This window comes from Humibacillus sp. DSM 29435 (assembly GCF_001758225.1).
Classification (GTDB): Bacteria; Actinomycetota; Actinomycetes; order Actinomycetales; family Dermatophilaceae; genus DSM-29435.
Genome location: NZ_MAST01000001.1, coordinates 1 through 57671 on the forward strand (window position 1 = coordinate 1; position 57671 = coordinate 57671).

Consider the following 57671-nt stretch of genomic DNA (forward strand, 5'->3'; position numbering starts at 1 on the left):
GAAGGGGCTGGGGAAGGGGGAAGGGGCTGGGGAAGGAGGGGGTCAGCGGTCGCGGATCATCTGGGGGGTGCCCTCGATGCCCGCCTCGGGCTCACCGGTGGCGAGCTTGCTGTGGTGGCGGGAGTAGGTGAAGTAGATGATGAAGCCGATGGCCATCCACACCACGAACCGGATCCAGGTCTCGATCGACAGGTTGAGCACGAGGTAGAAGCAGGCCAGGGCCGAGAGCCAGGGAACGATGGGGTTGCCGGGCACCTTGAACGAGCGCTTGAGGTCGGGGCGGCGCTTGCGCAGGATCGGGATGGCGATCGAGACGAGCATGAAGGCCGTCAGGGTGCCGATGTTGACCATCTCTTCGAGCTTGCCGATGGGGGTCAGCGAGGCGATGAGGGCGACGACAGAACCGATGATCAGGGTGAGCCGAACCGGCGTGCCCGTCTTGGGGTTGGTGCGGCCGAGCTTCTCGGGAATGAGGTTGTCGCGGCTCATCGCGAACGTCACGCGGGTGGCGCCGATCATCAGCGTCATGACCACCGTCGTCAGGCCCGCTACCGCGCCGGCGGAGACGAGGGTGGCGAAACCGTCCTGGCCCACGGTGGTGAAGGCCGTGGCGAGCGCGGCCTTGGGGTCGACGTCCTTGTAGTTCACCATGCCGGTGATGACCAGGGTCGTTGCGACGTAGAGGATCGTGCAGATGATCAGCGACCCGATGATGCCGCGGGGCAGGTCGCGCTGAGGGTTCTTCGCCTCTTCGGCGGTGGTCGCCACCACGTCGAAGCCGATGTAGGCGAAGAAGACGACGGCGGCGCCGGCCATGATGCCGAGCACCCCGAAGCTGGCGGGCGTCGAGCCGGTGAGCACCTGGATGAGTGGCGTGGCCAGCCCCTCGGAGGTGGCGCCGGGCTGCGACGGGGGAATGAAGGGCGACCAGTTCGCGGTGTTGACGTAGGAGATGCCCGCGATGATGACGAACAGCACGATGAACAGCTTCACGCCGACGAGCACGAGGTTGACCCGCATCGACTCCTTGATGCCCTTGGCGACCAGCAGGGTCAGTGCGACGACGAGCAGGAAGGCCGGCAGGTCGAAGTGTGAGCCCGGCCCCACCGAGTCGGGCCAGACGATGCCCAGCTGTTTCAGGAGGGTGACGAGATACTGCGACCACCCCTGGGCCACGACGCTGGCCCCCAGCATGAGCTCGAGCAGCAGGTCCCAGCCGATGATCCACGCGATGATCTCGCCGAGCGTGGCGTAGCTGAAGGTGTAGGCCGAACCGGAGATCGGAACGGTGGAGGCGAACTCGGCGTAGCACATCGCCGCCAGCCCACAGACGATGGCGCCGACGATGAACGACAGCGCGATCGACGGGCCGGCGTAGTCTCTCGCCGCGCGGCCGGTGAGGGTGAAGATGCCGGCCCCGATGATGACGCCGATGCCGAAGACCGTGAGGTCGAGGGCGCTCAGGCTTTTCTTGAGCTGATGCTCGGCCTCTTGGGACGAGGCCATCGAGGCCTCGATCGACTTGGTGCGGAAGATGCTCATTGCTGCCTCCCAGAGTCAACGCTGACGGTGTCGTGCCCCAACGTAGACCCGTCATGGCCCGGTTCGCGAGAGATGACCACTCGGCGGTTCTGCGTCGGCAGCGATCGGATGCCGTGTGCAGTCAGGTCAGCCAGGTCAGTCGGCGGGCCAGAGCGGCAGCGGGCCGGTGTCGGCGGCTCGGCGACGCTTGCGGATGTCATCGCTCTGGTAGATGGGCTCACCCTCCTCAGCCGGCGTGATCGGCATGGCCCGGGAGTAGGAGTCGAGGCGGTTCTGAACCGGGCCGTGCACCCGATGGACGTCGGGATATCCGGGGAAGCCGGTGTTCGGCTGCAGTGACTCGGGGGACTCGGGGCCGCGAGAGATCGGGCTGGGGTTGGCGCGGACTGCGCCCTGGTCGTCTCTGCGGCCGGCGCCGCCGGACCGGGCCGGCCCCCCTGGACCACTGTCGCCCGGTTCTGCCGGGTTGTCCGGGTCGAACTCGCTGTCGTCGCTCTGCCCCTCACCGGGCGGCAGGATGTGGAAGATCTCGGCGCAGATGGCGCGGTAGGTCACATCGGGGTCCGGCACCCAGTTGATGACGCGCAGGGCCTGGTCCTGACCGGCCGACTCCATGATGAAGCGGCCGTAGCCGATGAGCTGCCCGGGGATGGTGCGTTCGTAGGTCATGTCGGTGACCTTGGCGAGCGGCATCATCGCCACCTTGTGGGTGATGAGGCCGTAACGCATCAACAGCCGCTTGTCGGTGGCGAGGAACCAGTTGTGGCGCCACTGCGCCAGCCGCCAGAGCAGGCGTATCACTACGGCGAAGAAGGCCCACCAGAGCACGGTGGCCACGAGCTCGGTCGACGAGGTGACGTTCGAGTCGACGAAGAGCACCAGGGCGAAGGCGGCCAGGGTCGAGGCGACCGGTTCGACGATGTGGGCCCAGTGTTCGCGCACGACGACGATCAAGGTCTCGCCCGGGAGCAGCACGGTGGCGAGACCTGCCGGCACCTCGTCTCTGCGTCGCTTCCGGGCCATCGTGAGCCGATCAGCCGAGCGTCAGCGGTTCAACAACGAGTTGAAGAAGCGCCGGATCGCGGTGAAGCCGTCGAGGATCACGCCCCAGATGTTGGTGACGATGTCGGCGGCCTTCTCGGGCGACTGGAACACCGCGTAGACGAAGAAGACCAGCACGACGATCAGGATGACCTTCCGGGCTTTGGCCATCGGTCTCGGCTCCTTCGGATGGATGTGATGAGACGGTGCGCAGTCGCAGGTCGTCGTCGGGTGCGGGACAGCTGGGGGCCAGGCTCTGGTGCTCGCGAAGCACCGCACAGGTGTGTGCCCAGTGTGCCGCACGTGACTGCTGTGACCGTGACTGACGGGCGCGTGTCGGTTGCCGATCTGGCCCGGCAGTAGTCTGCTCGCGTGCGCAGCCCTGAGACCCGGTACGCCGCAGAGCTGCGTTCTGCGTTGGGTCAGGTCGTTCGCACGGTGCCCGCGCGGGAGCTGACGGACGCGACCGCCGCCCTCGTGGCCCGCTACCGGTCGGTCGCACCGGCCGCCGCGCCCATCCTGGCATCGACGACGCAGGTGGCGGCCTACGCGGCCTACCGGATGCCGGCCACCCACGCTGCGCTCGTGTCGGTGCTGGGCGATCTCGCCTCTGCCGGGCTCTCGCCTCGCTCGATGGTCGACCTCGGCGGGGGAACCGGCGCAGCGGCGTGGGCCGCCGCCGAGTGCTTCGACCGCCTCGAGTCGATCGTCGTGTTCGACCAGGTCGGGGAGGCCCTTCGGTTGGGTCGGGATCTCGTGGCCTGCGTGACCGACCCTGTGCTCGCAGGTGCCCGCTTCGAACGAGCCGAGTTCAGGGCCCTGCCGCAGGTGCGGGGCGAACTGGTCACGATCTCGTACGTGCTCAGTGAGCTGGGCCCCGCAGAGCAGGAGTCGCTCTTGGTCGATGCCATGCGGTGCGGCGACTCGGTCGTGGTGGTGGAGCCGGGCACGCCCGATGGCTACCAGCGCATCCTCACTGTGCGTCAGCAGCTTCTCGAGGCGGGCTGGCGACTGGCGGGTCCGTGCCCGCACGAGGCGGACTGCCCGTTGCGGCAGGGCGACTGGTGCCACTTCGCGACCCGGTTGGAACGTTCGGCCGACCACCGTCGCATCAAGGGCGGGGAGCTGTCGTACGAGGACGAGAAGTTCTCGTGGGTGGCGGCTACGTCGCCGAGCTCGCCTGCTCTACCAGCGCGTTCGGCACGGATTCTGCGGCATCCGTTGAAACGCAAGGGAATGGTCGAGTTCCAGGTGTGCCGACCCGACGGCACAGCAGGGCGGGAGGTCGTCTCGAAGCGGGCGGGCCTGCGGTATCGGGCCGCTCGAGACGCTGACTGGGGCGACGAGCTGCCCTGACCCAGCGGCATCCGGGAGGAGAGGGCGCGGTCGGTAGGTCAGAGGACGCCGTAGAGGCGGTCGCCGGCGTCACCGAGCCCCGGCACGATGTAGCCCTTCTCGTTGAGCCGCTCGTCGACCGTGCCGACCACGACCTTGACCGGGATGTCGGTCGACGCGAGCTCGCTCTCGAGGTGCGCGAGCCCCTCGGGCGCCGCGAGCAGGCACACGATCGTGATGTCGCTTGCGCCCTTCGCCGTGAGGTAGTCGACCGCCATCACCAGGGTGCCGCCGGTGGCGAGCATCGGGTCGAGGATGAACACCTGGCGCCCCGTGAGGTCGTCGGGCAGCCGGTTGGCGTAGGTCGAGACCTCGAGCGTCTCCTCGTTGCGGATCATGCCGAGAAAACCGACCTCGGCGCTCGGCAGCAGCTTGACCATGCCGTCGAGCATGCCGAGCCCGGCCCGCAGGATCGGCACGATGATCGGCTTGGGGTTGGCCAGCTTGATGCCGGTCGTCGGGGCCACCGGGGTCTCGATGTCGAACGGCTCGGTGCGCACCTCGCGAGTCGCCTCGTAGGCGAGCAGGGTGACGAGCTCTTCGGCCAGCCGGCGAAACGTCGGGCTGTCGGTCCGCTTGTCGCGCAGGTACGTCAGTTTGTGGGCGATGAGCGGGTGGTCGGCGACGTGAACGTCCATGAGGGAAACTTAGCGTGTGAAAGCAGAGCGCAAGGCCCGCGCCGAGACGGCATCCGAGCAGGCGGATGCCGCTGGGCTCGATGAGGCCTTCGTACTCGCTCGGGCGGCGGTCGACTCGCAGGACGTTCCGGTCGGTGCGGTCGTGCTCGACAGGGCTGGCGTCGTGGTGGGGCGCGGGCAGAACGTGCGTGAAAAGCTCGGTGACCCCACCGGCCACGCCGAGGTCGTGGCCCTGCGCGAGGCGGCAGCAACCCTCGGCACCTGGCGGCTCACCGGGTGCGCGCTGATCGCCACGCTCGAGCCGTGCGTCATGTGCGCGGGGGCCGCCATGGCGGCCCGGGTCGACCGCATCCTCTTCGCCGCCTGGGACCCCAAGGCCGGGGCCTGCGGCTCGGTGTGGGACCTGACCCGCGACCCGCTCGCCACGCACCCGGTGCCGGTGGTCGGCGGAGTGCGCGCCGACGAGTCGGCGGCCTTGCTCGTGGATTTCTTCGAGGGCCGCAGGCTCGGGTAGGGTTTCGTCTCGGTGGCGTGTCCGAGCGGCCTAAGGAGCACGCCTCGAAAGCGTGTGTGGGGGTAACTCCACCGTGGGTTCAAATCCCACCGCCACCGCCACTGACCTGCGGAAACGTCGGCCCAAGCCTCTTTGGTGCGGTCCGGCGTTTCCCAGGCTTAGTCTCATCCCGGCCTGCGAAGACCGCTGAAAGCCTGTTCGGGGGGTTCAGCCCCGTTCAGTGGCGTCCGTTTTCCCGGGGACCTCTGTACGGAACACGCGCCGAAAGGGGGCTTGGCGCTGTGCGCGGTGTCCGCGAGTGTTCGTCCGGGGCCGCCGTACTGCCGGCACCTGGGGGCAGCCGACGCAATGGGATGGGCCCTGTGTGTAATGGTCATGCCCGGTCAGGTCGGGGCGGACGGACCCGAGCATGTCCGGGGCATCATGCGATCCGCGGCAAATCCATACGTTCCGCCCCTCGCCACCAGCAATGACGGTCGCGCAGCAGCATGGCTTGGACGAGACAGGCCATGATCAGCACCATGGTCAGGTGAAGACCGATCAGACGGTTACCACGACCATGCTTGTCTGCTGCCAGTGCCGCCAACACCCGAAAACCGTTGTCGGCAGGTCGGATGAGGGCGGAACACCCTGTTGTCGCACTCTCGCTCGACGGTTGGCTCATCCGGACACCTTGGCGGAGCCGTCTGGGTCGGGCCGCAGTACCCTTCCCAGCTGGGCGCGCGAGGTGGTGCCGAGCTTTGGAAAGATGCGATGGAGGTGCGATCCGATCGTGCGGTGCGACAAGAACAGCCGTTGGCGGATGTGCACGTTGGAGAGCCCTTGAGCCGCCAGCTCGGCGATCCGGGCCTCCTGCGGCGGCAAGCGGTCCCTGGAGTCCTGGCTCGGGCGCCAGCTACGCTCGCCAGTGGCGAGCAGCTAACGGTTCGCGCGACCGGCCCAGCTGGTCGCGCCGAGCGCGTCGAAGGTCGCTCTGGCTGCGCGCAGTGGGCTGCGTGACTGCACAACGCGGCGGTGCCGACGCAACCACGAGCCGTAGGCGAGTTCGAACCGGCCTCGTTGCCATCCAAAGGCAGAGCCCGGGACGGCCAGGGCACTCAAGAACAGCTCTTCGGCATCCTCGTCGTGGGCCAGGACCGCCCGTGCGTAGGCCAACGAGATCTGTACGCCGACCGCCGGTGTCGCCGCGGCCTTCGGCTCCAGATCGGCGAGCCCGCGGCTTGCCACGTCGAGGTGGTTGCTGTGGCTCGCGGCTTCGGCGAAGTAGTCAAGCCCGAACCACCGCTGGATGACGTGGTAGCAGTTCTCCTGCCATCGACACCTCAGCGTCAGCCACGATGCCAGCGGCAGCTAACACCTCGGATACCGCCGCCGCGTCGCGACAGCAGCAACGCTGAAGGCGACCAACGTTGAGCGTGTCAGCTGACGAGCACGCGCGGCAAACGCGAGCTCAAGCTTCGTCAAAGGCAAAACGGAGGGCACGGCACCGAGCTCGGCGCTACCGCCCGCGGCGATCGGAGCTCGAGCAGCGCCAGCGGGTTCCCTTGAGCCGTGTGGGGCCTCGCCCGCGCATCAGCGGGCTGAGCCCGGGGTGCTCCCGAGCCAGGAGGGCCTGGGCGGTGTCGTCTCTGAGCGCCCCGACGTCCACCTTGGTGATCGAAAGATCAAGGCTGGCGGCCGACTCCGGTCGCATGGACATCAGGATGGCGATCGGCTCGGACGCCAAGCGCCGCGCGATGAAAGTCATCACATCCAGCGTCGGTCGGTCCATCCAGTGCGCTTCGGCGATGCACACGAGCACCGGAGCGGCGCGGGCAATGGTTCCCAACAGCTCGAGAGCCGCCAAGGAGGTAAGGAAGCGCTCCGGCTGTTCGGTCTCGGACATGCCGAAGGCCGAGAGCAGCGCCTCCCGCTGCCCTTTGGGAAGCTCTCAAGCCCGGTCGAGCACGGGCGCAGCAGCTGGTGCAGACCCGCGAACGGCAGGTGCTGCTCAGCGGGGATCACCCGCGCCAGCATGACCTCGTGATGACGCTGGCGTGCAGCATCGACGAGGGCCGACTGCAGGGCGCTTGCCGACGCCCGGGTCGCCGCCCAGTGCGACCGCGCAACCCCGCCTGGGCGAAGGGGCGAGGGGAACGGCCAGGCCGTTGAGCCCCCGATCTCGCCCGATGAGGGTCAGGTCCACCGCCACGCCTCCTAGTTTCGCATTTGACGCTTCCGCGATCGTCGATGTGCCCGGCCGTCTCATCGACAAGGAGGACGGCGGAATTGCTCGTCAATGCGCAGGGGGCGCGGCGGTGAGCGCACAGACGGCGGTGGCTGTGTCTCCATGGAGGGGCACGTCGCACAGCGAGCTAACGGCGATGGCATCGGCAGCCTTGAGATAGACATGCACGAAGTGCAGCTCCACCCCAAATTGGCCTAACCGTTGTCGCAAGCGAACCAGGGCCGCAACCGTGGGTTGATCGAGGCGGAAGCTGGCACCGAGGTCGAGCAACACGCTGTGGGGTGTCTCAGCTGCGCCGGTGACGGCGACCTGCACTTGCGTCACGACTCGGTCGACGTTGGCGAAGAAGAGGCCGCCGTCGGGCCGGAGCACAAGGACACCGTCCTGGCGCAGGAGTGCGGGGAACCGCTCAACGGCGAGGTAGGTGGAGGTTTGGTCTACCCGGCCCAGTTCCGAAACATGCAGGCGACTGGCGTTGGCGACGAACAGCACGAAAGACAGCCCAACCGCGATCAGGAGTCCCTGCAGGAGGCCGAGAAGAACCACCCCCGCCACCGCGCAGACAGCGACGACGAAGCCCGGTCGGTCCTTCTTCCAAGCCGCAACGAGCGGCGCCGGTGAGACGAACCCGCGAACAGCGGCGATCACCACGGCAGCCAGTGCAGCCTCGGGAAGCTTCTCGAACAGCACGGTGCCCCAGCCGGCGAGGGCGAAAAGGGCGATCGCGGCCACTACTGGACTCCACCGGCGGGTGGCGCCGACCGCTTTGGCTGCCGGCGACGCCTCGGGGCTACCGGCGCCGGCCAACCCACCGACGAGACCGGCCAGCACATTGGAGACTCCGAGAGCGAGCATCTCCCGGTTCGCGTCCAGCGGCGGATCATCCGGTCCGCTGATCCGGGTAGCGACCCCAAAGGACAACACGAAACAGATAAGAGCCAACCCAAGGCACCCGCCAACCAGGTCTGACCACTGTCCGCGGCTGAGCTCTGGGACGGAGAGGGTCGGGAATGCATCGGGGATAGGGCCGACAACGGCGAGCCCGTGCTGGTCGAGACGGACCGCGACGCTCAGGGTCCACGCAGCAACAAGGACGACCAGGGTAGAGGGAAGCGCTGGCCGCCAGCGCTCCAGGCCCAGGAGCAGCCCGAACGCGAGGCCGGTGAAGACCACCGACGCGAGATGCCAGTGCGAGAGGTTGCCGAACAGCCGTAACGCCCGCGTGGCGGCGTTGCCCTCGCCAAGATCCGTCTCGGTCGCAACGGCGAGCTCGCGGACGATGACCACGACGGCGAGACCAAACAAGAAGCCGGTCACGGCCTCGGGCCGCAGGAAGTGCACGATGAAGCCGCACCGGGCCACGCCAGTGATAAGCAGGATGACTCCAGCGCCCAACGCCACGGCGGCGGTTGCCACCAGCCGGTCCGCAGGGCTCACCCGGAGGCCGGAAACGGTGACGGCGGTGAGGATCGCGGTCGCTGCCAGCGGTGTCACGTACAGCAGGCGCGACCGGCCGACGAGGACGTAGGCCAGGATGCCGACCGGGGCGACGACCAGGCCGCGCTCGGGGGGTATTCCGGCCAGCTGCGCGAAGGCCACGCACTCCGGTGCCACGATGCAGACGGCGGTCAGCGCACCGAGGATGTTCGCGCGGAGCGCGAGGGGACGGCCCCCTGGCGAGGATCTCATGCCGTCAGGAAGATGAACCGGGTACGAAGCGATCAGGGACGCCAGTAGTGGTTGGCCGCCGCGATCGTCTGAAACTCGATCGCAACGACCTGGCTGGCGGCAATCAGGCTGTCGGGGTTGACGGAGTAGATGGGCCGTCCGGCCTTGAGCGCATCCAGGTCCGGCTGGATGTTGTGGATGCTGTGCCTGGCGAGAGTGAAGGCGAGCTCACGGCCTTCGCCGGGTGTTGCCGTGATCAGGGTGTCTCCGGGGACGAGCACGAGTTCGGAGTCTGGGACGCGGTTCATGACGCTCCTTCAGTTGGTGGTGCATGCAGTAGGCCACGCAGAGATTAGGGCGGCCGATGACGGTCCGGCTTCGGTCAAACGACTCAATGCGGGACGCATGGTGTCCTGCTCCGCGACTTGCCATCAAACGCAGCTCTTCGACGCCCTGCAGTTTTGGCCGACCAGACCGAGGAATCGGTCAGGATCCCTCGATCAGGGGTGAGGGATACGTGCCTTCGTCGATTGCGACGATTGCGTCGAATGACCGAAGACTCAGGTACCCATCGTGAGGAATGGTTCGGTAGAGGGCGCCCTGACTGGCACATCCGATCGGTGACCCGGTGCCCGAAGCCCCTTTGCTCACGTAACCCGAATGGAACAGCCATGTCGCACGACATCCCCGAAGCAACCCCGGACCCCGCGAACCTCCCCCACGCCAGCCCAGTCTCATCGAACCCCAGCCCGGTGGCGGAGGACGTCGACGTCATCGTGGTTGGCGCCGGAGCCGCTGGCTGCGTGATGGCCGCCCGACTGTCGGAAGATCCACGCTGCCGGGTCCTTCTGCTCGAGTCTGGAACCGCCACCGGGGAGGAAGCCACTGCGTTGATGCCGGGCGGGGCGTTCACCCACATAGCCGAGGCCTGCTGGCCCGACAACACGACCCCACAGGAAGCGCTTGGTGGCCGGCAGGTGGCGCTGGCGCAGGGACGCGGCATCGGCGGTGGCAGCAGCATCAACTTCATGTACTGGTTCCAAGGAATGCCGGTCGACTACGACGGCTGGGAGCGAGACGGAGCGACCGGATGGGGATGGTCCGACGTGACCCCCTACCTGCGCCGCACTGAAACCGACAGCCTCGGGGCAGGGGAGACGCACGGCTCCGACGGACCGATGGCGGTCAGTCCACCGCGCGACGTCCATCCGCTGTCCATGGCCTTCGTCGCGGCCGGGGTGGAGCAGGGGCTGCCGCTTACCGATGACTTCAACGGCTACGCGCGCGAGGGTATCGGCTTGGCCCAGAGCAACATCCGGGACGGTACCCGACACAGCGTCGTCGCGGGATACCTCACGGCCGCCGCCCGGAGGGCGAATCTGACCGTCGTGACCGGCGCCCACGTCACCTCGGTCATCATCGAGTCGGGCCGCGCGGTGGGAGTGCGCTACCGCGACAGCGCAAGCACCGGGTCGGAAAGACACGTCCGGGCCCAAGTCCAGGTGGTGCTCTGCGCCGGTGCGCTTCGCACCCCGCAGCTGCTGATGCTCTCCGGGGTGGGTCCGGCTGACGATCTGCGCGCTCACGGAATCGACGTCGTCGCGGATCTGCCCGGCGTGGGCGAGAACCTTCACGACCACCCCTTGCTCCCCGCCGTCTGGCCGGTCACCGACGGCAGCCGCATGCTCAACGCCCTGCAACCCGACGACGTTCGCAACTACCAGCTGCTGCGACGCGGGCCGCTCGCCTCCCTCGGGCAGGCCGCGGCCCTGCTGCGAACCCACGAGCACCTCGAGGCGCCCGACTTCCAGCTCTCACCGCTGCTGATCGGCATCACCTCCGCCTTGACCCCACTCGAGACTGCCGCGGTCACCTGCGTGATCTCGCTGGTCACCCCGAGCAGCCGAGGCAGTGTCCGCCTCGGCTCGGCCGACCCCACCGCCCCACCTGTCATCGACCCGCGGTATCTCAGCGACCCTGCCGACCGGACCCGCCTGAGGCTTGCCCTCAAGCGTGTCCTTCACCTGTTCGAGGCCTCAGCGCTCAGTGCCGTCACCGGCCCACCGCTGAGTCCGGCCAGTGTTGCCAGCGATGCCGACCTGGACGCCTGGATCGAGCAGAACGTAGTCACTCAATGGCATCCCGTCGGAACCTGTCGAATGGGCACCGACCCGATGTCGGTCGTCGATCCGGTCACGATGCAGGTCCACGGCATCCAAAGTCTCCACGTTGTCGACGCTTCGGTCATGCCCAGGATCACCCGAGGCAACACGCAGGCCCCCACGATCATGATCGCCGAACGAGCAGCAGACCTGCTCCGACAGGTATCGAGGCCGCTCGTGCACAGCGACGCTATCCACGGACAGCCCGAGACAGCCGACAGGAACGAACGTGGAAACCACGAACTGCCCTGAATGCGGGACGCTCGCTGAGGTTGAATGGCGAGCCGTGCTGGAAAGCACCGACGGCCCGATCGAGCACGTCAAGATCCGCTGCGTCCAACGCCACTGGTTCATGCTGCCGACTGCCTCGCTCACCCCATCGAGACAGCCATGCGAGGCGAGCACTCGATACCGCTCGATGTCGGGCTCATAGTCGCGTTCGCCGGAGGGCGACCCATTCACCTCGGTGCCACCTCACCAAGGAGAGTCCACGTGTCTGAAGTCATCACCGTCGTCCCGGTCCATGGAGCATTCGCCGAGTCGCAAGTTGGTCCGGTGTGATCGCGACTGCACGACAACGGAGTCGCCGTCATCGCGCGCCCAACCCACTGCGCAGTGTCACCTCCGACGCCGAGAACATGCGCCGGGCCACAGCCTGGGGTTTCGACCCGATCGGTGCAGAGTTGCGGTTCCTTCCCTTCACCATGCGCGCCCTCATCGCCGCGGTCGCCCCGCACCCCTGCTCACCCGCCTGCCCGGCCGTTCCTTGTGGCCGCCAGCGCAAGCTTCGCCGCCGCCAGCCTACTGATGCTGGTGCACCTGGCATCGAGGCGACCTTGAGCAATGCTCATCCCTGGGGTAAGCATTGCTGGGATCCGCCTCGGCCTCGTGTCCACCGTTGTGGGGGGCAAGCCGCATCTCAACCCCCGCCGATCGAGCATCCCGCGAGTCGGTTGGATTGATCACTTACATTTCCTCGACGAGCGCTTACCGCTCATCGGCCACTGGGGGCGTTTGCTTCCCTCTCGCTCCATCGACGCAGCGGGCGCCCTACCACTCCAGGCCGTGGTCTCATTTCAGTCTCGTTCGCGCTTGTTCGGCCTGTGTCGGGACAGTCCATCCCGAGGAACCCCTAAGCACGCGATCACCCTCGGGAACCCTGGCGAACGGTGGGTCCCAGACCTCGAAAGCGTGTGTGGGGGTGACTCCACCGTGGGTTCAAATCCCACCGCCACCGCCAAACAGCTGCGGAAACGCCGGTCAGCCCTTTGGGAGCTGCCCGGCGTTTCCCGTACTGGAGCCGGGCGGGGCAGGATCAGGCCGGCGTGAGGGTGCTGGTGGCCGTGAGGTGACCGGCGGCGCCGAAGACCTGGGCTCCGTGCTCGACCCCGGGTTCGACGGAGACGGCCGTGACCACCTGGGGCCGCGTGAGTGGCACCAGGAGCCGGTAGGCGAACTCGCGGCCGACGAGCGACACCCCGTTCCGTCGCGTCACCTCGCCCATGAGCAGAGCCTGTAACGGTCCGTGGATGACGAGCCCGTCGTAGCCCTCGTGCCGGGCCCAGTCGAGGTCGTAGTGGATGCGGTGGGCGTTGAAGGTCACGGCCGAGAACCGGAAGAGCAGGCGCTCGTCGACGGCGAGGTCGAGCCGCTGTGACCTGACCGGGATGGACGCGTCGGCGGGCGCCGTCGCAGGCAGCGGTTGTGTGCCGCCTGCGCGGTACACGATGTCCTGCTCGTCGACGACCGCGAGTGCACCACCCTGGCGGACCTCGTTGCGCACCGTGACGAAGGTGAGCGGCCCGCTGCGCCCGTGCTTCTCGGCGGTGCTCTCCACCCGCGACACCAGCACCGCCTCCTCGCCGATGCGCAGCCGGCGCAGCGTGGTCACCCGGCCGCCGGCGAACATCCGTCGCCGGCCCGGGCCGGGCGGGGCGGGGATCCCCGACACGGGGTGGCCGTCAACGCCGAGGAGACTCTCTCGGGGTCGGGCCAGCAGGTGCACCCAGTGCCACAGCTCGGGCAGCAGGCCGTCGGTCGGAGCGTCGATGTCGAGCAGGGCGGCCAGGGACGCGGACGGTTCGGGGCCGATGACCTCGGTACGCGTCAGCGAGTCTGGCGTGGCTGTCATCGCGTGGCCTTGCTGGCGCCGCTCGGGTCATTGGCGTCGCTCGGGCCGCTCGGGCCGCTGGTTTCGGGTGTCGCCCGGGCCAGCACGCGCCGGGCCCGCTCGAGCACCGGCGCATCGACCATGTGGCCGTCGACCTTGACCGCGCCTCTTGAGGGCGTGGCCGCGAGCACTCTTGTCGCCCAAGCGATCTCGTCGGCATCGGGCCGGAAGGCGGCCCGCACCGCGGCCACCTGGGCCGGATGGATGCACAGCTTCCCCGAGAACCCGAGACCGCGGGCGTGAGCGGCATCCGAGCTGACCGGGCCGTCGGGTGACACGTCGGTGGTCACCGTGTCGATGGGGGCGGCGATGCCGGCCACCCGGGAGGCGACGACGAGGGTGGACCGGGCGAAGAGCAGGCTCTCGCGCGACTCGACGGCATCGACGTCGAGCGAGTAGTCGAGCGACCCGAACGCGAGCCGCACCACCGCGTCGGCGGCCGCCAGCTCTCTCGCCCGGTCGACCCCGAGCGCCGACTCGACCAGCGCGATGACGGGCGCCCCGACCTGCTCGGCAACGAGGCCGAGGGCATCGACGTCTTCGGCCAGCGGCACCACCACGGCAACGACGCCTGGCGCACCACGGAGGGCGGCGAGGTCGAGCACGTGCTCGTCGCTGCCGGGCACGTTGACCCGAACCGCGGCCACCCCGCCGGCCTCGAGCCAGGCGCGGATGTTCTCGCGGGCCGGCGCCTTGGCGTCATCCGTCACGGCCGCCTCGAGGTCGAGGATCGCCAGATCGGAGCCGGCGACCGCCTTGTCGAAGCGCTCGGGCCGGTCGCCCGGCACGAACAGCAGGGCGGCGGCCGACAGCGCGCGCGCCCACCCCGCGGCGGGCGTCGCAGCGCCCGCCGCGCCTGCTGGAGAAGCGGCCTCGGCGGCAGCGAGGTGAGCCGCGTGGTGAGCCGCGTGGTGAGCGGCATACCGCTGGTCACTCATGAAGCCCACCTCACGGCGCGACGCTGCCGCGCTTGACCAGCTGCTGGGCGATCACGTTGCGCTGGATCTCGTTGGTGCCCTCGCCGACGATCATGAGGGGGGCGTCGCGGAAGTAGCGCTCGACGTCGAACTCCGTCGAGTAGCCGTAGCCCCCGTGGATGCGGATCGCGTTGAGGGCGATCTCCATGGCTGTCTCCGAGGCGAGCAGCTTGGCCATGCCCGCCTCCAGGTCCGCTCGGCGCCCGGAGTCGTAGGTGCGCGCGGCGTGCAGGGTCAGCTGGCGGGCGGCCTCGAGCTTGGTGGCCATGTCGGCGAGGTAGTGCCCGATGGCCTGGTGCTTCCAGATCGGCTTGCCGAAGCTCTCCCGGGTCTGGGCGTAGGCGAGCGCGTCTTCGAGCGCAGCCCGGCCGACGCCGAGAGCCCGACCGGCGACCTGCAGGCGGCCGGTCTCGAGCCCGCGCATCATCTGTGCGAAGCCCTGCCCCTCGGCATCCCCGAGGAGGGCGTCGACCGGCACGTGCATGTCGTCGAACGACAGCTCGCAGCTCTCGATCCCCTTGTAGCCGAGCTTGGGCAGGTCGCGTGACACCTCGAAGCCGGCGACCTTCTCGCACAACAGGATGCTGATTCCCGAGTGGGCCGGGCTCGCCGAGGGGTCGGTCTTGCAGAGCAACGCGACCAGGCCCGACCGCCGGGCGTTGCTGATCCAGGTCTTGGAGCCGTTGACGACGTACTCGTCACCGACCCGACGCGCTGTCGTTCGCATGGCCTGAAGGTCAGACCCGCCGCCCGGCTCGGTCAGCGCCATCGTCGCGCGCAGCTCGCCCGTCGCCAGCCGAGGCAGGTAGCGGTCGCGCTGCGCCTGGGTGCCGTAAGCCAGCAGCAGCGAGCAGACGACGGTGTGCCCGCCCATCGCGCCGGCGAGGCTCATCCAGCCGCGGGCGAGCTCCTCGGTGACGAGCACGTAGGCCGAGCTCGAGATCTGGCCGGCCCCCCACGGCTCAGGGACCGCCAGACCGTAGAGCCCGAGGCCCTTCATCTGCTCGATGAGCTTCTCGGGATAGGTGTTTTCGTGGTCCAGCTGCTGCACGACCGGCTTGACCTCGCGGTCGACGAAGTCGCGAACGACGTCGACGAGTGCGCGTTCCTCATCGGGCAGCTGCTCCACGCTGGTTCCTCTCGTTGGGGGGTGGTGAACGGCAGGTCAGCCTCGCGGCGCGAGCCCGATCGTGGCCTCGACCTGTGAGAGTCCTCCCTCGGCGACCATGCTGCGCAGCCGCTTCTTGTCGTACTTGCCCACTGAGGTCTTCGGAACCTCGGTGATGTAGATGTACTCGTCGGGCAGCCACCACTTGGCGAAGCTCTGGCCGAGAAAGGCGGCGAGCTCGTCGCGGGTCGGGAGGTCGTCGTCAGACTTGGGCACGACACAGGCGACGGGTCGCTCGTTCCACTTCTCGTTCGGCACCGCGAACACCGACGCCTCGCGCACCTTCGGGTGTGACATGAGGGCGTTCTCGAGGTCGATCGAGGAGATCCACTCACCTCCCGACTTGATGAGGTCCTTCTGACGGTCCTTGAGGATGATGAAGCCCTGCGGGTCGATGCAGCCGATGTCGCCCGTGTTGAGCCAGCCGTCGACGATGGCGTCCTTGGTGCGTTCGTCGTTGTAGTAGGCGCTCGCCGTGTAGGGGGAGCGCACGTGGATGTGGCCCATGCTCGTGCCGTCCCAGGGCAGCTCCTCGCCGAAGTCGTCGACGATGCGAACCTTCATGAGCGGGAAGGGGATTCCGCCCGTCTGGCGCCGGGCCCAGCGGTCTTCCTCCGGCTCGTCGGCCAGGGTCGTCTTGATGTAGTTGAAGCAGATCTGCGGCGACGACTCGGTGTGCCCGTAGCCCTGCAGCACGAACGTGTCGTAGGTGTTCTGGAACCACTCCATGACCGCCCGAGAGGGCGCAGACCCACCGAGCCACAGGGTGTCGAGCGAGCTGAGGTCCCACTCCTCGCTGCTCGCGGTGACGAAGTCGCGGATCATGCTGCCGACCGTGACGGCCGCGTTGATGCCGGTGACCCTCAGGTCGCGGATGGTCTGGACGTGGTCGATGGAGGTGGGGTGGATGCCGAGGAAGACGATGTTCGCGCCCTGCATGAGGCAGGCGTGCGGCAGGTTCCAGCCGTTGCAGTGGAACATCGGGGCGACTTCCATCCAGACCTGGTTCTCCGACAGGCCGATCTTGTCGTGGGTCGCCATCAGCATCGTCTGCAGCACGATGCCCCGGTGGCTGAACACCACACCCTTGGGCAGGCCGGTCGTCGCGGAGGTGTAGCACATGGCGGCCGCTGCGCGTTCGCTGAAGTCGGGAAACTCGAACCCCTCGTCGCCGGTCTCGAGCAGCTGCTCGTACGACAGCACGGGAGAGAGGGTGGTCTGCGGCAGCTCGCCGTCGCACATGATGACGAACTGCTTGACCGTCGGGATGCCGTCGGCGACCAAGGCCTCGACCACCGGGATCTGGTCGACGTCGAGAAAGAGGATGCTGTCTTCGGCGTGGTTGACGATGTAGCGCTGCTGGTCGGGGAACAGGCGCAGGTTGATCGTGTGACAGACCGCCTGCACGCCCGGGATGGCGTAGTAGAGCTCGAAGTGCCGGTAGTGGTTCCAGGCGAGGGTGCCGACGCGCTCGCCGGGCTGCACGCCGAGCTTGGTCAGGGCCGAGGCGAGCCGGCGCACCCGCTTGGCGAAGTCGCCGTAGGTGTACTCGTGGTACCTGCCCGTCTCGAGGCGGGTGATGATCTTCTTGTCGGGGAACAGTCGCTCGGTGCGCCAGAGCAGCGAGGTGAGCAGCAGCTGCTCGTCCATCATCAGACCGTCCATCGGTGCACTCCCGTCAGCGTGGACCACGGTGGCACCGTGATCGAAGACGACCCCAGTATTCTGTATAGAAACAGTGGAGTCAACGGGGTTCAGCCAGCCTCAACCGGGTATTTTGGGTGCATACTTCTACAGAACCCGCAGCTGGATGCCGCCCAGCTCACGGCTGATCGGTGGTCTGGCACCCTCGTCCGTCCGTCCACATCATGGTCGGGCGGCTCGGTTCGGCGCAGCCCCGAGAAAGGTGGAGCCGGTGACGAGCGAGCGCAAGGAGCGGCTGAGCCCGCAGGTGGCCAAGCAGGTGCGCGCGATGATCATGACCGGCGAGATCGCCGGCTACGAGCGGCTGCGTACCGAGCGACTGGCCGAGCGCCTCAACGTCAGCGCGACCCCGGTCAGGGAGGCGTTGATGACGCTCGCGGGGGAGGGCTTCGTGACCCTCTCGCCAGGACGCGGGTTCACTGCGGTGCCACTGACCCGTCGGGACCTGCAGGACGTCTATGACGTGCAGGCCTACATCTCAGGCGAGCTGGCGGCTCGGGCCGCGACCGAGCTCACCGACGACGACATCGCCGGGCTGTGGGAGCTGCAGCGCCAGATCGTGGCACTGGTCAACGAGGGTCGGCTCGAGGAGGCCCAGCGGGTCGACTTCGCCTGGCATCGCACCATCAACCGCGCGAGTCACGCGCCGAAGCTCATCTGGTACCTGCGGATGACGCAGGAGTACGTGCCCTTCGAGGCCTACGGCGCCATCCCCGGGTGGTCCCGCGCCGGCTGCGAGGGGCATCCGGCCGTGATGTTCGGGCTCGAGACCAGAGACCCGGTCGGCACCCGGGAGGCGATGGCGACCCACATCCGGCATGCGCGTTCGCTCGTGCTCGACCTGCTGGAGGCCAGAGGCCAGCTCTTCGACGAGACGCAGCCCCCGCGAGAGTCCGTAGAGTAGAGGTTCTCACTCGAGGGCCTTCTCTATAGATGGCGCCACACCGCGGTGGTCTCGCCGCAGGTTGGATCCGAGGAACTCAACCGTTGACCCCTGGTTTCTATAGAACCTAGGGTGAGCCACATGTCGACTACGCCTGCGCATCACCAACTCAGCTACGCGAGCGGCCCGGCCGACCTGCCGTTGATCGGAGAGACCATCGGCCAGCGTCTCGTGGCCGTGGCGCTCGAGTTCCCCGACCGGGAAGCGCTGGTGGACGTGCCCAGCGGCCGACGCTGGACCTACCGCGCCCTCGACACCGACGTCGACCGGCTCGCGTCCGGCTTGCTGGCGCTCGGGCTCGAGACCGGCGACCGGGTGGGCATCTGGGCGCCGAACGTGCCGGAGTGGGTGATTGTGCAGTACGCGACCGCCAAGATCGGGGCGATCCTGGTGAACATCAACCCGGCCTACCAGGCCCCGGAGGCGGCCTACGTGCTCGAGCAGGCCGGCATCCGACTGCTGATTGCCGCTCCGAGCCATCGATCGAGCGACTACGTCAGCATGATCGAGCAGATCCGCCCCGAGGCGGCCGCCCTGCGCGACGTGTTCGTCTTCGGCACCCCCGAGTGGGAGACGCTCGCGAACACCCCGGCCGACGTCGCTGCCGTGGCCGAGCGGCTCGCGACGCTCGACCGCGACGACGCCATCAACATCCAGTACACCAGCGGCACCACCGGGTTTCCCAAGGGCGCCACGCTCTCGCACCACAACATCCTCAACAACGGCTTTCTCGTCACCGAGGTGCAGCGCTTCACGGAGGTCGACCGGCTCTGTGTGCAGGTGCCCTTCTACCACTGCTTCGGCATGGTGATGGGAAACCTCGGGTCGATGGCCCACGGCAGCTGCGTCGTCATCCCGGCGCCGGCCTTCGACGCCGAGGCGACGATGGTCGCGATCGAGCAGGAGCGGTGCACGGCCATCTACGGCGTGCCGACGATGTACATCGCCATCCTCGAGCACCCCCGCTTCGCCGAGCACGACTTCAGCTCGCTGCGCACCGGCATCATGTCGGGTTCGCCGTGCCCGGCCGAGGTGATGCGGCGCGTGGTCGACCTGATGCACCTCTCGCAGATCACCATCAGCTACGGCATGACCGAGACGTCTCCGGTCTCGACGCACACCTCGATCGACGCCTCGATCGAGCGACGAGTGTCGACGGTCGGCACGGTGCATCCGCACGTGGAGATCAAGCTCATCGACCCGGTCTCGGGGCTCACCGTGCCGGTCGGCTCACCAGGCGAGCTGTGTGCCCGGGGCTACCTGGTGATGAAGGGCTACTGGGAGGCGCCGGCGAAGACGGCCGAGGCAATCGACCCCAACGGGTGGATGCACACCGGTGATCTTGCGGTCATGGACGACGAGGGCTACTTCCGCATCGTCGGACGCCTCAAGGACCTCGTCATCCGTGGCGGCGAGAACGTCTACCCGGTCGAGGTGGAGGAGTTTCTCTACTCCCACCCCGACATCGTCGACGTGCAGGTCATCGGAGTTCCCGACGCGAAGTACGGCGAGGAGCTCTGCGCCTGGATCAGGATGCGGGAGGGCCGTGAGCCGATCACGGCCGAGTCGCTGCGGGCCTTCTGTGAGGGCAAGCTGGCCCGCTACAAGGTGCCCCGCTACGTGCACCTCACCGACGAGTTCCCGATGACGGTCACCGGCAAGATCCGCAAACGCGAGATGCGCGAGAGGTCGCCGGGCCTGCTCGGCCTCGGCTGACCCCCGCCGCCGGCCGGCACCTCTAGACCGGCATCCCTAGGCCGGCATCGAGGCCTTGGCGGCGTCGGCTGAACCCACGACCTTCTCGAGCGTGTTGATGCTGACGTGCGGCCACTGAGCCAGACCCGGCAGCCCGTCGCCGCGCGGCGAGAAGAAGTCGAGCACGGCGACCTGGAGGTACTGCAGGCGCAGTCGGGGGTGGCCCATGGCGTCGAGCTCTTCGAGCTCCTGGATCCAGAAGGTCGACCGCACGGAGTCTGCCTTGGCCTGGCGAACGACGAAGGGGATGTTGCTCACGCCACCGCTCTCGATCTCGGAGTCGACCATCAGCTCGGTCGTCTGCGTGATCTTCACCCCTTGGTTCGCCCGTCTGAGAAGTCGGTCGGGGCGGCTCGGGTCGAAGCCGGGGAAGCCCGCCTCGGTGCGGGTTCCGGCGAACGGGTGCTGACGGAAGTGATCGTAGGGAGCGAAGTAGGGGTCAGAGCCGATGTCCTGACGGATGCGACCGATGGGTAGCCCGTTGACCTTCGGGATCTCCGGCTTGCCGGGATGGACGCGACTGCGCCCCAGCGCGAGCAGCGTGTCGCCGTGCGGAACGGCGGCCAGGCGGGCGAGGTCGAGGTCGCCGCACTCGTTGAGCATGTGCAACAACAGCCCCGGCTCGTGGTGGATCGCCTGTCCGGCGCCGCCGGCCAGCCCGCTGACCGGGAAGTCCTCCGAGTCGCTCTGCGCGATCATCTGCTCGTAGTCGAGGGTCACCACCAGCTGGTCGGTGGCCGTGGCGCCCGGCGGGTTGGCCATGATCCCACGGTTGGGCACCGCCTTGTCGACCAGCGTGAACTTCAGCTCCTCGGTGTACTCGTTGACCAACAGCCGATAGTGGGCCGGGCCATCGGCATACGGCAGGGCGATCATGTTCCAGCCCCGCTCCTGACGGCCAGGCACGTTCCGCCAGGTGCCGGGCAGCAGCCGCAGCGGCCCGAGATCGGGGTCACCGGTCTGCGCGACCTCGACCCGGCGCCCGCGTTGCCTCAGCTCGTTGATCCGGGATGCCGGCATGGTGCTCGTCGTCGTCATGGCTGGTCCTCCTGTGGTGGGGGCGCTCGGCTGAACGTCTCACCACCAAGGAGGTATCAAAACCATGGCTGATACCAGTCACCGCACCCGCACCCGCACCCGCACTCGCGAACGCCCACCACATCGCGCCCGCATGGGCGGGACCACCGGTAGTCAACCAGTGGTGGAGTCGCTGACGATCCGATCGAACACCTGCATCTCACTGACGGGCACCCACAGCCGTACGGGACGAGAGTCGTAGATGCCCAGGCACAGCAGCCCGAGCGACCTGCCCCGGAACCACGAGACGGAGTACGACTCGGCAACGTAGACCGACTCGCACGGCAACGCGTAGTGGGTCACCCAGACGAACCCGCGTCGATAGCTGACCACCCCCTGCTCGTCGATGGATGCCGCCGCCCAGCTGTAGTTCGCGGCCACGAGCAGGGCCGTGGCGGTGACGAGCATCCAGCCGGCCGCGAGGAACACGGGTGCTTCGCGAACCAGCACGCCGACCAGGGCAAGCAGGGCCACTCCGAAGACCGCCATGGCCCACCCGAGCGGTCGGGGCATGGCGTCGGGGCGATACAGGGCGGCGACATAGCGCGGGAACTGCGTCTCCAGGCCCGAACGTACGGATGAAAGCCGTACGGCGGGAAACACGATGTTGGAGGCGATGCGGTCACCAGACTGTCGGGATGCGAACCGGAGTCGGGCGAACCCCGTGGCGCGCATCAGCGGGTTCTGCTGCACCTTCAGTCCGGCCACCTGCGCGCGACTCAGCTGCCGGGACTCGTCTGACAGCCAGCCGCCTGTCATTGCGTAACCGTCGTCGCGGTCGTGCACCTCGAAGCGTCGGAACCGTAGCCATGCCACGGCCACGCCGAACGTCACGGCCGCAGGTGCAGCGGCGATGAGCATGACCAGGATGAGCAGCGGGAGGGGGAGGTCGAGGTTGGGCAGCGTCAGAGGAGTGTTGGAAAGAGAAAGAACGTCGGCAATGTTGCCGTAGAGCCCGATGAGGAAGGGAACGACGAGCACGAACTGTCCGTAGGTCACCGAGAGCACCAGGAAGTCGCGAGGTCGGATGCGGTAGAGCAGTGTTGCCTTGGCCGGATCATCCACGAGCCCTGCCCCCGGCTCGCGCAGATCAACGCCGTCACCTGGACGAACCTCAACTCCGGCAGCCGCCGCATCGCGGCCGGCCACGACCTCAGAGGCGTGACCGCGGGTGCGGCTGCGCGCAAAGTCCCGTTCGAAACCGGCCGCCGTACGCGGTGTGACGGCCTCGATGATCAGTGTTGGCCGCGCCACGGAACCGACTCCGATGATCACCTTGCTGCACCCCAGGAGGCGCGCGACAGGCGACCGCGAAACCTGGATCGAGACCACCTCCCCCCACCCGAGCGACACCGCGCGCCGCACGAGAAGGCCTTTGCGGTAGATGATGCCGGCGGCGCCGACAGAGAACCTCGTGAACCACCATTCGAAGAGGAGCCCCGCCACGGCGAGTACGGCGATCGTGAGCGCGATGGCATCGATCGGCACTCCCAACCATGTCTGCCACCGGGTGCGGATCGCGAACCAGGCGATCGCAGTGGGAACGATGAACCCGGCTGACTCAGCGAGTCGGACCACGAGCATCAGGGGGCTGTTGCGGTGCAACGTCGGCGGGTCGGTCACGGAGAGCGCTCGCGAATGGCTCGCTCGAACCGCTCGGCCTCGTTCTTGTCGATGGGACCGACTGCGGCAGACTCGATGATGGTTCCCGCCCGTACCGTGTAGAGGCCGAACCACCGCAGGAGCGGACCTTGGCGGGCTTCGATGTAGAGGATTCGTGACAGCGGGTAGGCGCGTCGGCGTCGGAAGAGCCGACCGCGCTCGATCAGGAGCGATTCGGCGGTGAGCGTGTAGCGGTAGTAGCGGTACCGGCGGGGGATGAGCACGGCGGCGTCGAACAGGGTGCAGGCGAGGCCGAGCCCCAGGGCTCCCCGGACCCAACCACTCCACGGGGACGTCGGCCAGGCGGTCTGGACCGAGACCACGACAAGCGCGACGAGCACGAGGGCCAGCACGGCGTTCTCGACCTGCCAGAACAGCACCGAACGTGGGTGCAGCTGCCGGCTCTGATGGTCGGCGGCCAGTGGTGGCTCATCCGGCTGGGGGCGACCGGCACCAACCGGGTCCACGTCGAGCTGGTGATCTGGCGTCACGGAACCGGGTCTTCAGGAGCTGGGGTCGGCAAGGGTGGAGACGGTAACCGCCTGGGCCCGGGTTCGGGTCTGGCGCCCGTCGAACCAGATCCAGAGCAGCAGGAGTAGCCCCGCCGCCGAGACGACCAAGGGTCGACCGGTCTCGATCTTGCCCATGAACAGGAGGATCGCGACGGCTGCGACCCAGAGTGTCGGCGCGATGGCACCGGTCCACGACGGCCCCCGTCGACCAGCAAGCATCTGCAGGCCTAGGACGGCAAGCACGACGACGGTGATGAGGGCCAGAGCCACGTTCGGAGACACGATGTTCCTTTCGGTATGAAGATGATCTCGCACCCGTGCCAATGTCCCTAGCCGGGACGCTGGCGCGGCAAGGGTCGGCGTGCGACGTCTGGGCCGAGAGGTGCCACCGAGGGCGCTCGGGAGTGTGCCGAGGAGCGGCGAGGAGCCGGAGGCAGTTCTTCCAGCTCGGATGCCGTGTCACAAGTCACAGATCCTCAAGTGGTCGAGCTCCGGCTACACGATCGCCGAGATCGTCATCTTCATCGCTCGAGCCCTCGGGTACTGAGCGACCGCTCAAACGTGAAAGGCCGATGAGGATGAGCTTGACGTGGGCGTCCGTGTCCTGTGCTGCACGGAAGAGGGCCCCAGACCACCCTTCGTGGCTGGGGCCCTCGAGGCCGTACTCGGCGTTCCGAGTCAGTCGCCCTCGGGGCTCGGTGACGCCGATGACGGTTGCGTGCGCGCCTGGGAGGCCTGCGCCATGCCCACCGAGGCGTCGCCAGTCGTGGCGCTGCGAGCAGCAAGCTCCCGATAGGTCAGGGCCTTGCCCTCGAAGACCCCCTCGTGCGAGGCGACGGCCTCGCGGCGGGTCAGGTGCTCGGGGTTGCGCGCCTCGAACGACTGGCGCTGCTCGACCTTGCGCCGCCAGTGCGTGATGGCGTCCTTGTTGCCGCCCCCGAGCCCGTCCCAGGAGGTCGGGGCCGCGTCGTAGGACTCCGGCGCCGAGACGCCACCGATCCGAGCGATCCGACTCGGCACCCGCCTCGTCTCGCTGCCGCACGCCGGGCAGGTCGGGTTGGGGGTGCGCCACGACGCCACGAGCTTCTCGAAGCGGTGACCGCAGTCACCCTTGTAGTCATAGATCGGCATGACTGGCCTCCTCGGGATCGGTCACATCGTCGGTCGCAGCGTCGGCTAGCACTTGGTCACGTGTAGCTGTTGCCGACGCCTGTCTTGAGCGTCTTGATCTGCTCGGGGTCATGGCCGAAGACGACCGTGGCGTTGGTGGCCTCGGCGATGGTGCGGATCTTGTCGACGGAAGCGAACCACGCGACGGTGTCGTAGACGATGCCGGCGGCGACCGCGGGCGGGCCGTAGCTCTCGCTACGGTAGAGCGAGTCGGACGCGAAGATCATCGTGCCCTCGTCGGCGAGGTCGACCTTGAGGGCGAGCGTGCCCCAGGTGTGACCGGGAGTCTGCAAAATCGTCACGCCGGGCATGATCTCGGTGTCCGCGCCGATCGTGTCGAGGGGCAGGCCGTCGTAGTCGCCCTTGATGTGGGCACCGAGGTTGTAGCCGTCGAAGCTGAGGGCGCCCTTCTTCTCCTTCTCGTCGACGATGATCTTCGTGTCGGTGCCGGCCCAGAGCTGGGCGTTGGCGGCGTGGTCGAGGTGCAGGTGCGACAGCACGAGGTAGTCGAGGTCACCCGGCTCGATCTCGAGCTGCTTGAGGCGGCTGTCGAGCCACTGGTCCTCGGTCACGGTGTCGATGGGGAAGAAGTCGTTGAACCCAGGGGGCGCCCAGCGCTGCTCCCAGTCTCGCGGAACGCCGGCATCCCAGAGCATCTTCTGGCCGTTCGGGTGCTCGATGTAGACGACGTGGGTGGGCAGCTCGACCCAGTCCCGCTTCACCTCGGTGCCGCCTGACCGGCTCAGCATTTTGCTCGGGGCGATGAGCAGCCATGTGAGGTCGGCGTGCATCGCACCGGTCGGAAGGATGGTCACCTTGATCTTGTCGGCGTCCGACATGTCATCAATCACCTTTCGTCGTTGAAGGGCTTGCGCCTCCATCGTGCCGTGTCTATAGAATAACCGTCAATGGTCAGGCTCAAGAATTATGGCGTAGGCCCCTCTTTAGGCCTGTCGGGCACTCCTGTCCGGCGATGACGACGAGGCTGGATGAGCGCCCGATTAACCTGCAATCTGAGGAGTGAAACCATGGAGACTCGATCCGATCTGTATATCGGCGGGGCCTGGGTGCCGTCGATCGGCGGCGGAACCATCTCTGTAGAAAACCCGGCCACGGCGGAGGTCATCGCGACCATCCCCGCCGGCACGAGCGCGGACGTCGACGCGGCTGTCGCGGCCGCCACCGAGGCCTTTCCGGCCTGGGCGGGCCTGAGTCGGGCCGAGCGCCGCGACCACCTGGTCAGGGTGCGCGACGCCCTCGCCGCGAGGCAGGACGAGATCGGCAAGACCATCGCCCTCGACGTCGGCACCCCACTGCGCATCGCCACGAAGATCCAGGCGGCCCTGCCGATCACCGACTTCGAGGTCTATATAGAGGCGCTCGCCGAACCGGCCGTCGACGAGCGCATCGGCAACTCCATCGTCGTGCGCGAGCCGGCCGGGGTTGTCGCCGCGATCACGCCCTGGAACTACCCGCTGCACCAGGCGACGGCCAAGATCGCCCCCGCCCTGGCGGCCGGGTGCACCGTGGTGCTCAAGCCGAGCGAGGTCGCGCCACTGTCGGTCTTCCTCTTCATGGAGGCCGTGCACGAGGCGGGCCTACCGGCCGGGGTGCTCAACCTCGTCACGGGCTACGGCCCGGAGGTGGGGGAGGCGCTCGTCACCCACCCCGACGTCGACGTCGTCTCGTTCACGGGCTCGGTGGCCACCGGCACGCGCGTCGCGGCGCTGGCCGCCCAGTCGGTCAAGCGGGTCACCCTCGAGCTGGGCGGCAAGTCGGCGAACGTCATCCTCGACGACGCCGACCTGGCCCTGGCCGTCAAGGTCGGAGTCTCCAACGCCTTCCTCAACGGTGGCCAGACCTGCACCGCCTGGACCCGGATGCTGGTGCCGGCCGCGAAGCACGACGAGGCGGTCGCCCTGGCCAAGACCGCCGCCGAGACGTTCGCCGTGGGTGACCCACTCGACTCGGCGACCCGGCTCGGTCCGCTGGTGTCGGCCAACCAGAAGAAGCGCGTGCTCGACTACATCCGGTCGGGCATCGACTCGGGCGCGACCCTCGTGACCGGTGGGGTCGACGACCCGACCCTTCCCGAGGGCAACGCCACGAGCCACGGGCACTTCGTGTCGGCCACGGTCTTCGCGGGCGTCGACCCCGACTCGGTCATCGCCCAGGAGGAGATCTTCGGGCCGGTGCTGTCGATCATCCCGTTCGACGACGAGGAGCACGCGCTGGCCATCGCCAACGGCACCTCCTACGGGCTGCACGGCAGCGTCTGGTCAGGCGACCAGGAGCACGGCGTCGCCTTCGCCCGACGGGTGCGCACCGGCCAGATCGACGTCAACGGCGCTGCGTACAACCCGCGAGCGCCGTTCGGCGGCTACAAGCACTCCGGCATCGGCCGCGAGATGGGCGTTGCCGCGATGGACGAGTACACCGAGATCAAGTCGATCCAGGTCTGAGAAGGAGATCCACGATGGTCAAGGCCCTGGTCGTCCGCGGCGTCAACGAGACGCCTGAGCTGCTCGACGTCACCCTGCGCGCGGTGGGGGCCAACGACGTTCGCGTGCGCATCGTCGGGGCCGGGGTGTGCCACTCCGACCTCTCGATGATCGACGGCACCCTCTCGCCGCAGTACCCCCTCGTAATCGGCCACGAGGCTTCGGGCATCATCGCCGAGCTCGGTCCCGACGTCACGGGCCTCACGGTCGGGCAGGCGGTCGTGCTCAACTGGGCTGCCCCGTGCCGAACCTGCTGGTTCTGCAACAACGGTCAGCCCTGGCTCTGCTCGACGATCGAAGGCATCACCTCGCTGCCCGGTGGCACGCTGGCCGACGGCACCGAGGTGGGGGCTCTGCTCGGAGCCGGGTCGATGGCCGAGGAGGTCGTCATGGACGCGTCGGGCATCGTGCCGCTGCCCGACGGGGTGCCGCTCGCCGAGGCAGCGCTGCTCGGCTGCGCGATCCTCACCGGCATCGGCGCCGCGAACAACGCCGCCGCGATCCAGCCGGGCGAGTCGGTGATGGTCGTGGGCCAGGGCGGTATCGGTCTCGCGGCCGTCGTCGGCGCTCGCCTCGCCGGGGCCACCACGATCATCGCCGTCGACACCTCCGCCGACAAGGAGGCGCTGTCCCGCGCCGCCGGTGCCACGCACTTCCTGCTCGCCGACCCCAAGATCTCCAAGCAGATTCGCGCCCTGACCGACGGTCGCGGGGTCGATGTCGCGCTCGAGTGCGTCGGCGCCGCGGCCACGATTCGACAGGCCTGGGGCTCGGTGCGCCGCGGCGGGCGGTGCGTCGTGGTCGGGGTCGGGCCCAAGAACCAGGAGGTCGTCTTCAACCCGCTCGAGCTCTTCCACTTCTCTCGCACGCTGACCAGCTCGGTCTACGGCAACAGCGACCCCGAGCGGGACATGCCCCGGCTCGGCGAGTACGTGCGGTCGGGCCAGCTCGACCTCGCCGGACTCGTCACGCACCGCATCGGTCTCGAAGGAGTCGCTGAGGCGTTCGAACGGATGAAGCGCGGCGAGGGCGGGCGGTCTCTCGTCGTGCTCGACCAGCCGTGACGAGCGTCAACGGTCGCTCGGATGCCGGCCCCGGGCCTCCCAGCACTTCGAGCCCTCCGGTCGGCACTCCCTCCCGTCCTCTCGAGGGCCTGCGAGTCATCGAGCTCAGCAGCTATGTGGCGGCGCCGCTGTGCGGGCTGACGCTGGCCCAGCTCGGCGCAGACGTCATCCGGGTGGAACCGCCTGGAGGCACCAACGACCGCTCCCGCTGGCCGCTGGCCGAGAGCGGTCAGAGCCTCTACTGGGACGGTCTCAACCTCGGTAAACGGGCCATCGAGGTGAACCTGGACAGCCCCGGTGGAGCCGAGCTCGTGGCCGACCTCGTGTGCGCCGGAGGCCCGGCCGGGGGAGTGCTCGTCACGAACTCGACCCGCTACCCGGCTCTCTCATACGAGGCGCTGGCGACGCGGCGACCCGATGTCATCCACGTGCAGCTGCTCGGCCGCAGGAACGGGGGCACCAGCGTCGACTACCTCGCCCAGGTCGGGTCGGGGATGCCGCTGATCACCGGTCACCCCGACCCTGACGGCCGTCCGGGCGAACCGGTCAACCAGGTGCTGCCTGCGTGGGACGTGGCCGCCGGTCTCTACCTGGCGACCGGGCTCGTGGCCGCCGAGCGGCATCGCGTCGTCACCGGCGAAGGGCAGTCGATCCGGGTCGCTCTCGACGACGTCGCCCTGAGCACCCTCAGCACGCTCGGCTACTACGCCGAGGCTCACCTCAACGGTGTCGAGCGCGCGCCGATCGGCAACGAGGTCTACGGCTCGCTCGGTCGCGACCTGACCACCGCCGACGGGGCCCGCCTGTACCTGCTCGTGCTCACCCCACGGCACTGGAACGACCTGCTCGACCTCACGGGTCTGCACGCCCGGATGGCCGAGATCGAGCGTGAGGTGGGCGGCGACTTCGCCTCGGAGAGTGACCGTTTCGCCCACCGGCGCCGAATCTTCGCCCTGCTCGACCCGTGGTTCGCCGACCGATCGTGGGACGAGGTGAGCAGCGGGCTCGCCCGCACCAAGGTGTTGTGGGCCCCGTATCGGTCCTTCCGCGACGTCGTGGCCCACGACGCGAAGACTCTGCGCGACGACCCGATGTTCCACGAGGTCGACCAGCCGGGAGTCGGCCCCACCCTTCGCGCCGGGATGCCGCTGACGATGGCCGGACGCGACGCCGTCCCGACCCCCGCGCCCGCCGTGGGGCAACACACCCACGAGGTGCTCACCGAGGTTCTGGGCGACCGACCGGCCCAACCGGCATCCCTCCCGGAACCGAGCCGACCAGCCTGACCCAACCCGCTCCCGCGCTCACCGCGCCCAGGCACCAGGAGTCACCGATGACGACCTACGACGAACGCCCCTGGCTTGCCCTCTATGACGACGGCGTGCCCGCAGACCCGGTGCTGCCGGTCGAGCACGGGCTTGAGATGTTCGACGTTGCGCTGCGGGCGCGACCTACGGCACCGCTCATCCACTACATCGACGCCACCCTCACCGTGGCCGAGGTCGACCGGCTGTCGGCCAGTCTTGCCCGGGGACTCTCCGACGACTACGGCGTCACCCGGGGTGACCGGGTCATGATCCAGGTGCAGAACATCCCCGCCTTCGTGCTCGCCACGATCGCGACCTGGCGCCTCGGCGCTGTTCTCGTGCCCCTCAACCCGATGTTCCGCCCGGCCGAGCTCGACAAGCTGATGGCCGACGCGCAGCCCCGCGTCATGATCCTGCAGGCAGGCCTGTTCGCCGAGCTCGGAACCGTCGCTGACCAGCACTCGGTGCCGCTGATCAGCGCGAGCGAGCTCGACTTCGTGCAGGAGTGGCCCGCCGACCTCTTCCCGGCCGCGGAACGCGTGGAGCTCACCGGCATCCGGGATGTCATGGATCTCATCGGCGCCCACGACGGTGAACGACCCTCACCGATCGAGCTCACCGGCGACGACATCGCCTTCCTCGTCTACACCTCGGGCACCACCGGGCCCCCGAAGGGTGCGATGAACACGCACCGCGGCGTCGTGTTCAACTCCGAGAACTACCGCACCTGGTGCGGACTCACGCCAGACGACGTCTGCCTCGCGATCGCCCCGCTCTTCCACGTCACGGGCCTCATCGCGCACATCGGCGTGGCGTTCCTGCTGCCGATGCCGCTGGTGCTCGGCTATCGGTTCCACCCGGTCGGCATGGCGCGGCTCATCGAGCGGTACCAGGCCACCTGGGTGATGGGTTCGATCACGGCGTACATCGCGATGCTCAACGAGCCGCGCGTCGCAGACCACGACCTGTCGTCGCTGTCCAAGCTGTGGAGCGGTGGTCAGGCCGTGTCGCCGTCGACGGTCGAGCGGCTCGAGGCGACGTTCGGGGCCTACGTGCACAACCTCTACGGCCTGACCGAGGTGACGTCGGAGTCGCACGCCGTTCCCGCAAGCCGGCGGGCTCCTGTCGACCCGACGAGCGGCGCGTTGTCGGTCGGGCCGCCGGTGAGCGGGTTTCGGGTGCGCGTCGTCGACGAGGACGGGCTCGACGTGCCGGTGGGCGAGACCGGTGAGATCGCCATGGAGAGTGCGAGCGTCGTTCCCGGCTACTGGAACAAGCCCGACGAGACCGCGGCCGCGATCCCGGGCGGGCGCCTGCTCACGGGAGACGTCGGCTTCATGGACGAGCAGGGCTGGTTCTACATCGTCGACCGCAAGAAGGACCTCATCATCGCCTCCGGGTTCAAGATCTGGCCGCGTGAGGTCGAGGACGTGCTCTACGCGCACCCGGAGGTGCGCGAGGTCGGCGTCGTGGGCGTTCCCGACGCCTACCGCGGCGAGACCGTGGCCGCGTTTGTCAGCCTGCGCGCCGGGGCGACCGTGAGCTCAGCGGTTCTCGTCGACTTCTGCCGCGAACGGCTGGCGGCCTACAAATGCCCGGCCGAGGTCACGGTCGTCGACGAGATCCCCAAGAACCCCAACGGCAAGATCCTTCGCCGCGAGCTGCGCAAGCGTGCGGTGGGCTAACGGTGGGCGGTGCTCGACAGCCTGCCGCGCGCACCGAGAACGGGTGTGCCGTCGGCCGGTGAGGTGCTTTGAGTGAGGCGTGACAACGGTGAGTGGCGCCAACTCGTATCAGCGAGAAGGGATGCCGTGGTCGAGAGGCTTCATGGTGACACCTGCCAGATCGGCCGGATCGCCAGCCGGCGCGTTCCACTGCTGCTTTGCCAGCGTGTGGGATGACGAGCTCAGGGGGTGTCCGTGTTGGCGCAGGTACTCGGCATACACGGCGAACCATTGTTCCGCGGTGTACGGCGACCATCCGTGGGGTTGGGCGCGACCGTAGATGAACGTTGCATGGGCTGCCGGGGCGGTCTGCTCAGCCAGCATGACTTGGAAGAGCTGGACGGCATCGTTGAGGTAGTAGGTGTCGGTGTCGCCGACGTAGACATAGATCTTTCCGTCCAGCTGTCGGCCGAGCGTCGACCAGTGACTTCGAACGTAGTCAGTGAGGTCTTTCGGCTTCCAGCGTGCGGTCACCGCATGGTCGATGGCCCCGGTCTGCTTGTTCCACGGGTCTGCTGGGTAGCCGTCAACGCCTTGTGGCCCGTAGACCGCATCCCAGGTGTCCCAGGCGCCGGCCGAGCGGTGGTGGGTGCCTACGGCAAGCTCGTAGTGGTTCTCGTCAATGTCCTGGTAGGCGATGTCGCCCTCGGGTGAGCGGGCGTCCGGCTGCAGGACCTTCTGCAACCCGGCCTTCTTGTAGTAGGCGTTCGCATCGTCGTAGGTATTGACCAACTGCTCGCGGTGGAGGTCGACGGGGTCGGGGTACCCGGCGAAGGTCTCGCCGAAGACGTCGGGGTAGTACACGAGGCTCGCCAGTGCTTCCCAGCCGCCGGTGGACCCCCCGGACGTGATGCGCGCCCACGGCTCTGCCACCGTGCGGAACGCGTGGTCGATGGCGGGCACGAGCTCATGCGCGGTCGCCGTGCCGTAGGGCCCGAGGTTGGGAGAGTTCGTCACGTAGGACGAGTCGTAGAAGGGGTTCTCCTCGCGGATCTCCACGGAGATGAACTGTGGGCCCTGCCCGGAGAGCCAGGAGGACGAGAAGCTGTTCGAGCCGTCCTCGGTGAACCCGTGGGGCGCATCGGTGGTGAAGTGATCGAAGTGGTACTCCACGGGGTAGCGGGCCGACGTGGCGGACGTGTACCCGGCCGGGAGCAGAATGTTCGCGGCCACGTACATCGGCCGCCCCCAGAACGCGGTCAGGCTCGGGCTGAGAATCTTGATGTGCTTGACATGGGCGGTGTCCGGCGGGTTTCCCTGCTGGCAGGTGCCTCCCTTCGGCGCCGGGGAAGGCAGGGGAACCTGTTGGTCCAAGGACAAGGTGGTTACCTGACCGGGCCGGGCGCTGATCGTCACCCACTGGGGTGTGGAGTACAGGTTGCCCGGCGAGTTGAAGATGTCGTGGCCGTCGCCGCACGGCATGTGAAGAGAGACCGTCGAGCCGTCCGAACGATGGAACGTCTCGTAGCGGTTCAGGAACGCTTGAACGTAGTAGCGACCAGGCCTCAGCTGGTCGAGGGCACGCAGCGGAAAGCCATCGACGCCGGGTGCGTTGTCCGAAACGAGCACACGTGATCCCGGTTTCAGGCCGTGTACATCCATGCCCCAGAAGGGCGCGCCACCCACGATGTCGGTCTGGCCGCGTGGTTGCGAGGAACTGTCGGAACTCACGATGACGTACGCACGACCGTCGGTGGCCTGGTTGAGGGCTGGGCGCGGAAACGACAGGGAGAACTGCACGTGAGGGCTACTGCGCGCCGGGGTTGGAGCCGTCGCAGAGACGGGGACCGCACCAGTTACGACGACCGTCAGCAGACCGGTGGCGCTCAAAGCAACGCCCCTCTTCACGTTTACGCTGAGCATGAGCCCTCCGAACGTACGATCACACAGATCAAGCCTGCACGACTGACCAAGAGGACCAAACGTCCTCCGGCCGCAAAGGCCTGTCAAGAGATCCTGAAAGGTGCGCAGGCCGGCCGCTGGCAGGATGGGCGTCATGAACACCGAAGTGTCACTCAACGTGCGCACGCCGTCTCTGCTCGGTGACTACCTGAGGGCCCGACGCCAAGAGATCGCGCCCGAAGCGGTCGGCATCCAGCGGTCGACGGGCCGTAACCGGTTGGGCCTGAGCCGGGCCGAGGTCGCTGACCTGGCGAATATCTCGGTGGCCTACTACGACCTCATCGAGCGCGGCCACGATCTGCACCCGAGCGGTTCGGTGATCGACGGGCTTGCTCGCGGCCTGGGCCTGACCGCCGACGAGCGTGCGCACCTGCACGATCTGGCCACCGGCGCGAAACCGCGCCGCCAGGCCGAGCCCGAAGAGCTGACCGACGAGCTCGAGGAGCTGCTCGACTCGATCGACCCGAACCCGGCCTACGTCGTGGGTGCCCGGTGGGATGTGCTCGGCTCGAACCACACGGCGCGTCAGCTGTTCAGCGACTGGGAGGGCAAGCGCACCAAGCGTGAACGCAACCTGCTCTGGTTCTACTGCTGCGACCCGGCGGCCCGGAGCCTCTTCGTCGACTGGGAGCAGGAGGCCGCCGACCAGCTTGCGCTCTTCCGGGAGGCCTACGCCCGGCACCCTGACGACCCGTCGTTCAAGCGCATCCTCGACGAGATCTTCAAGAGCAACCCGGCCGCGGTCGACTGGTGGGAGCGTCACGACAACGACCCGAAGCGCGGTCGCACCAAACGAATCCGGCTGGCGTCCGGTGAGGTCATCAAGCTCAACCAGCTCGTGCTGCTCGTGTCAGACACTCCAGACATCCGCGTCATCAGCTACTTCGCGGATGCCGACGGCGACCTCGACGATGTGAACTTCGACGACGAGGAGTGACCGTTCACCGAAACCGATGCTGAAGCTCGCACTCTCCGGGTGGCCCGACGCGACATTACGTCGGCGTTACCGGAGCACGGTTGCATCGAGGCATCCAGCCAGGTTCGACATCTTGGGGTAGCCATGAGCTTCTGCACCTTCACCGCCTCAACCAGCCGCGCTGCCGCACGGGCCACAGTCGCCGCCGCCGCCGCCGCCATCGTCGTCGCGCTCGGCGCCTGTTCACCGTCCGGTGCGACGTCCGCGACGGGCGCTGCCGCCCAGGGCGACGAGTCGTCGTCCGCGTCGACGTCAGCGTCTGGTCCCGCCGCCGCGAACGTCGGGACACCCGGTACACCCACCAATAAGCAGATCGATGTGTGCACCCTGGACCCGGTGGCAGCGGTCGCACACATCACCGGCAAGAAGCTGACGAAGGGAGTTGAGCAAACAGTGGGACAGGTCGCTCTGGGCAGCTACGGGTGCGCCTACAACACCGACCTCGACGACGACGCCCTCGAGGTGACCGTCTTCCCCAACAGCGCGGACGGCCTGTGGGATGCGCTGACCAACGACACCAAGAGAACCCTGACCCCGGTTGCCGGCCTCGGCGAAAAGGCTTTCTACGACAACGACTCAACGCTGTACGCCAAGAAGGGGACCTACGTCGTTCAGGTCAACGGGCTCACCGACACGTCGCAGGCCTCCCAGCTGGCAACCCCGGTCCTCCGCGCACTCTGACGAACCCGGGCACGGCGGGGCGACCATGACCGGCCGGCTCTCAGCGGTCAGGACTAGCATCCCCGTGTGTCCGCTTGCGTGCGTCTGCTGGGCAGCGTGGAGGTGGCGCCCCGACCCGACGTGCCAGGCACGCCGGTCACCGGCCAGCGCGCCCGACTGGCGATCGCACGGCTGGCCCTGGACGGCGGGCCCGTCACCTCTGAACAGCTCGCCCACGCCGTGTGGGGGGACCGCCTGCCTCCTACCTGGCGAGCGGCCCTGCGTGGTCTTGTGCTGTCCCTCCGGACGGCCTTCGACCAGCACCCCACGGGACCAGTCGGCGGCGCAATCCGCACCACCGCAACCGGATACCAGCTCGACCCGGCGGCCACCGTCGACGCACGTCAGATTGTCGACCACGCTCGCCGGGCGGCCGCCGCCCGAGCGCGGGGTGACACGGCGACGGCCCTCCAGCTCGGCGGTGAGGCGCCTGACCGGCCACCAGACCTGCTGCCGGATGACGATGCCACGTGGCTCGCACCGCACCGCTCGGCCCTTCATCAGGCGTACGTCGAGCTCCTGTTGGTGCTGTCGGCGTCGGCCACAACAACGGGTGACGCGAACCGCGCCATCGTCGCGGCCCGCGACGCTGTCGCAGCCGACCCGGTCAACGAGCGTGCCCACCGCGCCCTCGTCGAGGCCTTGGCCGCTGCCGGTGACCGGGCGGGATCCGTCACCGCGTTCGAGCAATGTCGGGCGACCCTGGCCACCCGGCTCGGAGTCGATCCAAGCCAGGAGACAGTGGATTCCTACCTGACCGCGCTGGGCGCTGAGCCGGCGCACGATGCGGCTCGGGTGCCGAGATGGGGTACTTCCTTCGTCGGACGCCCAGACGAGCTGGCCCGACTGCAACGAATGCTGACTCGACCGGGACTGGTGACGGTCGTAGGGACGGGTGGGATCGGCAAGTCGCGGCTGGCCGCCGAGGCGGCACGCGCCAACGCCCGAGGTGGCGATCACGCGTACCGCTGGATCGTGCTCGGTGGCCTGGTCGAGGATGAGCTGGTGATGGCCGTGGTCGCCACCGAGCTGGGGATCCGCTCTGACCTGGCCGACCCGACCGATGTCGTGGCTACCGCCTTGTCGCCGCTGGGCCGGGCCTGGCTCATCCTCGACGGGTGCGAGGGAGTGCGAGACGGGGTCGCCTCGCTCGTTGACGCGCTCCTGCCGCGATGCCCGCTGCTCACCGTCCTCGCGACCGCGCGCTACCCCCTCGCGATCGAGGGGGAACGTCTGCTGGAGCTGGCTCCCCTCCCACCGGTGCCAGGAGGGGACGAACCCGACATCGACCACAGTCCACAGCTACAGCTGTTGCGTGACCGAGTGGGCAACGCCGGACAACCGCAACTGTGGACCACGGGGCACACCGCCTACGTCGTTGAGGTGGCGCAGCGGTGCCGCGGGATCCCGCTGGCGCTGGAGCTCGCTGCGGCGAGTCTGGCCACGATGTCGGTCCCTGACCTGCTGGACCAGCTGGACCGGGCGAGGGGCGGGCCCGGTGACCAGCTCTGGATCATGGCACGCGCCGCATACGAGCTGCTCAGCCAGGACGAGGCTCTCGTCTTTCGCCACCTCGGGCTGATGACCGGACCGGTCACGCTCGCCTTCGCCAGGGACGTGACCGCGCGCGCCGGGGTGCCCCCTGTTCGGGTGGCGCGGATCCTGGGCGAGCTGGCCAACCGAGGACTGCTCGGCATCGACCGGGGCCCGATCCGGTGGCGCTACACCGTCGACGACGACCTGTGCCGGTTCGCCGAGCACCTCATGGACGAGCGCGGCGAGCGAGCGCCGGGCTCCCTGCACGTCTTGTCGGCCGTGCTCAGCTGGCTACCAGATGACCCGGGGGCTGCGCCGGACACGTACCAGCAGCAGGTCAGCGAGGTTATGCCGACCCTGCGTAAGGTCCTGGCGGTTGGGGTTGCCGGTGAGACGGACGTGGAAGTGTGCCTCGAGCTGGCGTTTCGGCTGCACCGGTTCTGGGCTGTGGCCGGGGTCACCGAGGGCCGGTACTGGCTCGCCCGGCTCGTCGACACCCTTCAGCCTGGACAGGCTTCACGATGGGGGCCGTACGCGCGGTGGGCCCTGGGCTATCTGTGTTACTGGCTCGGTGAGACTGAGCTGGCGATCGCCCAGTTCGAGATGTCGGTCAAACAGCTTCAAGGGAACGCTGACCCGTTCCGCTCTCGGGGCCTGATGTACCTCGGCGGTCTGCTCGATGACGTCGACCGCGGTGCTGAGGGCGTGCTCCATGTGCGCGAGGCCATCGACGCGGCGAAGCATCTCGACCCGGCTCTGCAGACGGCGGTGGCAATGGGGCTCGGTGCGATCCTTTCTGAGCGCTCAGACCCCGAGGCGGCGGTCCACGCCCGGGCGGCAATCGACCTGGCGGCAGACCCGTCCAGCCACGTCGCTCCTGACCGGCTCGCGGCCGCGCTGGCCACTGCCGGGATGATCTGCTGGCAGGTGGGTGCGCTGACCGATGCCCAGGAGTTCCTCGACCGGGCTGGCGATCTGCTCGACGGGCAGCAGCGCATCGCCACCGTGGTCTGCCTTGCGGCCGGCGCTGGTGTCGCCCTCTCCCGCGGGGATCTCGAGCGGGCCCTGGACTCGGCGACCCGAGGCGACACCTTGGGAACCCGGCTCGGCGTCGAACGAGAACTGCCACTGGTGCGAATCCTGCTGGCTCGAACGCTTCTGCTTCGCGGCGACCTGCCCGCAGCCGGTACTGCCTCCATGTCGGCCCTCGCGGCGGCCGCGCAGCTGCCCCACCTGCATCCGTTGGCCGGTGCCCTGGAAACGGCTGCCCTCGTGCTCGAGGCAGCCGGTGGGGCCTCGGACGTCGAGCTGTCCAGCCTGCTCGCGGCCAGCCGTTCGATCCGTCGTGGCGGTGACCGACCGATACCTCCGACGTTGCGGCCGCCCATTGAGCGGCTCGCCAGGAACGTGGCGCCGGCCGCCTCCAGCATCGTGCCTTCGCCCCAGGAGGCCGCCCAGAAAGCAACCGCTCTGCTGCGGGCCTGCTTCTCCCAGGGCGGGATGACCTAGCCGTCGACCCGGGTTCGCGCCTTCCTCGTGCGATCGGCCGCGGCGAAAGAACGAAGATGACGCGGCGCCTCCAGCGTAGGCCGCCGGCCCATCGCCGACCACGTTACGCGGGCGTTACTCCTGCTTGCCAACGTGGCGTAATGACCCCACAGCGCAGTTTCGTCCTTGTTCTTGCGACGGCCGCTTTGGCCGCATCGGCCGGCTGCTCGAGCAGCCCATCCGGTGGGGGTCCTGCTGCACAGGCCGCTGGGTCCGTAGCGGCCGTTGCCCCGTCGTCTCCCGATAGACCGATGGCGAAGCCAACAACCTCGACGACGCCCCCCTCTGTCGCCCCGGGATCGTTCCCGTGCAACGTCTTCTCGCTGGCCGACATCAAGGCCGCTACGGGCTATGACGTGGTCATCGCGAAACCCATCGTCGCTGTTGGCGATTCCAGCCAGCGGTCGTGCGAGTACGTCGACGCGCAGAACCACGCCTTCGGCGTGATGGCGCGCAAGGGTCACGCCTCAGCGGCGCTCCAGGTGTTCTCCGAGATCGAGGGCACCGGCGGTCCGGTGAAGGGAATCGGTGACTCGGCGGTCGGTAACCAGAGCGAGCTCGGCGTCGTCTTCGGTGACGACTACGTGCAGGTGTCTGACGACTCCGATGCATCCGATGACTCGATGGCCTTGGCGAAGGTCGGGCTTGACCACCTCAAAGGGATGGTGCTCAAGGTGCACGCCGGCATGTGAGCCGACGGCAGAGCGCGCGGAGGTCGAGCTCAGGCGTGTGTTACCGCTTACGGGTGCCGAAGAGGCTGCGGGTGATCTCGCGCCCGAGCACGGTGCCGGCCGATCGCAGCATCGACTTGAACGCCGAGCTGCCGGCCACCTGCTCGATCAGGTTGGGCTCTTCCTTCGGTGCTCGGGGAGTCTTCGCCGCCGGGGCGGAGGCGGGGGCAGCCGGCGGCGCGGGCGGAGCGGCATCCGCCGGTGGGGTCTGGGCTTCGAGCCGCTGGGCGAGCAGCTCGTAGGCCGACTCGCGGTCGACGACGTCGGCGTACTTGGTCTTGATCTGCGAGGCGTCGACGATGCCGTCGATGGTCGCCTGCGACGAGGGGTCCATGAGCGAGTTGGGCGCCTTCATCCGGGTCCAGGCCACGGGGGTCGGCACGCCCTTGGCCGACAGAACCGTGACGACCGCCTCGCCGGTGCCGAGGCTGGTCAGCAGCTTCTGCATGTCGTAGGCCGTGTGTGGGTAGGTGGCGATGGCGGCCTTGAGCGCCTTGGCGTCGTCGGGGGTGAAGGCGCGTAGGGCGTGCTGAACCCGGTTGCCCAGCTGGGCGAGCACGCCCGACGGAACGTCCTTGGGCGACTGGGTGACGAAGAAGACGCCGACGCCCTTGGAGCGGATCAGGCGCACGGTCTGCTCGATCGCGTCGAGGAAGGGCTTGCTGGCGCCGTTGAACAGCAGGTGCGCCTCGTCGAAGAAGAACACCAGCTTCGGTTTGTCGACGTCGCCCTCCTCGGGCAGGTCGTGGAAGAGGTCGGCGAGCAGCCACATCAAGAAGGTGGAGAACAGCTGCGGCCGGTCTTGTACGCCCGGCAGCTCGAGGCACGAGATGATGCCGCGACCGTCAGGAGCGGTGCGCAGCAGGTCGGCGGTGTCGAACTCGGGCTCGCCGAAGAACGCTGCGGCGCCTTGGTCCTCGAAGGTGATCAGGTTGCGCAGGATGACGCCGGCGGTGGCCCCCGAGAGTCCGCCGAGGTCTTTGAGGTCGGCCTTGCCCTCGTCAGAGGTGAGGTGGCTGATCACGGCGCGCAGGTCTTTCAGGTCGAGCAGCGCCAGGCCGTTCTTGTCGGCGTAGTGGAAGACCAGCCCGAGGCTGCTCTCCTGAGTCGAGTTCAGCCCCAGCACCTTCGAGAGCAGCGTCGGGCCGAAGCTGGTGATCGTCGAGCGGATCGCGATACCGCTGCCCATGCCGCCGAGGGTGAAGAACTCGGTGGGGTAGCCGGCCGCCGTCCACGGCATCCCGACGTCGGTGGCTCGCGCGGTGATCTTGTCGCCGCCTTCGCCCGGGGTGGCCACCCCCGACAGGTCGCCCTTCATGTCGGCAAGGAAGACCGGAACGCCCTGCTCTGACAGCTGTTCGGCCATCAGCTGCAACGTCTTGGTCTTGCCGGTACCGGTGGCGCCGGCGACGAGCCCGTGCCGGTTGAGCACGCTGAGCGGGATCTGCACGGGGGCATCGGCGTGCGCCTGGTCGTCGATGACGACGGCCCCGAGCTTGAGCACTGGCTCGGCGCTCGCGTAGCCCGCCCGGATCTCGTCGAGCTGGGCACCGTCGGGGTTCGCGGCTGGCGTCTCGGTCACGCCTCGACTCTATCGGCCACCGTGCCGACATCGCTGTCTATGCTGTGGCAGTGATTTTCAAGGCCGTAGGCGACACCCGTCCGTATCCAGACCATGGTCTGGAGAGCACCATGGACTGGTCGAACGTGGCTCCCCGGGTGGTGCAGCTGGGTGAGCTCATCACGACGAAGACCACCCTCGACCTGCGCGACCTGCTCGCCGACGACTCGACCTTCTACGGTGACCTGTTCCCGCACTGCGTCGAGTGGGAGGGCCAGCTCTACCTCGAGGACGGCCTGCACCGCGCGCTGCGCGCCGCCCTGCAGCAACGGCCCGTGCTGCACGCCCGCGTGCTCGTGCTGTCTTGACCCCACCCCGAGAGACCTCGTGAAGGAGCCCCGATGACCCAGACCCAGGACCGCGCCCCGAGCGCGTTCAGGGTGCGTCGTCAGCGTCGCTCGACCGTGGTGGTCATCGTGGTGCTGCTCGGCCTCGCCGCCGCGTTCTACTACGCCTCGACCTACTTCAGCGAGACCGCACCGGTGCCGGTCCCGTGCACAACGGTCGCTCCTGTCGTGCCGCTCAAGCCCGCTGACGTCTCGCTCAACGTCTACAACGCGACGAACCGCAGCGGGCTGGCAGGAGCCACGGCGAAGGTGGCGGGCCAGCGCGGCTTCAAGGTGAAGAAGGTCGCCAACGACCCGAAGAAGGCGTCCATCAAGCAGGCGGCCCAGATCCGCTTCGGGCCGAGCGGCGCCGACTCGGCGAAGGTCGTGCAGGCCCGGGTGCCGGGCTCGGTGCTGGTGAAGGACAAACGCAAGGACGACACCGTCGACCTCGTGCTCGGCAAGGGCTGGAAGAAGTTCGGCGCCGAGCCTCCGGCCCCCGTCGCCACCCAGGCGGCGCCCCAGTGCCCGACCGTGACCGTCACGGGTTCATGAGCTCTTTTCTAGCTCGGTCGTGAGCAGGGATGCCGTTCAGCCCGGGCTGAGAGTGGGCTCGAGAGCTCAGGCCGAGCAGATCCGCTCGGTGTCCGTGCAGCGCTGGGGTGCGGTCCAGGTCGCTTGAGGCTGTCTCAGCGGCGGGGTAATCGTCGCGAAACGGCCCGCACCCGATGAGCTACATCCCGAACGTGTGCCACTCACCTTCGGAAACCACCTCGACGCAGTCGCCGACGACCGTGATGGCGGTCTGCTCGTCGATGGCATAGGCCGGGCCGCCGATCTCAACGGCCCACTGTTCCGCGTGCGCAAGGGTGTTCGTCGGGAAGGCGTTCAGGTGAGGGAAGATCGCGAACTCCACCAGCCCCAAAGTCCGATCGTCTCTGGCCGCCGGCCATGTGACGAAGTCCGAACCGATTCGAGGTGCCATGACCATGCTCCCGGCGCTCACTCCGACCCAGGTCGTGTCGGTCAGGGAGGACAGGTGGTCGGCCAGGCCGGATTTCCGCAGCCAGTGACACAGGTACGTGGCATCGCCGCCGTCAACGAGCAGAACGTCGGCCTGACGGACCCAGTCGACCCATCGCTCCGTGCCGATGGTGGGTAGGGCGGTGAGCTCGAGGACACCCACGGACTTCCACGGCAGCGAGGTCATGGCGTCTCCGGGGTGCTCGCCACTGACAAATCTGCGCACCGATCTCGGCCCACACATGGGGTGCCCCCATTGCGCGGTCGGGATGCAGAGCGCCTCGGACTCGGAGATCGGCTTGCCCACCATGCCGACGAGCGCGTCGCGGATGCTGGGGTTCGTGACGCCGCCCGAGGTGAGAAGCAGCTTCATCGCTGGGGCTCCTTGGTGTAGCTGGGAGGGTCGGGCAACGAACGGGCCGGGGGAGGCGCTCCGGACGTTGACGGGCGTTGACGGACTTGACTGGTTTTGACACCGTACACACCGACCATCCCCGCCCGGGTGCATGAGCACGCGCCCCTGCGGGTCCGCGCGCCGGCACCATGGGTGGGATGTCGCTCAGTCGGCAGCCGCTTCTGCCACGCTCCCGAGACGATGCGGCATCCGGCACCCGCAGACGCCCGATCTCAACGCGGGGCCACCGGACCCACCGTCGCCGGTTCGGCCATCGTCGCGACGAGGATGGCCTTGATGGTGTGCATGCGGTTCTCGGCCTGGTCGAACACGATCGACGCGGCCGACTCGAAGACGTCATCGGTGACCTCGAGCTCTTTGAGGCCGAACCGCTCGTGCACCTCCTGCCCGACCGCGGTGTCAAGGTCGTGGAAGGCCGGCAGGCAGTGCATAAACTTCACGGCGGGGTTGCCCGACAGGGCAAGCAGCTCGGCGTTGACCTGGTAGGCCCCGAGCAGGTCGATGCGGTCGGCCCACACGTCCTTGCTCTCACCCATCGACACCCACACGTCGGTGTGCACGAAGTCGACCCCACGCATCCCGTCGGCGACGTCGTCGGTCAGGGTGACCCGGGCGCCGGTCTCGGCGGCGTACCGGTTGGCTTGCAGCACAACATCGCTCGCCGGCCAAAGGCTCTTCGGCGCGATGATGCGTACGTCCATGCCGAGCATGGCGCCGGTGATGAGCAAAGAGTTGCCCATGTTGAAGCGCGCGTCGCCGATGTAGGCGAAGGCGATCTCGGCATCCGGTTTGCCGGCGTGCTCGCGCATCGTCAGGGCGTCGCACAACGACTGGGTCGGGTGCCACTCGTCGGTCAGCCCGTTCCACACCGGCACCCCGGCCCAGGCGCCCAAGGTCTCGATCGTGTGGTGGGCGAAGCCGCGAAACTCGATGCCGTCGTAGAAGCGGCCGAGCACGCGAGCGGTGTCCTTGATCGACTCCTTGTGGCCGATCTGCGAACCGACGGGGTCAAGGTAGGTGGTGCTGGCGCCCTGGTCGGCGGCCGCGACCTCGAACGCGCACCGGGTGCGGGTCGAGGTCTTCTCGAAGATGAGGGCGATGTTCCTGCCCACCAGCCGGCGCTCCTCACGGCCCTCGCGCTTGGCCTCCTTCAGCTGCGCCGAGAGATCGAGCAGGGCCCGAAACTCGTCGGGCGTCAGGTCGGTCTCCTTGAGCACGTTCCTTCGATGCAGCGAGGCGAGCGTCATGCGCTGATGCTGTCAGGTCGCACGGCGGCGGGTAAAGCACCACCACCACCACCACCACCGCCACCACCACCACCACCACCACCACCGACGGCCCATAGCGCACCAGGCCCCGACCGTCGGGGTCGGGGCCTGGCGTTCTGGCGGAGGATAGGGGATTCGAACCCCTGAGAGCTTTCACTCAACACGCTTTCCAAGCGTGCGCACTAGGCCACTATGCGAATCCTCCGTCGGGCACGCTACCGGAGTCGGGCAGGTCCGAAGAAATCCGTGCGTGTCACGGGGCAGGCTCGGGGCCGTGTCCGGCGAGGGCTCCGGCTGCGGTTTCATGGGCGCGGGCGTTACGGCATACACTCGCTGTCGGCACCCCGCGTGGTGGTACCTTTCCGAACTCCCCCAGGGCAGGAATGCAGCAAGGGTAGGAGAGCTCTTCCAGGTACGTGGGGTGTCCCTTTTCCCGCACGTCTCGGTGGCTCGCCCCGCCGCGACGTCCCGCCCGGATGCCGCTCAGCCCCGTAGCAGCTTCGAACCGAAGGTCCGCGCATGTCCAGCCCCGTCCGCCTCCCGCCGGCACCGGCCGTGAAGACGGCCCGCGCCGCGGTGTTCACCGCCTTCGCCATCAACGGTGCGGCGTTCGCGGCGTTCGCCTCGCGGGTGCCCGACCTGAAGTTTCAGCTCGGTCTCAGCGCCGGCCAGCTCGGCCTCACCCTGCTCGCGGCGTCACTCGGGTCGGTCATCGGGCTGCCGCTCTCTGGTTGGTTCGTGGGCCGCTTCGGCGCGGCCCGAACCCTGGTGGGGGCGGCCACGATCCAGGCCGTCGGCCTCGTCGGGGTCGGCATCGGCATCGACGTGCTGAACGACCGCGCGATCGTGGCGGTGGCGCTGTTCCTCGTCGGGGCCGGTACCGGCACCTTCGACGTCGCGATGAACTTCGAAGGGGCTGCGGTCGAGCGGCTGCTCGGGCGGGCGATCATGCCGCACTTCCACGCGGCATTCAGCGGGGGCACGGTCATCAGTGCCCTTATTGGCGCCGGCCTGTCGTTCCTGCACGTGTCGATCGCCGTGCACCTCGTGGGCGTCGCGGTCCTGCTGGCCCTCGTGGTTCCGTGGTTCCCGCGGGCCTTCCTGCCGCAGCCGGTCGAGGATGACGACGACGTGCCCGCCGGCGAGAAGTCGGGGATGCGGGCCGCCTGGCTCGAGCCGCGAACACTGCTCATCGGTGTCGTGGTGCTGGCCGCGGCGTTCACCGAGGGCACGGCCAACGACTGGGTGGCGGTGGCCCTCTCCGACGGGTACCAGCTGCCTCGGTGGGCGGGCGTACTGGGCTTCGCGGTGTTCCTCACGGCGATGACCGTCGGGCGCCTGCTCGGCACCCGGCTGCTCGACCGGTACGGCCGTCTCCCGGTGCTGCGCATCATGTTCGTCGCCGCGGTCGTCGGCTGCCTGCTCGTCGTCTTCGGAGGGCAGTGGCTGGCGTTCGTCGGTGCCGCCGTCTGGGGGGTCGGAGCGAGCCTGGGCTTTCCCGTCGGGATGAGCGCGGCTGCAGACGAGCCGCGCCGCGCTGCCGCCCGGATGAGCGTCGTGTCGACGATCGGCTATACCGCCTTCCTCGCCGGGCCGCCGCTGCTCGGCTTTCTCGGTGACCACATCGGGGTGCTGCACTCGCTGCTCGTTGTGGGCGCGATGGCGGTCATCGCCCTGCTGGCGATTCCTGCGGTCCGTGAGACAGACCGGGTCGCTCGGGTCGACTGAACCCGCCGCCGGCGTGACTCAGAAGTACTCGGTCATGAACGGCTGGCCGGCGAAGATCGCGTCGAGGGCCGCGTCGTCGCTCGATGTGCCTCCGACCGCCAAGCCGGCCTGACGCAGCCGCGACAGGGTCCAGCCGCACCACAGCGCGGCCAGCCCGCGGGCTTCCAGCCGCACCGGCTGCTCGTCGTGACCGGATGCCGCAGGGCCCGCCGCGGTGCGCAAGTGATCACTCGACTCGGGGTGGTGGCCACTCGACCGCGGATGAGTGGTGCGGGTCGGCACCGTCGACGGCTGCTGCAGCACCGCCTTGCCGCGGCCGCCGGAGACGGCGATCACCCAGGTGCCGGTGTTGGCCGGCGCGTCGGGGTCGGTGACCGCGACCGAGGCGCTGGCCACGAGACCGGGCGCGAAGCCGCGCGCCGCAACGGCTCCGCCCAGGTCGACCACCCTGAGCATCCACGGCACCGTGTGCACCCCGGCATCCGGGAGGCCGCCGACAGCGAGGGCCACCGGATCGCGCGGGTCGAGCCAGGCCTCCACGACGGGAGCGGCCGACGAGCCGGAGCCGACCACCGACCACAGGGCCGCCGCGGTGCCCGGACTCTGCGCGACGAGGCTCTCGACCGTGAGCACACCGCCGCCGAGCGAGTAGGCCACGAAGCCGTCGTCGGCGAGGTAGTGGATCATCTCGGTGTCGGCCAGCTGCGCCCTCCAGGTCTCGGCGGTCGGGAGCATGGGGCCGCTCAGCCGGTTCTGCTGCTGGTGAGCCCGGGCCAGCTCTTCGAACCGGGCGGCGTCGCCCGGCCCGGCCGCACGAAGGCTGACGCCGGCCCTCACCGAGCGCAGGGCGCGCAGGGCGTCAGCGGCATACGTCAACCGGGTCTGGCCGCCGCCGAGCTCGTAGCCGACTGCGCGGTAGAGCATCGGTGCCGTGGGGTAGAGGCACGACACGACGTCGCCGAGCTCGATCATCCGCTGCACGAGCGCGCGGCCGAGCAGCGACGCCACGCCTCGCCCGCGGGCCGCCGGGTCGACGTAGACCCCTGCGACGCCGCCCATCGGCAGGTGCCGGCCGCCCCATACCTGCTGGTAGGGCCGGATGCGGCCGCTGCCGAGCACACGGTCACTGGCGGACCTGCTGTCGGCGGTCTCGACCACGACGAGCATGCGACCGCCCACCGTCTCGTCGGCGACGCGTTGCCACCAGCCCTGACCGCCGGCCCCGAGCGGGCCGAACGACCGGGAGCGGATGGTCAGCACGGCATCCAGGTCGGCCTCAGTGACGTCACGGACACGAAGCTCGCTCATGAGGCGAACCTACCCACACCCAGCGTCGGTTCGGTTTCTGTGACCGAGCGGCGTCGGTACGGTGTCGGTGCAGTGTCGGTGGGCCGTCCGGTCAGGCGCGGTGCATGTGGGTCAGGCGCCGGGCCTGCCAGAAGCCCCACCACACGAACCCGATGGTGGTCCAGCCGGCGAAGCCCAACCACGACCACAGCTGGGCCTTGACGAAGAAGGTCATCAGCGAGCCGACGATCAGCACGAAGATCACCGGCATCAGATACCAGGCGATCATCCCCTGCGGGCCGCCGCGCACCGGGGCCGAGCCGCGGAACGCCGCCAGCAGGTGTCCGCCGCACAACACGGCGAGCACCGCGACCAGACTGAGCAGGGACAGCACGGACACAGGGGCGGCCAGCGCCGACACGACCATTCCGGCCGCCAGCACGACCGTCGTGAAGGCCAGGGGCACGACGAGGTGGGCGCTCGCCTCGGCCAGCGGCCCCGAGCCGATCAGCGATGGCGTGCCCACGTTGTCGGCCTGCAGTCGCAGCCCCTCCGACCAGGCTCCGAAGCCGAGATAGAGCGGCACGAGACCGATGGTGACCCCGATGCCGGGGGCCGAGCTCTGGGTCGCGGCCCACACCACGACGGCGCCCCCGAGAACGACGAGGCCGAAGCCGGCCGCCAGCGAGGCAGGCGAGCGCAACAGGCCGAGAATGTCGCGCCGCACCATGGTCGGGAACGGGCGACCGGGTCGCAGCCGCACGCCCCGGGCGAAGCGAACCGGCCGGGCGAGCGCGAGCCGGGCAGTGCGCAGGTTGCCGGTCATGGCCGACCCGGCGAGCGTCGAGGTGTTGGCCGAGTGGGCTCGCAGCCCGTCGACGTGCAGCTCGCGCAGCGCCTCGGGCACGTGCCAGAGCAGCTTCGGGCCGCGGTTCGGGCCGGGCCACGACCGCACCTGTGACCAGAGCCAGAGGTGGGTGGCGGCGACGGCGACGGCGGCGCCGGCGACCAGACCCACGGCGACCGATACGGGGCTGGTCACCCCGGTGAACGCCAGGCCCCCGCCGAGCACGAGCCCGGTGATCGCACCGAGGAAGACTCCGGCGCTCAGCGCGAAGCGCCACCAGCGGCGAACCGACAGGGCACGGTCGATCGGCGTCGTGACGACGAGGTCGATCCACGGCAGGGGCGGCACGACCGGGCCCCGGAACCGGCCGACCCAGAGTGCGGCGAGGAACACCCCGGCCACGGCGGCCAGCAGCAGGCCCGCCGCTTCGGGCGAGGCGAGCTGCTGGCGGAGCACCTCGGGGTTGGAGGTTCGGAACAGCGCCTGCACGAGGGGGAAGCCGTAGGCCAGCGAGCCGAGAAAGACGAGGTAGGCGGCGTAGAGGCCCTGCTGTCGGGCCTTGCGTGCTTCCTCGCCGCCGATGATCCAGTCGGCCTGGCCGAGCAGCTCAGCATCGTCGAACTCGCTCTCGGCGATGTCGGCGCCGCTGGTGCCACTGGTGCCGGACTGGTCGTCGTCGCGCATCAGCGGTCTCAACGGGCCGGTTTGATGTCGACGACCTGGTCGCCGAGGGACGCGGTCATCTCGGGGTCGTGGCAGGCCATCACGACGGTCGACCCGGCGCTGGTGCGCTCGCGGATCAGGGCGCCCACGATCTGTCGCTTCGTCGTGTCGAGGCGCTGCTCGGGCTCGTCGAGCAGCAGCACGCTGGAGGGCCGCGCGAAGGTGATGGCGAGGCGGAACAGCTGCTCCTGGCCCGACGAGAGCTCGTGGGGGAAGCGGTCGTCGAGGCTCGCGATGCCCAGGCGCTCCAGCAGGGCCGTGCCCCGGTCGTCGGAGGTGCTCGGCTCACCGCCCCAGGTCGAGTCGATGAGCACGAGGTGGTCGATCAGGGTGAGGTCGCGGTAGGTCGTCGGCGCACCGAGCAGCCCGGCCACGGCAGCCCGCACAGCCCGGTCGCGTTCGTCGGCCTCGCGACCGCCGATGGTGGCGGTTCCCGCGCTGGGCGCCAACAACCCGCCGATGATGCGCAGCAGGGTCGTCTTGCCCGAGCCGTTCTGCCCGCGCAGCACCACACACTCGCCGGGGTCGGCGCTCACGTCGGTGGGTAGCAGCAGGGTCGTCGAGTCGATGGCCTTGCTCACGCCGTCGGCTCGCACCTCGCCGGTCAGCACGGTGACCACGCCCATTCGCGTCCCTCCCCGGGAAATCGTCGTGAGCCCACCGTATGCCGCTGGGCTGGGCCGGTGCTGACAGGTCCAGTGCCGGGGGTGCCGGGCAGCGGCATCCGGTCGAGGTATTCGGACGCGGCGGGGCGCGTCGCGGTACCTCGAACCCGGAGAAGCGGGGGGGGGGAGGTCAGCCCTGCTTGCCCACGGGTGGCCCGACGACGAGGGCGACCGCCGTCAGCGCCACGACGGCGACCACGCCGATGGCCACGGCCGCCACGGGCCGGGCCAGGAGCCGGCTGACGACGTGCTCGGCGCGGGTGCGCGGAGCCTCGCCACCGGGGGCGAGGCGCCAGCCGCCGTCCGTCGACTCGAGCCGGCCGGACCGCTCGAGACGCCGCTCCCACCAGACGGTGAGAAACGGCGGCAGCGCACTCAGCAGGCCGAGCACCGCCGTGCCTGGCGACCACTTCTGGTTGACCCAGAGAAGCAGCGTCACGAGGCAGAAGGCGATGAAGACGACGCCGTGGGCCAACCCGAACACCCGCACGCCGAGGTCGGTGGTCTTAGTGACGTACTTGAGCAGCATGCCGATGAGCAGCAGCGTCCACGTGACCACCTCGGCGACGGCGACGCGGCGGTAGAGGGTGCGGGGTGACATGGGTTCTCCTACAGGGCGTCGTACGTCGGCAGTCGCCCCCATCCTGCGCAACACACCGAGCAATCACCAACTCACCGGGAAACTACCCGGTGAGTTGGTGACTACTCGGTGTGTTGGCAGAGGAGGTCAGCCAGGGGGACCGGCGCGGGGGGACCGGCGGCAGACGAGCGGCAGACCTGGGGCAGACGAGCGGCAGACCTGGGGCAGACGAGCGGCAGAGCTGAGCGTCGCCCATCGCCGTTAGGGTTCGGGAATGGCCACCGCCCTGTACCGCCGCTATCGGCCCGAGAGCTTCGCCGACGTCATCGGCCAGGAGCACGTCACCGAGCCGCTCATGCAGGCGCTGCGCACCGGCCGGGTCAACCACGCCTACCTGTTCAGTGGTCCGCGCGGCTGTGGCAAGACCACGAGCGCGCGCATCCTGGCCCGCTGTCTCAACTGTGATCAGGGGCCCACCCCCACGCCGTGCGGGGTCTGCGACTCGTGCGTCGCGCTGGCCCGCGGTGGCGCCGGTTCGGTCGACGTCATCGAGATCGACGCCGCGAGCCATGGTGGCGTCGACGACGCCCGCGACCTGCGTGAGCGGGCCAGCTACGGCCCGGCGCAGAGCCGCTACAAGATCTACATCATCGACGAGGCGCACATGGTCACCCCGCAGGGCTTCAACGCCCTGCTGAAGATCGTCGAGGAGCCCCCCGAGCACGTGAAGTTCGTCTTCGCCACGACCGAGCCCGAGAAGGTCATCGGCACGATCCGCTCGCGCACCCACCACTACCCGTTCCGGCTGGTGCCTCCGGCCCGCCTGGGCGAGTACATGCAGAAGCTCTGCGACCAGGAGGGGGTGCGGGTCGCTCCCGGGGTGCTCAGCTTCGTCACGCGAGCCGGGGGCGGCTCGGTGCGCGACTCGCTCTCGGTGCTCGACCAGCTCATCTCCGGCTCGGGCGACGACGGGCTCACCTACGACAGTGCGGTCTCGTTGCTCGGCTTCACCGACGGTGAGCTGCTCGACGCCACGATCGACGCGCTCGCAGCCCGTGACGGGGCGGCCACCTTCCGTCAGATCGACAAGGTCATCGAGTCGGGCCACGACCCCCGGCGGTTCGTCGAAGACCTCCTCGAACGTCTGCGCGACCTCATCATCGTGGCCGCTGTTCCTGAAGGGGCCGGCCAGGTGCTGCGCGGCACCCCCGAAGACCAGCTCGAGCGCATGAGGGGCCAGCAGGCCGCCTTCGGTCAGGGCACGCTCTCTCGCGCCGCCGACATCGTCAACGCCGGCCTCACCGAGATGACGGGCGCCAACAGCCCGCGCCTCCAGCTCGAGCTGATCTGTGCCCGCATCCTGCTGCCGGCCGCCTCCGGAGAGCAGGGCTACGCCGCCCGCCTCGACCGTCTCGAGCGCCGCCTCGATGTCGGAGGCGTGCCGTCGGCGGCCCGTGGCCCGGCCGGATCGCAGCAGCAGGCCCACAGCGCACCCCCGGTCGGGATGCCGCAGAGCTCGCCGCCGCTTGCAAGTGGGCCGGGTGCCCCGCCTGTCTCGAGCCCTGTCGCTGCCCCGACCCGCACCGTCACCGACCGCACCCCGCCGCACGCGAGCGTGACGGGCTCGTCCGACCGAACCTCCCCCACCGCTGGTGGCATGGGTGGGGGCGGCCGGTCTGACGCGGTGGAGCGCCTCGTCGGCGCCGATCCCGCTGGTTCCTCGCGCCAGAACCCTGCGAGCTGGTCGCAGCCATCGGCGCCGGCAGCTGCAGGGCAGCGTCACGAACGGCCGGCCGGGCAGCACGACGCGCAACAGATCGACCAGGCTCGAAGCGAGGCAGGCGGCCCGCCCGTCGCCACACCGTCGCAGTCGGTCGGCGGCCCCTCGACCGTGGGCGCGCAGCAACGTGGGCAGGTGTCGGGTGGTCCGGTCGGTGACACCTCGGGCGCGCACGAGTCGCGCAGTCGGGGAGAGGCGCCCGACGCTCGCGGGGCTTCTTCCGGCGACGCGACAGCCGCCGGCGCACCTTCCGGCAATGCTGCATCCGGCAGCGCACCTTCGGGCGGGATGGATACCGACGCCATCCGGCGGGCCTGGCCCGACGTGCTCGGCCGCATCTCGGGCATGCGCCGGGCCACCTGGACCTTCGTGTCTCAGCACGCCCAGGTGATGGCCTACGACGGGCGCACCCTCACCCTCGGCATCGGCACGGTCGGCCTGACCAACACCTTCCGGTCGGGCAACCACGCCGAGCTCGTGCGCCAGGCGCTCATCGACGAGCTCGGGGTCGATGCCATCGTCGACGGTGTCCCGCTGCCCGAACAGCCCGTCGACACATCGCCGGCCGCCGGCTCGCCCGCCTCGGCAAGCTGGTCCGCCGGCTCGTCCGGCCCCACGCAGCAGGGCCAGCAACGCGCGCAGCCACCGAGCGGGCAGTCCGGTCCGCCGCCGGGGTCCGGCGGCGGGGGGTCGCCGCGGCGCGACCCGGCCGGTGCGGCATCCGGTCGCTCGCTCGAGAACAACCCCGGATGGGCCAACGTCACGGCCCCCGCCCCCGACTGGGCCAGTGCGCCCACTACCCCCTCCGTTCCCGGCGCCGCCACGCCGGCTCCGGCAGACGGACCGGCAGCCGGCGCCACGCAGAGCCCGTCGGCCTCGCCGTCGGCGGATCGCAGCGCGGCACACTCCGGCCCCGACCCCGACGCGCCCAAACGTGGGGCCAAGGCCGTGCGTGAGTCACTGGCGGGGGCACGCTCCGGAGCGCGAACGCCCGACGCGCCGCAGCAGACGCGACGCGACGACCTCGGCGACGACTCCGCTGTCAGTGACGACGACGAGAACATCGAGGCTTCGGGCGACGTCGGGCGAACGGTGGTCGAGCGGGTCTTCGGTGGTCGAGTGCTCTCCGAGAGCGACGACTGACCGCGCCGCAGCCGGCGCGGTAGCCCGTCGAGCTGCCTCACACCGCAGTGGGATACCGCTCACGGCGGTACCGTCGTTGCGTGGCCTTCGTGGTTGCGGCCGACTACGACCGCTTCATGGGGCGGTACTCGGTACCGCTCGCTGTCAGCTTCGCCGACTGGGCCGGGGTACAACCCGGGCAGCGGGTGCTCGACGTCGGGTGTGGGCCGGGCGCCTTGACCGCACGACTGGTCGAGGTGGTCGGTGCCGAGCAGGTCAGCGCGGTCGACCCCTCGCCCCCCTTCGTCGCTGCTGCACGAGAGCGGCATCCGGGAGTCGAGGTCGTCACGGCCGGCGCTGAGCGTCTGCCGCACGGCGATGGCACGTTCGACGTGGTGCTTGCGCAGCTCGTCGTGCACTTCATGACCGACCCGGTCGCGGGGCTGCGCGAGATGGGCCGGGTCACGCGTGGTGGCGGCACGGTCGCGGCCTGCGTCTGGGATCTGGCCGGAGGAGGCGGGCCGCTCAGCCTGTTCTGGCGCGCGGCCCACGACGTCGACCCCGGTGCTCCTGACGAGTCGCTGCGCCCCGGCGTTCGTGAGGGCGACCTCGGGCGGCTGTGTCGTGACGCTCGCCTCGACACCATCGTCTCGGGGTCGATCTCGGTGACGGTCCGGCATCCGAGCTTCGAGCAGTGGTGGGAGCCCTACACCCTCGGCATCGGCCCGGCGGGCGATCACGTCGCGCACCTCGACGAGGCCGGTCGCACGATGCTTCGTGAGCGCTGTCGCGAGCTGTTGCCGTCAGCGCCCTTCGACGTCTCGGCCACGGCCTGGGCGGTGCGGGCCACCTCGTGACGGTGCGCGATCGGCCTGGGCGCTGGTCGTACCGACGGGTAGCGCGGTGGCTCCCGCTGACGGACGCCTCGGCGCAGCACGCGGATGCGGCCCTAGGCTGACCCCATGTTCTACAGCCTCGGGCGCAATGTGCTGTACCCGCTGTCCCATGCGCTGTACCGCCCCACGATCGAGGGCAAGGCGAACGTGCCCCGCCAGGGCGGGGTGGTAGTGGCCAGCAACCACCTGTCGTTCATCGACTCCTTCGCCATCCCGCTCGCGTCGCCGCGGCAGGTGCGCTTCCTGGCCAAGGCCGAGTACTGGAACGGCCCTGGGGTGGGTGGGGCTCTACGCAAGGGCTTCTTCAGTGCGGTCGGCATGATCCCGGTCGACCGCGGGTCGACGAGTGCAGCACAGGAGAGCCTCGACCAGGCACTGGAGGTGATCAACGCGGGTGACGCCTTCGGGATCTACCCCGAGGGCACCCGCTCGCGTGACGGCCGGCTCTACCGGGGCCGCACCGGGGTCGCCTGGCTGGCTCTGACGGCGGGCGTGCCCGTGCTGCCGGTCGGCCTCATCGGCACCGAGAACATCCAGCCGGTCGGAGCCCGTTTTCCCAAGCTGGCCAAGGTCACCGTGCGCTTCGGTGAGCCGATCAGCATCGAACCGTTCGCCGGGATGCCGGCCGGCAAGGCACGACGGCTGCTCACCGACCAGGTGATGGACGCCATCGCCGCCCTCAGTGGGCAGGAGCGGGCGCCGGGGTACAACGAGGTGCCGAGCGCGGAGCCCACGGCCTGACGCCTCGATTTGTCGGCGATCCGTTGTAGATGCGACTGGGTCGCATCTACCGTGGTGCTGTGACCGTTACCTCTTCACCACCGTCGTCGCAGTCTCCGCAGTCCTCGCCACGCTTCTTCGACCGGCTCAGCCGGCCCGAGCGTCGCAGCCTGCTGGGCATGGCCGGCTTCATCCTGCTGCTCCATGTCGTGGGGTGGGGCCTGCTCGTCTGGGTGGTCGCTCCGCAGGAGTACCGGGTCGCGGGCCAGCTGTTCGGGGTCGGCCTCGGCGTGACCGCCTACACGCTCGGGATGCGGCACGCCTTCGACGCCGACCACATCGCCGCCATCGACAACACGACGCGCAAGCTGATGACAGAGGGCAAGCGGCCGCTCAGCGTCGGGTTCTGGTTCAGCCTCGGCCACTCGTCGGTCGTCTTCGTCATGGTCACGCTGCTGGCGTTCGGCATCCGGGCTCTCGCTGGTGCCCTCGAAGACGACCAGTCGACGCTTCAGCAGACCACGGGCCTGTGGGGCACGTCGGTGTCAGGCGTCTTCCTGGTGCTCATCGGTCTGGTCAACCTGGCGGCGCTGATCGGCATCGTCAAGGTGTTCCGCGGCATGCGGTCCGGCGAGTTCGACGAGGCCGAGCTGGAACGCCAGCTCGACCAGCGCGGGTTTCTCAACCGCATCCTGGGCCGGGTCACCCGTGCGGTGACCAAGCCGTGGCACATGTATCCCGTCGGGCTGCTCTTCGGGCTGGGGTTCGACACGGTCACCGAGGTGGGGCTGCTCGTCATCGCCGGGGGCGCGGCTGCGGCCAACCTGCCCTGGTACGCCGTGCTCACCCTGCCGATCCTCTTCGCCGCGGGCATGTCGCTGCTCGACTCGATCGACGGTTCGTTCATGAACTTCGCCTATGGCTGGGCGTTCAGCAAGCCGGTGCGCAAGATCTACTACAACATCACCGTCACCGCGCTGTCGGTTGCCGTCGCGCTCGGCATCGGCGGCATCGAGATCGTCTCGATCCTCACCGAGAAGCTCGACATCACGTCGGGGCCGCTCGGCTGGATCGGGGGTATCGACCTCGGGGCCATCGGCTTCTGGATCGTCGGGCTCTTCGCGGTGACGTGGATCATCGCCCTCGCCGTCTGGAAGCTCGGCCGAGTCGAGGAGCGGTGGGCCCTACCTGACTCAGCGGGCGCGCCGCGCGGGCAGGCGCCCGACGGGGCTTAGGCTGCACCTGTGTACGAAGGCGCGGTGCAAGACCTGATCGACGAGCTCGGACGACTCCCCGGGGTCGGCCCCAAGAGCGCCCAACGCATCGCCTTCCACCTGCTCCAACAGGACTCCGAAGACGTGACCCGGCTCGTCACGGCCCTGACCGAGGTGAAGGCCAGGGTGCGTTTCTGCGATCTCTGCGGCAACGTCGCCGAGGCCGAGCGGTGTCGCATCTGCGCCGACCCGCGCCGCGACCAGACCGCCATCTGTGTCGTCGAGGAGCCCAAGGACGTCGTCGCGATCGAGCGCACCCGCGAGTTCCGGGGCCGCTACCACGTGCTCGGCGGGGCGATCAGCCCCATCGACGGCATCGGCCCCGACGACCTGCGTGTGCGCGAGCTGCTCACCCGGCTCGGCTCGGGGGAGGTGCAGGAGGTCATCATCGCGACCGACCCCAACCTCGAGGGTGAGGCCACCGCCACCTACCTCTCGCGTCTGCTGCGCGACGTCGGCGTCACCGTCACCCGGCTCGCCTCGGGTCTGCCCGTCGGTGGTGACCTCGAGTACGCCGACGAGGTCACCCTCGGCCGGGCCTTCGAGGGCCGCCGCCGCGTCGACGCCTGACCTGTCGATCTGAGACCGCGGGAATCGGACCGTGGCGGGGTTGGTGGGGCCCGGATGCCGGTTGCGCCGCGCGGATCGGACCGTGGCGGGGTTGGTGGGGTTGACCGTGACCTTGCGCCGCGGGAATCGGACCGTGGCGCAGTTGGTGGGGCCCGGATGCCGGTTGCGCCGCGCGGATCGGACCGTGGCGGGGTTGGTGGGGTTGATGGTGGCGGCGCACCGCACGGATCGGGCCGTGGCGGGGTTGGTGGGGCCCGGATGCCGGTTGCGCCGCACGGATCGGACCTTGGTGGGGTTGATGGTGGCTGCGCACCGCACGGATCGGGCCGTGGCGGGGTTGGTGGGGCCCGGATGCCGGTTGCGCCGCACGGATCGGACCTTGGTGGGGTTGATGGTGGCTGCGCACCGCACGGATCGGACCGTGGCGGGGTTGGTGGGGCCCGGATGCCGGTTGCGGCGCGGGAATCGGACCGTGGCGGGGTTGGTGGGGCCCGGATGCCGGTTGCGCCGCACGGATCGGACCGTGGCGGGCATCGTGGCCCCCAGGGTCGACGCGGGGTGGCTGGAGCGGCAGACTGGGCCCGACTGGAGAGCTGGTGAACGGCATCCGGCATGAACCAGGGGAGAAGCACATGGCCACCGACCACACCGACGAGGCTCAAGCAGCTCATGAGACCGACGCCACCAGCGTCGAAGAGCTTCTCGAGCTGGACGGCCTGGCCGAGCTGACGGCTCACGAGGCCAGCATCTTTCTCACGTCGGTCACCGAGGTCGCGTCGGGCACCTCGCCCGACACGGCCCTGCCGGTGCTCACCCTCGCGTTGTCGCAGATGATCGTGGCCGGGGCTCGCCTCGGCGCCATCCAGGACGTCGTGCTGGTCGAGCGCTTCGAGACCGATGCCGGCCCCGACATCGACGTCGACCCGCTTCGCGACGGACTGGCTAACGTGCTCTCGGGCATCGACGAGTACGTCGACGTCGTCGACCCGCTGACGTCGGGTGAGCGCGCGGCCGGTTCGATCTCGGGCGATGTGGCTGACGTGGCGCTGGCCTTGACCCACGGCCTCAAGCACTTCGCGGCAGGGCGCCGGGTCGAAGCGCTGTGGTGGTGGCAGTTCAGCTACCTCTCCGCGTGGGGAGACCGGGCTACGGCGTCGCTGCGCGCGTTGCAGAGCATCCTGAGCCACGTGCGGCTCGACGCCGACGACGAGGCCGTCGGCGAGGCCGAGTTCGACGCTCTGTACCCCTGACCGGCGCGGCTGTGGTGGCGACGAGGCCTGACCCATATCTCACCGTCGGTGGCCGCTGAGCAGCGTCGCCGCCAGTCTCCTTACAATTGTGCGTCCGAACGCGTCGTACCCACGGGAGCCCAGAGTGAGCATCGTCGTCCAGAAGTACGGCGGTTCGTCGGTGTCCGACGCCGAAGCCATCAAGCGGGTCGCGCGCCGCATCGTCGAGACCCACCGTGCGGGCAACTCCGTGTGCGTCGTCGTCTCGGCCATGGGCGACCAGACCGACGAGCTGCTCGACCTCGCCAAGCAGGTGACGCCGACGCCGCCCGCACGCGAGCTCGACATGCTGCTCACCTCGGGTGAGCGCATCTCGATGGCCCTCGTCGCTATGGCGATCGCCCAGCTCGGCGAGGAGGCCCGCTCGTTCACCGGCTCGCAGGCCGGCGTCATCACCGACGAGGCTCACGGCGCCGCTCGCATCATCGACGTCACCCCGGGCCGCATCCAGAGCGCCCTGGATGCCGGTCACATCGCGATCGTCGCCGGGTTCCAGGGCGTCAGCCAGACCACCAAGGACATCACGACCCTCGGTCGTGGGGGCTCCGACACGACCGCGGTCGCGCTGGCTGCCGCCCTCGGGGCCGAGGTGTGTGAGATCTACACCGACGTCGACGGCGTGTTCACCGCCGACCCCCGCGTGCTGCCCAACGCCCGCAAGCTCGATGTGATCTCCATGGAGGAGATGCTCGACCTGGCCGCCAACGGCAGCAAGATCCTGCACCTGCGCTGCGTCGAGTACGCCCGGCGGTACGGCATCCGGATCCATGTGCGCTCGTCGTGGTCGCGCAAGCCGGGCACCATGGTCACGCAGAACCCCTACGAAGGAGAAGGTGCTGTGGAAGCTCCGATCATCACCGGCATCGCGCACGACCACAGCGAAGCCAAGATCACGATCGTCGGGGTGCCTGACCAGGTCGGCGTGGCGGCCAAGATCTTCGGCGCGATCGCCGAGTCGGGCATCAACATCGACATGATCGTGCAGAACGTGTCGGCCGCCGAGACCGCGAAGACCGACATCTCGTTCACGCTGCCGCAGGCCGACGGTAGCAAGGGCCTCTCGGTGCTCCGGTCGATCAAGGCCGAGGTCGACTACGAGGATGTGCGGCTCGACGACAAGATCGGCAAGATCGCCCTCGTCGGAGCCGGCATGAAGAGCCACCCCGGGGTGTCGGCGAAGTTCTTCCGCGCGCTCGCCGAGGC

At 68.9% G+C, this 57671-nt stretch carries 51 protein-coding genes, 2 tRNA genes and 1 other RNA gene (1 of these 54 running past the window's edge); 25 read left to right on the forward strand and 29 right to left on the reverse strand.

Going from position 1 to position 57671, the window contains the following annotated elements:
* Positions 1-42: 42 nt before the first annotated feature.
* From BA895_RS00005 to BA895_RS23790, 3 genes are all read right to left on the reverse strand, one after another.
* The gene (locus BA895_RS00005; protein ID WP_070189852.1) at positions 43-1542 is read right to left on the reverse strand and encodes an amino acid permease; all 1500 of its coding nucleotides are present in this window, start codon (positions 1540-1542) and stop codon (positions 43-45) included.
* Between the two features lie 135 nt (positions 1543-1677).
* Positions 1678-2565 carry a PH domain-containing protein gene (locus tag BA895_RS00010; protein WP_070189853.1) on the reverse strand — a complete coding sequence of 296 codons (888 nt, stop codon included), beginning with the start codon at positions 2563-2565 and terminating at the stop codon, positions 1678-1680.
* A 21-nt stretch (positions 2566-2586) separates the two neighbouring features.
* Positions 2587-2754: a hypothetical protein gene (locus BA895_RS23790; protein WP_175442205.1), complete on the reverse strand. Its 168-nt coding sequence runs from the start codon at positions 2752-2754 to the stop codon at positions 2587-2589.
* 201 nt (positions 2755-2955) lie between these two features.
* On the opposite strand from BA895_RS23790, the gene BA895_RS00015 reads away from it, so the two are divergent.
* Entirely contained in the window at positions 2956-3939 is a 984-nt protein-coding gene (locus tag BA895_RS00015; protein WP_070189854.1) for a small ribosomal subunit Rsm22 family protein, read from the forward strand.
* Positions 3940-3977: 38 nt separating this feature from the next.
* Here BA895_RS00015 and upp read toward each other — a convergent pair whose 3' ends face one another.
* Positions 3978-4616: a uracil phosphoribosyltransferase gene (gene upp, locus BA895_RS00020; protein WP_070189855.1), complete on the reverse strand. Its 639-nt coding sequence runs from the start codon at positions 4614-4616 to the stop codon at positions 3978-3980.
* Positions 4617-4632: 16 nt separating this feature from the next.
* Between upp and BA895_RS00025 the strand changes: the two genes are divergently transcribed.
* Together BA895_RS00025 and BA895_RS00030 are read left to right on the forward strand one after the other, a co-directional pair.
* On the forward strand, positions 4633-5130 hold the full coding sequence (locus BA895_RS00025) for a nucleoside deaminase (RefSeq protein ID WP_070189856.1): 498 nt from the start codon (positions 4633-4635) through the stop codon (positions 5128-5130).
* 11 nt (positions 5131-5141) lie between these two features.
* A tRNA-Ser gene (locus BA895_RS00030) sits at positions 5142-5231 on the forward strand.
* A gap of 320 nt (positions 5232-5551) precedes the next feature.
* Here the strand turns inward: BA895_RS00030 and BA895_RS23355 are convergent.
* The 6 genes from BA895_RS23355 to BA895_RS00055 form a co-directional block, all read right to left on the reverse strand.
* Positions 5552-5794, reverse strand: coding sequence for a hypothetical protein (locus BA895_RS23355; RefSeq protein ID WP_139142446.1), 243 nt, complete (start codon positions 5792-5794; stop codon positions 5552-5554).
* The gene (locus tag BA895_RS00035; protein WP_070189857.1) at positions 5791-5994 is read right to left on the reverse strand and encodes a helix-turn-helix transcriptional regulator; all 204 of its coding nucleotides are present in this window, start codon (positions 5992-5994) and stop codon (positions 5791-5793) included. Before BA895_RS00035 ends, BA895_RS23355 begins: the two co-directional genes overlap by 4 nt.
* Before the next feature lie 54 nt (positions 5995-6048).
* Positions 6049-6357 carry a hypothetical protein gene (locus tag BA895_RS00040; protein WP_070189858.1) on the reverse strand — a complete coding sequence of 103 codons (309 nt, stop codon included), beginning with the start codon at positions 6355-6357 and terminating at the stop codon, positions 6049-6051.
* A gap of 271 nt (positions 6358-6628) precedes the next feature.
* Positions 6629-7015 (reverse strand): hypothetical protein, encoded by a 387-nt coding sequence (locus tag BA895_RS00045; protein ID WP_070189859.1) that lies wholly within the window; start codon positions 7013-7015, stop codon positions 6629-6631.
* 390 nt (positions 7016-7405) lie between these two features.
* On the reverse strand, positions 7406-9046 hold the full coding sequence (locus BA895_RS00050; RefSeq protein ID WP_070189860.1) for a SulP family inorganic anion transporter: 1641 nt from the start codon (positions 9044-9046) through the stop codon (positions 7406-7408).
* 32 nt (positions 9047-9078) lie between these two features.
* Positions 9079-9333 carry a hexameric tyrosine-coordinated heme protein gene (locus BA895_RS00055; protein ID WP_070189861.1) on the reverse strand — a complete coding sequence of 85 codons (255 nt, stop codon included), beginning with the start codon at positions 9331-9333 and terminating at the stop codon, positions 9079-9081.
* 363 nt (positions 9334-9696) lie between these two features.
* Here BA895_RS00055 and BA895_RS00060 point away from each other — a divergent pair, with 363 nt between their 5' ends.
* On the forward strand, positions 9697-11439 hold the full coding sequence (locus BA895_RS00060) for a GMC family oxidoreductase (protein WP_175442206.1): 1743 nt from the start codon (positions 9697-9699) through the stop codon (positions 11437-11439).
* Between the two features lie 1063 nt (positions 11440-12502).
* Here BA895_RS00060 and BA895_RS00065 read toward each other — a convergent pair.
* Genes BA895_RS00065 through BA895_RS00080 form a run of 4 tightly spaced genes read right to left on the reverse strand, consistent with a single transcriptional unit; the run spans position 12503 to position 17194 of the window.
* On the reverse strand, positions 12503-13318 hold the full coding sequence (locus BA895_RS00065; protein WP_070189863.1) for a MaoC family dehydratase N-terminal domain-containing protein: 816 nt from the start codon (positions 13316-13318) through the stop codon (positions 12503-12505).
* Entirely contained in the window at positions 13315-14295 is a 981-nt protein-coding gene (locus BA895_RS00070) for a CoA ester lyase (protein WP_083282877.1), read from the reverse strand. Before BA895_RS00070 ends, BA895_RS00065 begins: the two co-directional genes overlap by 4 nt.
* A 10-nt stretch (positions 14296-14305) precedes the next feature.
* Entirely contained in the window at positions 14306-15463 is a 1158-nt protein-coding gene (locus BA895_RS00075) for an acyl-CoA dehydrogenase family protein (RefSeq protein ID WP_175442207.1), read from the reverse strand.
* Positions 15464-15499: 36 nt separating this feature from the next.
* Positions 15500-17194: a long-chain-fatty-acid--CoA ligase gene (locus tag BA895_RS00080; RefSeq protein WP_217493780.1), complete on the reverse strand. Its 1695-nt coding sequence runs from the start codon at positions 17192-17194 to the stop codon at positions 15500-15502.
* Between the two features lie 223 nt (positions 17195-17417).
* On the opposite strand from BA895_RS00080, the gene BA895_RS00085 reads away from it, so the two are divergent.
* Positions 17418-18110 (forward strand): GntR family transcriptional regulator, encoded by a 693-nt coding sequence (locus BA895_RS00085; RefSeq protein ID WP_175442208.1) that lies wholly within the window; start codon positions 17418-17420, stop codon positions 18108-18110.
* Positions 18111-18230: 120 nt separating this feature from the next.
* Positions 18231-19865, forward strand: a complete 1635-nt coding sequence (locus BA895_RS00090; protein WP_070189866.1) for an AMP-binding protein — start codon at positions 18231-18233, stop codon at positions 19863-19865.
* 36 nt (positions 19866-19901) lie between these two features.
* Here BA895_RS00090 and BA895_RS00095 read toward each other — a convergent pair whose 3' ends face one another.
* From BA895_RS00095 to BA895_RS00120, 6 genes are all read right to left on the reverse strand, one after another.
* Complete coding sequence (locus tag BA895_RS00095; protein WP_217493781.1) at positions 19902-20942, reverse strand: heme-binding protein; 1041 nt, start codon at positions 20940-20942, stop codon at positions 19902-19904.
* Positions 20943-21095: 153 nt separating this feature from the next.
* Positions 21096-22604: a PH domain-containing protein gene (locus BA895_RS00100; protein ID WP_070189867.1), complete on the reverse strand. Its 1509-nt coding sequence runs from the start codon at positions 22602-22604 to the stop codon at positions 21096-21098.
* Complete coding sequence (locus BA895_RS00105; RefSeq protein ID WP_175442209.1) at positions 22601-23110, reverse strand: PH domain-containing protein; 510 nt, start codon at positions 23108-23110, stop codon at positions 22601-22603. The genes BA895_RS00100 and BA895_RS00105 overlap by 4 nt, the downstream gene beginning before the upstream one ends.
* Before the next feature lie 36 nt (positions 23111-23146).
* On the reverse strand, positions 23147-23437 hold the full coding sequence (locus tag BA895_RS00110) for a hypothetical protein (protein ID WP_139142447.1): 291 nt from the start codon (positions 23435-23437) through the stop codon (positions 23147-23149).
* Between the two features lie 396 nt (positions 23438-23833).
* Positions 23834-24286 (reverse strand): zinc ribbon domain-containing protein, encoded by a 453-nt coding sequence (locus tag BA895_RS00115; protein WP_070189870.1) that lies wholly within the window; start codon positions 24284-24286, stop codon positions 23834-23836.
* 56 nt (positions 24287-24342) lie between these two features.
* Positions 24343-25164 carry an N-acyl homoserine lactonase family protein gene (locus tag BA895_RS00120; protein ID WP_070189871.1) on the reverse strand — a complete coding sequence of 274 codons (822 nt, stop codon included), beginning with the start codon at positions 25162-25164 and terminating at the stop codon, positions 24343-24345.
* Between the two features lie 189 nt (positions 25165-25353).
* Here BA895_RS00120 and BA895_RS00125 point away from each other — a divergent pair, with 189 nt between their 5' ends.
* Genes BA895_RS00125 through BA895_RS00140 form a run of 4 tightly spaced genes read left to right on the forward strand, consistent with a single transcriptional unit; the run spans position 25354 to position 30882 of the window.
* Positions 25354-26787 carry an aldehyde dehydrogenase family protein gene (locus BA895_RS00125; RefSeq protein ID WP_070189872.1) on the forward strand — a complete coding sequence of 478 codons (1434 nt, stop codon included), beginning with the start codon at positions 25354-25356 and terminating at the stop codon, positions 26785-26787.
* Positions 26788-26801: 14 nt separating this feature from the next.
* Positions 26802-27890, forward strand: a complete 1089-nt coding sequence (locus BA895_RS00130; protein ID WP_070189873.1) for a zinc-binding dehydrogenase — start codon at positions 26802-26804, stop codon at positions 27888-27890.
* Positions 27887-29176 (forward strand): CoA transferase, encoded by a 1290-nt coding sequence (locus tag BA895_RS00135; RefSeq protein ID WP_083282817.1) that lies wholly within the window; start codon positions 27887-27889, stop codon positions 29174-29176. Before BA895_RS00130 ends, BA895_RS00135 begins: the two co-directional genes overlap by 4 nt.
* 47 nt (positions 29177-29223) lie before the next feature.
* Positions 29224-30882: a class I adenylate-forming enzyme family protein gene (locus tag BA895_RS00140; protein ID WP_070189874.1), complete on the forward strand. Its 1659-nt coding sequence runs from the start codon at positions 29224-29226 to the stop codon at positions 30880-30882.
* Between the two features lie 108 nt (positions 30883-30990).
* Here BA895_RS00140 and BA895_RS00145 read toward each other — a convergent pair whose 3' ends face one another.
* A complete protein-coding gene (locus BA895_RS00145; protein WP_139142448.1) occupies positions 30991-32919 on the reverse strand; it encodes an alpha/beta hydrolase-fold protein in 1929 nt (642 codons plus the stop codon).
* On the opposite strand from BA895_RS00145, the gene BA895_RS00150 reads away from it, so the two are divergent.
* From BA895_RS00150 to BA895_RS00165, 4 genes are all read left to right on the forward strand, one after another.
* Positions 32918-33760, forward strand: a complete 843-nt coding sequence (locus BA895_RS00150; protein WP_175442210.1) for a helix-turn-helix transcriptional regulator — start codon at positions 32918-32920, stop codon at positions 33758-33760. The two genes, BA895_RS00145 and BA895_RS00150, sit on opposite strands and share 2 nt — an antisense overlap.
* A gap of 39 nt (positions 33761-33799) precedes the next feature.
* A complete protein-coding gene (locus BA895_RS00155; protein ID WP_175442211.1) occupies positions 33800-34480 on the forward strand; it encodes a hypothetical protein in 681 nt (226 codons plus the stop codon).
* Between the two features lie 66 nt (positions 34481-34546).
* Positions 34547-37564 (forward strand): BTAD domain-containing putative transcriptional regulator, encoded by a 3018-nt coding sequence (locus BA895_RS00160; RefSeq protein ID WP_083282819.1) that lies wholly within the window; start codon positions 34547-34549, stop codon positions 37562-37564.
* Between the two features lie 290 nt (positions 37565-37854).
* Positions 37855-38295, forward strand: a complete 441-nt coding sequence (locus BA895_RS00165) for a hypothetical protein (RefSeq protein ID WP_070189879.1) — start codon at positions 37855-37857, stop codon at positions 38293-38295.
* 40 nt (positions 38296-38335) lie between these two features.
* Here the strand turns inward: BA895_RS00165 and BA895_RS00170 are convergent, their stop codons facing one another.
* Positions 38336-39916, reverse strand: coding sequence for a helicase HerA-like domain-containing protein (locus BA895_RS00170; protein ID WP_070189880.1), 1581 nt, complete (start codon positions 39914-39916; stop codon positions 38336-38338).
* 50 nt (positions 39917-39966) lie between these two features.
* Between BA895_RS00170 and BA895_RS00175 the strand changes: the two genes are divergently transcribed.
* Both BA895_RS00175 and BA895_RS00180 read left to right on the forward strand, forming a co-directional pair.
* A complete protein-coding gene (locus BA895_RS00175; RefSeq protein ID WP_070189881.1) occupies positions 39967-40263 on the forward strand; it encodes a type II toxin-antitoxin system VapB family antitoxin in 297 nt (98 codons plus the stop codon).
* A gap of 33 nt (positions 40264-40296) precedes the next feature.
* The gene (locus tag BA895_RS00180) at positions 40297-40836 is read left to right on the forward strand and encodes a LytR C-terminal domain-containing protein (RefSeq protein WP_070189882.1); all 540 of its coding nucleotides are present in this window, start codon (positions 40297-40299) and stop codon (positions 40834-40836) included.
* 178 nt (positions 40837-41014) lie between these two features.
* Here the strand turns inward: BA895_RS00180 and BA895_RS00185 are convergent, their stop codons facing one another.
* From BA895_RS00185 to BA895_RS00195, 3 genes are all read right to left on the reverse strand, one after another.
* Positions 41015-41677, reverse strand: a complete 663-nt coding sequence (locus tag BA895_RS00185) for a Type 1 glutamine amidotransferase-like domain-containing protein (protein WP_070189883.1) — start codon at positions 41675-41677, stop codon at positions 41015-41017.
* A gap of 254 nt (positions 41678-41931) precedes the next feature.
* The gene (argF, locus tag BA895_RS00190) at positions 41932-42966 is read right to left on the reverse strand and encodes an ornithine carbamoyltransferase (protein WP_070189884.1); all 1035 of its coding nucleotides are present in this window, start codon (positions 42964-42966) and stop codon (positions 41932-41934) included.
* Positions 42967-43104: 138 nt separating this feature from the next.
* Positions 43105-43192 (reverse strand) — tRNA-Ser (locus tag BA895_RS00195).
* Between the two features lie 130 nt (positions 43193-43322).
* On the opposite strand from BA895_RS00195, the gene ffs reads away from it, so the two are divergent.
* Positions 43323-43419: signal recognition particle sRNA small type (gene ffs, locus BA895_RS00200), an RNA gene on the forward strand.
* 87 nt (positions 43420-43506) lie between these two features.
* The gene (locus BA895_RS00205) at positions 43507-44715 is read left to right on the forward strand and encodes an MFS transporter (protein ID WP_070189885.1); all 1209 of its coding nucleotides are present in this window, start codon (positions 43507-43509) and stop codon (positions 44713-44715) included.
* A gap of 18 nt (positions 44716-44733) precedes the next feature.
* On the opposite strand, the gene eis is transcribed toward BA895_RS00205, so the two are convergent.
* From eis to BA895_RS00225, 4 genes are all read right to left on the reverse strand, one after another.
* Positions 44734-46023: an enhanced intracellular survival protein Eis gene (eis, locus tag BA895_RS00210; RefSeq protein ID WP_070189886.1), complete on the reverse strand. Its 1290-nt coding sequence runs from the start codon at positions 46021-46023 to the stop codon at positions 44734-44736.
* 91 nt (positions 46024-46114) lie between these two features.
* Positions 46115-47533, reverse strand: a complete 1419-nt coding sequence (locus BA895_RS23360) for a hypothetical protein (protein ID WP_070189887.1) — start codon at positions 47531-47533, stop codon at positions 46115-46117.
* 8 nt (positions 47534-47541) lie between these two features.
* A complete protein-coding gene (locus BA895_RS00220) occupies positions 47542-48198 on the reverse strand; it encodes an ATP-binding cassette domain-containing protein (RefSeq protein WP_070189888.1) in 657 nt (218 codons plus the stop codon).
* A gap of 169 nt (positions 48199-48367) precedes the next feature.
* Positions 48368-48838 (reverse strand): DUF3817 domain-containing protein, encoded by a 471-nt coding sequence (locus BA895_RS00225; RefSeq protein WP_070189889.1) that lies wholly within the window; start codon positions 48836-48838, stop codon positions 48368-48370.
* A 253-nt stretch (positions 48839-49091) separates the two neighbouring features.
* Here BA895_RS00225 and BA895_RS00230 point away from each other — a divergent pair, with 253 nt between their 5' ends.
* The 7 genes from BA895_RS00230 to BA895_RS00265 all read left to right on the forward strand — a co-directional run.
* Entirely contained in the window at positions 49092-51740 is a 2649-nt protein-coding gene (locus BA895_RS00230) for a DNA polymerase III subunit gamma and tau (protein WP_070189890.1), read from the forward strand.
* An 80-nt stretch (positions 51741-51820) separates the two neighbouring features.
* Complete coding sequence (locus BA895_RS00235; RefSeq protein ID WP_070189891.1) at positions 51821-52576, forward strand: class I SAM-dependent methyltransferase; 756 nt, start codon at positions 51821-51823, stop codon at positions 52574-52576.
* A 105-nt stretch (positions 52577-52681) separates the two neighbouring features.
* The gene (locus tag BA895_RS00240) at positions 52682-53356 is read left to right on the forward strand and encodes a 1-acyl-sn-glycerol-3-phosphate acyltransferase (protein WP_070189892.1); all 675 of its coding nucleotides are present in this window, start codon (positions 52682-52684) and stop codon (positions 53354-53356) included.
* Positions 53357-53415: 59 nt separating this feature from the next.
* A complete protein-coding gene (locus BA895_RS00245; protein ID WP_254666264.1) occupies positions 53416-54570 on the forward strand; it encodes a HoxN/HupN/NixA family nickel/cobalt transporter in 1155 nt (384 codons plus the stop codon).
* 9 nt (positions 54571-54579) lie between these two features.
* Positions 54580-55179: a recombination mediator RecR gene (gene recR / locus BA895_RS00250; protein WP_070189893.1), complete on the forward strand. Its 600-nt coding sequence runs from the start codon at positions 54580-54582 to the stop codon at positions 55177-55179.
* Between the two features lie 632 nt (positions 55180-55811).
* A complete protein-coding gene (locus BA895_RS00260) occupies positions 55812-56429 on the forward strand; it encodes a DUF5063 domain-containing protein (RefSeq protein WP_070189895.1) in 618 nt (205 codons plus the stop codon).
* A gap of 124 nt (positions 56430-56553) precedes the next feature.
* Positions 56554-57671: the 5' portion of an aspartate kinase gene (locus BA895_RS00265; protein ID WP_070189896.1), read on the forward strand. 154 nt of this gene lie beyond the right edge of the window; 1118 of the gene's 1272 nt are visible here — the first part of the coding sequence; the start codon lies at positions 56554-56556; its stop codon lies off the right edge, out of view.

What these genes read in the sequence shown, in the direction of transcription:
- BA895_RS00005 (WP_070189852.1), bottom strand. Translation starts at nt 1,542, where the DNA reads ATGAGCATCTTCCGCACCAAGTCGATCGAGGCCTCGATGGCCTCGTCC.
- BA895_RS00010 (WP_070189853.1), bottom strand. Translation starts at nt 2,565, where the DNA reads ATGGCCCGGAAGCGACGCAGAGACGAGGTGCCGGCAGGTCTCGCCACC.
- BA895_RS23790 (WP_175442205.1), bottom strand. Translation starts at nt 2,754, where the DNA reads ATGGCCAAAGCCCGGAAGGTCATCCTGATCGTCGTGCTGGTCTTCTTC.
- upp (WP_070189855.1), bottom strand. Translation starts at nt 4,616, where the DNA reads ATGGACGTTCACGTCGCCGACCACCCGCTCATCGCCCACAAACTGACG.
- BA895_RS23355 (WP_139142446.1), bottom strand. Translation starts at nt 5,794, where the DNA reads ATGAGCCAACCGTCGAGCGAGAGTGCGACAACAGGGTGTTCCGCCCTC.
- BA895_RS00045 (WP_070189859.1), bottom strand. Translation starts at nt 7,015, where the DNA reads ATGTCCGAGACCGAACAGCCGGAGCGCTTCCTTACCTCCTTGGCGGCT.
- BA895_RS00050 (WP_070189860.1), bottom strand. Translation starts at nt 9,046, where the DNA reads ATGAGATCCTCGCCAGGGGGCCGTCCCCTCGCGCTCCGCGCGAACATC.
- BA895_RS00055 (WP_070189861.1), bottom strand. Translation starts at nt 9,333, where the DNA reads ATGAACCGCGTCCCAGACTCCGAACTCGTGCTCGTCCCCGGAGACACC.
- BA895_RS00060 (WP_175442206.1), top strand. Translation starts at nt 9,697, where the DNA reads ATGTCGCACGACATCCCCGAAGCAACCCCGGACCCCGCGAACCTCCCC.
- BA895_RS00065 (WP_070189863.1), bottom strand. Translation starts at nt 13,318, where the DNA reads ATGACAGCCACGCCAGACTCGCTGACGCGTACCGAGGTCATCGGCCCC.
- BA895_RS00070 (WP_083282877.1), bottom strand. Translation starts at nt 14,295, where the DNA reads ATGAGTGACCAGCGGTATGCCGCTCACCACGCGGCTCACCACGCGGCT.
- BA895_RS00090 (WP_070189866.1), top strand. Translation starts at nt 18,231, where the DNA reads ATGTCGACTACGCCTGCGCATCACCAACTCAGCTACGCGAGCGGCCCG.
- BA895_RS00095 (WP_217493781.1), bottom strand. Translation starts at nt 20,942, where the DNA reads ATGACGACGACGAGCACCATGCCGGCATCCCGGATCAACGAGCTGAGG.
- BA895_RS00115 (WP_070189870.1), bottom strand. Translation starts at nt 24,286, where the DNA reads ATGCCGATCTATGACTACAAGGGTGACTGCGGTCACCGCTTCGAGAAG.
- BA895_RS00120 (WP_070189871.1), bottom strand. Translation starts at nt 25,164, where the DNA reads ATGTCGGACGCCGACAAGATCAAGGTGACCATCCTTCCGACCGGTGCG.
- BA895_RS00125 (WP_070189872.1), top strand. Translation starts at nt 25,354, where the DNA reads ATGGAGACTCGATCCGATCTGTATATCGGCGGGGCCTGGGTGCCGTCG.
- BA895_RS00130 (WP_070189873.1), top strand. Translation starts at nt 26,802, where the DNA reads ATGGTCAAGGCCCTGGTCGTCCGCGGCGTCAACGAGACGCCTGAGCTG.
- BA895_RS00140 (WP_070189874.1), top strand. Translation starts at nt 29,224, where the DNA reads ATGACGACCTACGACGAACGCCCCTGGCTTGCCCTCTATGACGACGGC.
- BA895_RS00150 (WP_175442210.1), top strand. Translation starts at nt 32,918, where the DNA reads ATGAACACCGAAGTGTCACTCAACGTGCGCACGCCGTCTCTGCTCGGT.
- BA895_RS00145 (WP_139142448.1), bottom strand. Translation starts at nt 32,919, where the DNA reads ATGACGCCCATCCTGCCAGCGGCCGGCCTGCGCACCTTTCAGGATCTC.
- BA895_RS00165 (WP_070189879.1), top strand. Translation starts at nt 37,855, where the DNA reads ATGGCGAAGCCAACAACCTCGACGACGCCCCCCTCTGTCGCCCCGGGA.
- BA895_RS00180 (WP_070189882.1), top strand. Translation starts at nt 40,297, where the DNA reads ATGACCCAGACCCAGGACCGCGCCCCGAGCGCGTTCAGGGTGCGTCGT.
- BA895_RS00185 (WP_070189883.1), bottom strand. Translation starts at nt 41,677, where the DNA reads ATGAAGCTGCTTCTCACCTCGGGCGGCGTCACGAACCCCAGCATCCGC.
- argF (WP_070189884.1), bottom strand. Translation starts at nt 42,966, where the DNA reads ATGACGCTCGCCTCGCTGCATCGAAGGAACGTGCTCAAGGAGACCGAC.
- BA895_RS00205 (WP_070189885.1), top strand. Translation starts at nt 43,507, where the DNA reads ATGTCCAGCCCCGTCCGCCTCCCGCCGGCACCGGCCGTGAAGACGGCC.
- eis (WP_070189886.1), bottom strand. Translation starts at nt 46,023, where the DNA reads ATGAGCGAGCTTCGTGTCCGTGACGTCACTGAGGCCGACCTGGATGCC.
- BA895_RS23360 (WP_070189887.1), bottom strand. Translation starts at nt 47,533, where the DNA reads ATGCGCGACGACGACCAGTCCGGCACCAGTGGCACCAGCGGCGCCGAC.
- BA895_RS00220 (WP_070189888.1), bottom strand. Translation starts at nt 48,198, where the DNA reads ATGGGCGTGGTCACCGTGCTGACCGGCGAGGTGCGAGCCGACGGCGTG.
- BA895_RS00225 (WP_070189889.1), bottom strand. Translation starts at nt 48,838, where the DNA reads ATGTCACCCCGCACCCTCTACCGCCGCGTCGCCGTCGCCGAGGTGGTC.
- BA895_RS00230 (WP_070189890.1), top strand. Translation starts at nt 49,092, where the DNA reads ATGGCCACCGCCCTGTACCGCCGCTATCGGCCCGAGAGCTTCGCCGAC.
- BA895_RS00240 (WP_070189892.1), top strand. Translation starts at nt 52,682, where the DNA reads ATGTTCTACAGCCTCGGGCGCAATGTGCTGTACCCGCTGTCCCATGCG.
- BA895_RS00260 (WP_070189895.1), top strand. Translation starts at nt 55,812, where the DNA reads ATGGCCACCGACCACACCGACGAGGCTCAAGCAGCTCATGAGACCGAC.